The organism is Clostridium sp. AF35-15 (assembly GCF_003477745.1).
In the GTDB taxonomy this organism is placed as follows: domain Bacteria; phylum Bacillota; class Clostridia; order Lachnospirales; family Lachnospiraceae; genus Otoolea; species Otoolea fessa.
In genome coordinates this window covers 1-55671 of sequence record NZ_QUDY01000015.1, presented here as the reverse complement: position 1 = coordinate 55671, position 55671 = coordinate 1, and the positions used below count along the sequence as shown (strand labels likewise).

Sequence of the window (55671 nt, the reverse complement as noted above, 5' to 3'; positions counted from 1 at the left end):
ACATCATATAAGTGATTTTCGATTTCTCTTTTTCGCTTGTTCTTTTCATCCGGGGATAGTACCGGAATTAGATTTTCCAATACGATAAGTTTCCCTTGAAAATATACGGATTGTTTTTCGCTTTGGTATGTAACAGATTGAACCATCGAAAACCTCCACTTTTCAGTACGGATGAACAGCGGCCAGCTTCCCTCTTGTCTGCTGGGGAAACCTAAAAAAGCGGCTCCCTGGAAGGAACTGCCCTTTGAGCTTTCCCCAGCCTCGGGCCACGTTGGCCCGAAGCTAATAATCGCCGTTATAATATTTCTGTTCAGCCTCGTTGAGTGTGTATAAGTCAAACACTCCATAAAGCTGATTTACTACACGGCTAATATCTTTATGGGTGAATCCACAGTCCTGCATGGCCATAATCACATAGCCCCGGCAGGCGTCATTACTCCATATATTCAGCGTTAATTCTGGACTAGATATATTTTCCTTCATAAAATTCTCCTGTTCATAGAAAAATATGGGGCCCAGCCAGAACGGTTGCCCTATCATCAGACAGTAATAGAGGAAGGGCCCCACAGGTTAGAAAGTTTTTTCAGATAGACCGGACGGACAGTTGGCTTTTTGTCCCATAGCATTTCAGCTCTCCCCATTCTGATGGCAAGGCGATCTCATTACCTGCGACGGCTCACGGTTCGCAACACCGCTGCACGCTCGGATTGTGACTAATCGCAAGTATCCGGGTTTTGTGTTTTGTCCGGCAGACCTGCCACAGTCTGCCTACGGCATGGGCCTGGTCGCTCTCTCTAGTGTAAAAATAGAGGTCATGGCGGGCCTGTCACTGGACACAAGCACCCTTCGTATCCGTCTATCTTTTATTCAGTTTTCAATCTGCGTGAGGCGTGTCCCGCTTCGGGCCAATGTGGCCCGAGGCTTTGACTGCCTCTCATAAGCCATTTCATTTTTGAGGCGAAATCGGTACACCTTATAAAAATTTTTTTAAAATTTTTTCCAAGTTCCGAAGGCCGCGCTCAATGGCGAGCCGCACGACCTTTTCATCCACACCCTCGGCCCGGGCAATGTCTTGTTTCGTCAAGCCGAGAATGAAATGAGCGTAAATGCGCTTTGCCTGTTTGTCGGGCAGTCGTGAGATGGCGGTATAGAGTTCTTGTATCGTCACTTTACGCTCATACAGTTCATAGGGAGAGAACGCAACGAAAAGCGCCTCATGCTCAATTCCATCATTCCGATCCAGGGAGTAATAGGCTTTGTGCCGGTATGTACGCAGACGGTAAGCGGCTTCCTTCCGGTCAAACTCCTTGAACATTTCAACAACATCTTCTGGTACTTCCATAAAGTAGTCTGACGTATAAAAAGGGTAATAGTCCCGTAAATTTATAATAGCCATATTGAACCTCCGCTTTGTTTTGTGATGGATGGACAACAAAACAGAAGCGGCGGGGAGCGTATATGTAGGCTGAAATTTCTGAAATTTTCAAAAAATAACAGTGAAAAATCTATAAAATAGTAAAGATGGCTACTCGTTCTAAAAAAGCCTCGACAGCTTATCTCAAGACTGGCTCTGTTTCGATAGCAAATCCTGAAATAAGGTGTCGAACATAAAAAAAGCTCAAACAAATAACAGCTTGTTTGAGCCTTAAAAAAGTTTAAATTGGAATAAAACTCCTCCCATCTAGGAGGAGGTAAAGCAAAAGGGGCGTTGCTTCATCTATTTTTTCTCAATAATCTAACTCATGTTATTAGCAACCTCCGCGTAAAAATCTCGTAGTTCTTTTATTATCATATAATGTATTTTTTGCAAAATTTGTCGTAGATAGGAGGCAAAAATAAAAAAATAGAGTAGAGGATATGTTAATGGTTAACGTACCTCTACTCTATCTAATTGTTACTAAAAATTTTCTTTTAAAAAGGTTGTTACAAAACAGACTCAATTTACTATATATAGTATATGTCAATTATTAAATCTACCATATACAGAACATTACTTTTCTCTTTGCAACAACCCTTTTAAATTGTATAATTGCTTTCACTTAATCAGCATTATTTTTTATCTGATTGAATAGCCATCCTATAATTCGAGCTATACAGTATAAAACACCAAGTCCAAGGACGGAGCATACAACTAGAAAAAATATAGACATTGCCGACATATTTACATCAACACCTTTTTGAATAGGACTCTACTTATATTATTCTTAATTTAATACGGTAGAAACTTCTCCATTAAAAACTTCCGTTCTTAAAGCGAAAGAAAGTGTTCCTACTCCGCCGACTACATTTGCTCTCATAGAGCCAGTCACTTCGGCCGCTTTGCTTGAGGTAGATGTTGCACGGCCAATGGCTAAACTTTCATCTTCAACCGTTCCGCCAACACAGTAGGTATTTAAATCACGTGCATTAGAAATTTTCCACTGGCTACCACTCTTTGATAAGTCAAATCTGTAATCCATACCTGCGACACCCCAAAATGCATCCGATTTCCACGTTCCTTCAGTAGCAGGATCACGAGTTAAAGGAGGCGTATAGCTAAGTGTCACTGTTACCGGCTGACCGTCCTTCTCGAAATGTAATGTTTCCGAATAGGGCTGGCTTTCGTCAAAATTATTCAGATCGACACTGAATGTTTGTCTCTGTTCTGGAGAATCAGCAGCAAGAGCACTAAATGCGCTACCAACTACCATGAGACTCAGCGCTACCAACAGACCCAATGCCTTTTTCAAACCTTTCTTCATAAATGACCTCCTTGAGACTTTACCATAGTAACAAACTCAGATTTTTTAGCGCCCACCATTATGTAAGGCACTATTCTCTCAAATTCTCCTCCTCTATAGCCCCAATGGTATCCCTCCCTTTACTAATCGGTTATGAGCTTTTTATAACTAACTGTAGTATACAACAGAATCCCTATATATGCAATATAATCTAAAAATGGTAAATAAAACTTAATAAATTGTTAATTATCAACATATATCGTATATTTTTCTGATATAAAAACCGGGTATTCAAGTTTTGTGTTTTGATGTTTGAGTTAAAACGATAAAAAGAAAGAGAACTTGTTGATATAAAAAAAATATCATTCTTTTTGCATAAACATATAAAAACTCGAAAAGCGATTGATAAATCACCGAAAATTTGTGGCGAATTTTCTTAATATAGATATTTTAAGGAGGTATTGCGTAAAACAATAGATGTTGTATAAACTCAATAATCTTTTTTGCAGTATATTGCTAAATAGCTAAATGGCAAGCAATGCCTCTGTGGCCACAAGTGGCACAAAGGCTGCTTGTTGGGGCTCGCCCCAAACCCATATCTTCGGGCCAACATGGCCCGAAGTGTCAGCGTCGCTTTGCTCCTTATTTTCATAACCTTAACGCTCCTTTTCCTGCTTTCTTCCCGGCTCGGTGTAGCCCATCAGAGTGTCAATGTTCGCCTTGATTGTGACGATCTCCTGCATATCCCGTCGTGCCTTCTGGTATTCTCCATAGAGCTGTTTTTTCTTTGCTGTGAGCTTACGGCCTTCTTCCTTCAGCACATCCATTTTGGGGAGCTTTGCCCCGCCCAGCAGAGAGCGCATTTCCGCTTGTGCAACCCGGTACAGTTCAAGGTCGGCCTCATGCTCCGCAAGGAATTTCCTGCTGTACTTCGTCGCCTTATACTGCTCAAAGACTGGGCGGGTTTTGGCATACTGAACCGTTGCAGCCTTTAGCCCGGCATTGGTTTTCATAGCCTGTTCCGTCTGCTTGACCTGCTCGGAAATAGCATGGAAACGGTCTGCCGCCTCGGTGGCTTTCTGCGCCAACTGCTCATAATCGGTCAGGTTATTGTCCTGTATATAGGCAAGAGCGGCGGCCATCTGCTTAATGTTAAATACCTTCGCCCAGCGTTCATATCCAGGCCCCTTACCGGCAGCCAGCTTTGCTTGAATATCCACCGCCAGACTGATTTTCCGTTCCGAGCGCCCGGGGCGTTTTTCTTTGCCCTCAATGGCAGACAGAACATCTTGCAAGTCGTAGCCGTCTCCCAGCGTGGAAGCCCGCAGACGGGTAAAGCGTTCCTGTCCCTGCCCGGTCAGCCGGAAACTGATACCGCCGCCCCGAACCGTCTTGACCTCATATCCGGCCCGCTTCATCAGATTGAGAAATTCGTCCAGATCAGCGGGGCGTTCCGCCAGCGCAGTATCAATGGCAAGGCGCAGTCTGTCCTGATAGGAAAGCGGCCCTTTTCGTTCTTTCTGCCATTCTCCATAATTCCGATACTTGCCCTTGCTCCGGGGCTTCGGGTTCTCTACAATGGACAGCCCGTTTTCAAGGCACAGCCTGTCAGAGAGCCGCCGGAGGGCGAAGCTGGAGCCCCAAAAGTTTCGGAATTTCCGGGTGCAGTCAAGGGTGGTGGAGTTGTAATAAATGTGACAATGGATGTGCTGCTTATCGGTGTGCGTGGTAACGATAAAAGCGTGCCGCCCCTTTGTCCAGCGCATAGCCAGCTCATAGCCGATACGGTTCGCCTCCTTCGGGGTGATCTCGCCCGGATAGAAGGATTGTCGTATCTGATAGCACAGCACATCATTTTCTTTTTTCTGTTCCCGGCCCGTCATAGCGGCATAGCTGGCTTTTGCCAAAAGGAACTCGTCCGCCACGGTGGCCGGATCACATTCATAAGCGGAGATATACTTTCCTCTTTCTGTTTTCTCCGGGTCCTTGCCATAGTCCAGACAATCCCGGATTGCCTCGGCAATCGTTTCGCCTTCGCCCGCATGGCGCTGCAACAAAGTTGTGGTAGCCAGAAATCATCCCTCCTTTCCATGAGAAAAGGGCGGCCCATCCAGACCGCCCCGACTTCGGGCCAACATGGCCCGAGGCTGTTTAACTTGCCAGAAACCGGTACAGAGCGGATTTGCCTCCGTCCAGCGCCCAAAGAAGGGAGCCCGCCGCCGCTTGCAGTCCATACGGCGAAAGAAGGAAAGCGAGAAACAGAAATACAATCCCGCCTATGGGCGTCGGCGTGAAAAAGAGAGCGACACCCAGCACCACCAGAATCACAGAGGCAATCGTCAGCAGGACGGCACAAATATCAAACAGGAATACCAGCAGAGCCGCCAGAAGGGACAACGCTAAAGCAAAGGGAGCAACCAATATTTTCAGCAGTATCTTCATCTCCAAAACCTCCTTTATCTATCCTTCCTACCTCTATTTTATCATGCCTGCCCGGGGACATAAATGTTGCGAAAGATTAGTGAATCCTGTCCCAAACCTTCGGGCCATGATGGCCCGAAAACAGAAAAAGCAGGACACATTCATGTCCTGCCAAATTTCTGCTATTCTGTTTCCTGCTGCGGGCAATCGGGAACTGTCAGCAGCGAAGTGTCGATAACAATATCCTCTGCTGGTTTCAAGAGCTCTGTCAAATCGTGCTGCCGTCCCACGTTGGTCACATCAATTTTATTCACGCATATTCCAATCCACGGAAACTGTCTGCTTAATTCATCCATCAAGTCGTATATATCAGCAGTTGCCAGCTTATCATCCGATATGTAGCCGGAGCCTTGACGGTGAGAAAAACGATGCCGTTTGAAGAACCGGCGCAAGTCGTCATACGCCTGCCGGTAATTGGCTCCGGGGTAATGCTCTTTTAATTGATGGGTGTCCAGATCAAAATTTAAGGCTTTGAAATATTTTCTCTCCAAAACTCAAGCCCTCATTGCTGTTTTTTCCTGATAGTGGGTCAACAGATCTTCTTCATTGAAATCATCTGGACTGTCAGAATCGTCACTGTCACAAAGACGCCACACAGAAACATTATCCATGAACCATGTCTGCCGCTTCAAGGTATTGACGATCCGGCCGAACAGACTAAAATCCCTCGCTCTGCCGCAGTCACGGAATACCAAAGCGCCGGAACCATCCTCCATACGGGGAAGGCCCACGGTTTGGAATGTATGATTGATTGTGTTGTAAATGCCATCCAGCCGGTACTTATTTTCGGCTGTGATTTTATCATCATTCATGCGAATAACCATTTTCAGCATGGTATCAGCCTCCCTTCTTGAATTATTATATCATTATAGAGCTGGTTCTACAATCTTGAAAATCTGAATTTTTTATGACGGGCTTCGGGTCATGCTGGCCCGAAGTGGTAAAAAAAGAGCAGGGCGGCAAGCCCCACAACGGAAGCCTGCCGCCCTCGTCTTACTTTGCCACCAGCTCGGAAAGCTCCCGCAGCACTTTTGACACCTCGCCCCACAGCTTTTCATAGTCCCGCTTCAATCCGTCGATTTCCTCCGGGTACACGCCATAGGTGTGTGCGTGTACGGCGACCTGATTGAGATTGTTGGAACAGCGCCGTTGCAGAGAGATCAATTCTTTTACGGGCGCAAGGTCGATGTGCAGGATATACCCGTTCAGAGCCATTTTCCGTACATAGGCCCCGGCGTTGGAAATGCCCGCCTCGGCCATCCGTTCATGGATGGCTGCCAGCTCGTCCGGCGTTACCATGACGTGCAGATGGACATTCCGCTTGCGGTTCTCCATCATCGTTCCAGCTCCCGGCCTTTCCGGCGCTTTTTGGGTTCCTTTACCTTATCCAGCGGTTTTGCGTCCAGCTCCGGGGGCGTGGGTTGGATGGGCGTGTTGTTGGGTACGCCGTCAATCATGTTGCAGTTCTGCTCCGTGGAGAGCTCGGCGGTTTTCAGATAGTTGTCTTTTTCGTGCATGGCGATCCTCCTTTATCGTTCCTCATGGTTTTTATGGCTCCGCTTCTGGCCGGGCTCCTTCGGGGGTTCCTGCCCTCTGGTTCCTTCTTTGAGCCGGGCGGTAATGGATGAGCGCACCCGGTCAGGATTGCCCGGTGCTGGTTTCAGTTCATAATCCTCCATTTGCTTTTCGGTCAGCGGCTTTGTGTAGGTCAGTTCGCCCCATGCCATCAGCCTGCCGTCTGCCACAGGACGCCGCCTGTCATCGTCGTAGTTGACAATGGAAAGAGGCTGGTTATCCGGCGGCTTCGGGTAAGTTCCTATGTCCACGGGCCGCTGGGTGGAATAATAGCGGTAAACGCCTTCCGGTCCCAGCTCGGTATGCTTGACCGCCGCATGGTAAAGCTGCTGATAATCGTCCACCCGGCGGTCAAAATCCCGCTGCGCCCATGCCTGGCTGTTTCCATAGCGGCCCCAGTAGTAATCCCGATGGCCGTTTTCCCCCTCGGTAAACTGCCAGGTCACAAAGGGGCTCGGCGCTCCCGGATTATGCCCAAGCGCAAAGCCGTGTCCAGTTTCAAAGGTGGCAGCTTTCAAAATCACATATCCTTGTACTGTCTCCAAGAGATCCCTCCTTTCTGTGCCTCGGGCCAACATGACCCGAAGTGCTGGATGTTACGAAATAAGAGGGCAGACCGGGGAGGAATGTAATAAGATATTCCCACCCCGGAAACACCCTCAAAAAAGCCCGGAATGTCAAGCCTTTGGAGGCGGCAAATCGTAACAGCCGCCCGGCCTTTTCTCCCGCATTTTCCTCATGCGTTCCCGGCTTTTCCGGCGGTTCCCTTCGGCCTTGCAGGCGTCGGAACAGTAGGCTTGACGCCCCTCGGGCAAAAACGCCTTTCCGCAGACCGCACAGGCCCGCAGCTCCGGGGAGATGCCTTCCGTTGTCAGCGACGCTTGAAGCTCCGGGTTAAGAGGCAGGACAGCCTCACGGAAATAACGGCAGTACGCCCCTGTCCAGCACTTGTGCAGCATATAGCAGGCACAGTCAAGAGGAAGGCACAGGCCGCTTTCCCGGTCATAGTTGGCGCACATCCCCGTGACCAGAGTGCGGATTTTCTTCTTCTCGTCACGGGTCAGCTCCCGGGCGTCCATTTATGACTTCGGGCCACGATGGCCCGAAGGGCGGGGCTCCACGATCAGCGCCCGGAACTTCTTCCGGCACTGTTTTTTCTTTCCTTTGCACTCCTTGTAGTAACGGCATCCCTTACAAGGATCGTCATTGTCCCAGCCGGGGTGCGGTACTTCCTTCATCATTCGTTCAAAAGGGCTGCTTGTAAAATTCATTCTCATTCCTCCGTATCTTCCTCCCACGGCGGGGTATCTTCGTCCTCGGGTTCCTCTGCGATCTCCTCCAGCTCCCCGTCCTCATATTCGCAGTAATCATCCTCCAAATCCGGGGCCTCATGCTTCGGCTTGTAAATCTTGAAATAGTAACCAATCCCACCGCCGGCCAGCACCACCGCACCGATCAGGAGCAGAGAGAGAAGGGGGCTGTCCTTTTTCTCCGGCTCGGGTTCCGGTACTTCCTCCACAGGTTCGGTGGGCTTTGGCTCTGGCTCCGGGGTCACTTCTTGGGGCGGTTCCTTACCCTGTTCGGCAAGAGGCAGAAGGTCGTCTGTGGTAACGGTATTGAGGAAATAGACGTTCTCGCTGGTTTTCTGTTTGTCGATCACCAGATAAAACACGCTCTCGTCTGCGGTGGTGATGGTGTAGAACTCTTTACCGTCCTCGTCGGTGGCGTTGTCCACCACGGTTCCCGTCCCGTCCGGGGTAAAGGGGTTCTGGGTTTCCGGCTCCGCTTCGGTTTCCACCGGGGCGGGAGCTGTCTCCGGCTGCGGCTCGCTGCTCTGGGCGTAGGCCGGGACCGTAAAGATCAGGCAACACAAAAGGCTGGCAGCCATCGCCGCCAGCCTGCGGTATTTAGTTTTCTTCATGGGCTGTGTCCTCCTTTTCGGGTGCCTCCGGCTTCGGGTCAGTATGGCCCGAAGCGGTAAGGCTGTTTTTGGGGTCATTCAAAAAAGCCATAAGCTGGGCGGGGGTCAGTTTGAGCGAGCGCACCGCCTGCACGATCTGGCTGTTTTCTTCCTCCTGTTTCTGCTTTTCCAGCTCCCGGATTTTGGCCTGCCACTCGGCTGCCTTCTCCCGGGCTTTTTCCAGTTCCTTATCGAGCTTGTCGATCTTGTTCATGCAAGGACTCCTTTCCTCTGGCTCACAAACGCCCGAAGGCATAGAAATGTGTCTGCCAGTAGCTTGAATTGATGTTTGCGTATTGGATGGGCGAACCACAATGAAGCATCATCCCGTCGCCCACATAAATCCCCACATGGGACACAGGGCCGGGGCTGTCATAGGTTCCCGTGAAAAAGATAATGTCGCCGGGCTTTGCCTCGGAGGGAGAAATGATAGCGCACTGGTTGTAAATGCCCTGCGCCGTGGTACGGGGCAGGTTGTGGACGCCGCTGGCCGTGTACACCCAGCAGACAAAGCCCGAACAGTCAAAGGAGGTGGACGGGCTGGAGCCGCCCCACACATAGGGCCAGCCGATATACTTTGTGGCTTCTTCCATGAGCGCCGCAAAAGCCGGGTCATCCAGCGCCTCGCCGGGTATCTCATAGCTGGGGCCGGTATCTTCGCCGCCGTTGTAAATCCCTTCCCACAGATAGGGCTTGTTGCCTTTGAGCTGCTGCATAACGGTGTAGATTTCCCGCTGCTGTTCGTTAAGCCTCGGCAGGATCACGGCAGGCAGCGTCTTGTTTGTGAGGGTCACATTTAAGATGTAATACTCATAGGGGACTTCCTCGGTGGTGGTTTCCCCTGTCTCCGGGTCGGTGCTGGTTTCGGTGCGGTAGCGTATCTCGACTTCCTCCGTCAAGGTCAGTTCATACTGTGCCTCAAAGATCTCCCGCAGCTCGTCCTGCACCTGTTCCCGGAAATACACATGGTACTTTGCCGAGAGATAGGACGCCAGCTCATAGGGGTTATGGCCGATCTCGTCCACGGAATAGCGGTACTCGTCATAGCCGGGATGGGTGCTTTCGATGTTTGCCACCGTCTGCGCCAGCTCGTTTTCCAGCGCCGTGTAGTCCTCGTCTACGCCCAGCAGGTCCGTATCCTCCGAGGCGTAGGAGGTGCCGGATAACGCATTGGCAAGGCCGCTGCCAAGCGTGGGGAAGATGGAGCTTACCGCCGACACAAGAAAACAGAGCAGCAACAGCAGGAGCAGGACCAGCACCGCCACGGGATGACGGGTCACAAACTGCGCCGCCCGCCGGGTCGCAGTTCCCGAAGCGGCAGCGGTTTTCTTTGCGGCCTTTGCGCCCTGTTTTGCAGCCGCCTTTGCTTCTTTGGAATACCGGCGTTTCAGTTTCCATTTCTGCTGCACACGGGAAAGCGGATTGCTGGCAAGCTCCGGGTGCTCGGAGGCCATCTTCTGAAAATCCATATTGGCCCGGGCTTTTATGTCCTTCCGTTCCCACTTTGCCACCTTCCGGGCCGGGTGTTCCTGCCAGCGGCGTTTGGCATACCGGGTCAGTTTCCGGGCTCCGGCCTCGGCCACAAGTTCCGACTTATGGGCTCCTTCCACACCCACATTTTCATGCTCGACTTCGTGGATCTTGTTGTGGACATAGAACCATGCTTCTGTACGGGCTCCCCGGACTGCCTTTTTTGCAAGCCCCGGCGGTTTCTTCGCTGCCCGTTTTGCCTCGGTCTTGTCCAGTTTCTCCCGAGCCTTTCCCAGCTTTTTCCCGGCGTGTTCCGCTTTTGCCTGTGCTTTCTGGTACTTGTCCTTTTTGCTCCCGGCATTCTCTGCGGAGCCCTCCGGCTCCTGTGCCTTGCTGGTATCCTGCGGCCCGCCCGCTTCATCCTCCTGCCTCATGCGGTCAGAGGGACGGCTTTTGCGGCTGTCCTCTTGAAACTTGCCGCTTTTGGACTTCGGGCCATCGTGGCCCGAAGGGCTGTCCTGCCCGGTATCCTCGTCCTCAAACCGCAGGCGTCGGGATGGTGCAGGGGAAGGCCCTTCCCGTTCCGCCGGTCCGGGGCGATTGCCCCCGGTATCCTCCGTCGGCCCCGGCCTTTGAAAACTCCGTTTGTCCGGTTTCTTTCCGATGATGTATCCCTCCTTTCCAAACCTCGGGCCAGCATGGCCCGAAGTGTGTTATGCCCGGTTCATTTCCTGTTTTTTGTCCTCCGGGCGGGTGGTCATAATGGCGTACAGCTCGGTGTTCTGCGGGAAGCGGTCAACAAACGGGATGGTGGTGTTCCCGAAGAACAGCAGCCCTTCGCCGGAATTGGTATGGGTCACATAGGAAAGCTGGTGGGGGCTGATCCCAAGCTGTTTGGCTAAAATCTGCCGGTCCCCCTGTGCCTGCGAGAGCAGCACAAGGAAGTCCGAGTTTTCAAAGATGTTCTCGATCTCCGGGCTTGCCAGAAAATCCTTTACGTTCTGCGTTAAAGCACTCGGAACGCACCCTTTTTTCCGCAGCATTTTCCAGATCGCTACACAATAGCTTGCCGTCAGACGGTCACGGAGCAGCACATGAAATTCGTCAAAGTAGCACCATGTAGCGATACCGCGGAGGAAATTCATGGACACCTGCGAGTTTACCAAGTCCTGCATAATGAGCATGGCAATCGTCCGAAGCCCGGCTCCCAGCTTTTTTAAGTCAAGGCATACCAGACGGCGGTTTAAGTCCACGTTGGTTTCATGGTTGAACACGTTAAGGGAACCGGACACATAGATTTCAAGAGCCGTCGCCAGCCGCACCGCCTCGCCCTCCGGCTGGGAACAGAGCAGGTCATACAGGGTTTGGAGGGTCGGCATTTTGCTTGTTTCCGGGTCCTGCAAGTGTTCCCGGTACATCTGGCGCACACAGCGGTCAATGACGGTACGCTCCACCGGCTGCAAGCCGTCCTTGCCGCCAACGATCAGCTCCATCAGCGACAGGATAAAGTCGGCTTTCAGCGCCATCGGGTTTTCCTCGTCGAAGCTCAAATCAATGTCCATCGGATTGATGTGGTGGGGGCTGTCCGGGGCGATCTCGATGACCTGTCCGCCCAGCCGCCTGATAAGGGGCGAATATTCGCCCATCGGGTCCACCACGATAATGCGGTCTTTTGTGGCAAGGAACACATTCACAAGCTCCCGCTTTGCGGCAAAGGATTTGCCGGAGCCAGGCACGCCGAGGAACAGGCCGTTGGGGTTTTTGAGCTTTTTCCGGTTCGCCATGATGACGTTATGGGAAAGTGCGTTGAGCCCGTAATAGACGGCTTCGCCATCCATGCGGAGCTCCTGCGTCATAAAGGGAACGAAAATGGCCGTGGAGCTGGTCGTCATGCCGCGCTTGATCTCAATGCCGTTATGGCCCAGCGGAAGGCTGGAAAGAAAACCGTCCTCCTGCTGGAAGTCCAGCCGCTTCAAGGTGCAGTTGTATTTCTGGACGATACCGGACACCGTGAACAGGTCATTGTCCAGCTCCCGGCGGGTCGGAGCCATGTTTACCACAAGGAAGGTCAGCAGGAACATTCTTTCATTCCGGCTCTGTAAATCTTCCAGAAGGGTCTTTGCGTCGTTGCTGTATGTTACGAGGTCGGGCGGAAGTATGTCCATGTCGTACCCTGACCGGGCTGCCTTCTTTTGTTCCTCCACCTTCATCTTGTCAATGTCGGAGACTTTGGCCTTGATGGATTTTACGGCGGCGGCCTGATCAACGGTCTGGATATGGAGGGTGATGGTCATTTCCGCATCCATTTCCAAAAGCTCCGCCAGCAGCTTGTCCGAGAGCTCCGAGGCCAAAATCTGCAAGTAGGAGGCAGCGCCCCAAGTCGTCCCCACCCGGAACAGTCGGCTGAAACGAAAATCGAAACTGTCCGGGGCGATAAAGTCTTTGGTGGAAAGCCCGGTTTTGGGGATCATATCCCATGAAAACCGGAAGGGGGAGCCGCTGCCGGGGTGGAGCTGCCCGTGAAGAAGCTCCAGCCGTTCCAGCCCTGAAAGGGAGCGGCACTTGACGCCCAGCTTTTTGAAGTTCCCGCAAATGTCCGCCTCTACACGTTCCAGCCTTGCCCTGGCGGTGGAAAGGTCGTCCACGTTCACGCCGAAGGTCAGGAGCTTTGTGCGGACAATGCCGTTGTTGCTTTTGGCGATCTGGTTTTCCAGCATTTCCACATACTCACACCGGACGCTGTTGTAATCGTCATCCTGCATGGGGATGTTCACGCTGTACCGGCTGCCCGGGCGGCTTCGGTGGTTGAGGAAGGAAAGCTGGAACGGAAGGCTGCTGTCAAAGTAGTTGAGGCAGGCGCTCCACCCGTCAAAGATGGCCGCCTGATCTTCGGACTGTGCGAGCTGGTAGTTGATGTCCTCGTATTCAATGGTTTTGGTGTAATAGCGGTCCGTTACCCGGCACACCCCATCCCGGTACATTTCCCGGTAAGGGAGGGTCTGCTGGGCGGTGGTGGGAATGTTCTTTCCCTTTGTGAACAGGCCGGTAAGGCCCTGCTTTTCAGGCTTTCTGCCTGCGGGCTTTCCGGCCCTTCTGCTGTTTTGCAATCGGCTGCGCCTCCTTTCTGGCGCTAAGCAGCGCATAGAAGTTTTCGGTTTTGTAAGGCCGCACCCGGGGATAGAGGAACCGGGTGCGGATGATGTTTTTCAGCACTTTTTCCAATGGCAGGCCGTCCCGCTCATACATAGCCAGAAAGAAGAACGGGAGCATGAGGCCGATCATTAGGAACATGGCGGCGCTGTTCCCGATACTGTCACGGGAAAGCAGGTAGGCCGGGAGCCCCACCGCCGCTGCGCCGGAAAAACAAACAAGCTGGCGCTTCGTCAGATTGAAGGCCAGCTTTGTCTTAATTTTGGAAAGGTCTTTTGGTACTGGCACATAGGCCATTTGGGTACACCTCCTTTACTGCTTCGGGCCAGCATGGCCCGAGGTCATCTTGCGGCCTCTTTGGCCGGGGCTGTACTGCGGGCGGCTTCGGCGGCCTTACGTCCGCTCTGCCTTGCCCGCCAGTATTCGGGATTATACTGCCGGATGGACTGGTTGAGGTTTTCTTCAAACTGCCCTTTGTCCTTAATGCGGTCAGGTATGTTCCACAGCTTTTTGTCCAACAGTTCCCGGAGCACCACACTTTCCTGCGCGTCCTCCTCATAGCAGATATAGCCCTTATCCTTGAAGCCGCACTTTTTCGCTGCTGGGGAGAGGACGGCGGCTACCTCGTTTGCCACCATCGTTCCGCCGTGGCTGGCGGTAGATACCAGAAACACCCCTGGACAGAGGGTTTCACAGCTCTGCACATCACCCCACGGGGAACTTTTCGGCGCATGGAACATTCCGCCCGTCCGGCTCCGGTCCGCCTGCATGAGCGCCGCCTTTTCCAATATGGCGCGAAGTTCCGGGGAAAAGTAGGCGTATTCCCGCAGGACACGGGCGGCCTCCCCGCCGCAGGCGTTCATCAACAGGGTATAGGCATCGCTGTCCGCTTTGGTACAGCGGCCCAGCAGTTTTCCGTCGTAATAGCAGGCCGCGTCATAGCCCGTCCGTTTGCGTGGCATGGTTCCCGCCTCCTTTCTGCTTCGGGCCAGCATGGCCCGAGGTCAACGCTCTGCGCTGCGGCTGGGCTTTTCCTTCGGAGGCCGTTCTGCCTTTGCCTGTTCGGCAGCCGCTTTTCCGGCTTTGAGCTGGTCGCTGATGGATGCACGCCCCACAGAGCCACGCTCCGCCATCTGTTCCAGCTTTGCCTCATAGGCTTGCAGAACAGCGGTGTTGAGCTGTTCCCGGAACTCCTTTGTGACAGGGTAGGCCATATCCCGGTAGCCGCCTTTGCCGTCTGGCTGGCTGGGCATCCCAAGAAAGAGCCCCTTGCTGCCCTGTACGATTTTCAGATTTTCCACCACAAAGCAGTCATTGAATTTCACGCTGGCAAAGCCCATGAGGTTTTTCACAGGTTCGATGACCCGCACGCTTACATCCAGCTTTATAGGGGCAGCTGGTGTTCCGCCCGCATTTTTTTCCTGCATGGATTTCTCCTTTCCGCTTCGGGTCAGCATGACCCGAAGCTGTTACAAGTTTACAGTGCTTTCAACTTCGTTTCCCCACACGTCCCATCCGGGCTTTTTTTCTCTGGCGAACAATTCCACTCGTGGTATATCGCCCATCAGTTCTACAATTTTCCGCCTGGCCTCGTCCGGCTTTTTACTGTGGCGCTCTATCGGGGAAACAATAAGCTGGTGAACACCGGTAGACTTACGCTTCGGATGTCCTTTTACTGCTAAAAGACAAATTTCTGCATTGCCTCTGGTCCAATACCCCAGACCGTAAAACCATGAGTAGGAGCGCCGGTTCCTCTTTATCCATACAAAAGCCACAGAACGATAAGAAAAGCCCCATGCTTTAATGACCTTTAAGGCTTCCGGCAGTTGTGGGAATGTTGCCCACAGAAACAAAACGCTGTCTTTTGCAGCCAAGTCGGCCACTGGAAGGGAACAAATTTCTTCAATACTCATAGTGGGATAATGAAGCTCTGCTGATCCCTGCCTGTTTTTCTGCTCATACCGCCACGGTGGATCTGCATAGATTATCGAAAATTTTTCTTTCGGCATGATCCTCCTTTCCGCTTCGGGTCAGCATGGCCCGAAGTCTCTTAATGGCAGCCGAAGATGGATTTTGCAAGACTGCCTGTTTTGAATAAGGTAAAACACAGCAGCACCGTATATCCCACGCAGCCCCAGATCGCCCCGATGGGGTCGCCGTCGGTGGCGATACTCTGGATCAGCACCGCATAGATTGCGACACAGACTAAGATCAACAGACCTTGAAAGCCCACCGCAAAGAGGGAGCGGAAATAGTTCTGCCCCATGTGTCCGGTTTCCCTGTTGGGGACTGTGGCAAACGGGATAGGCGCTAAACTTGTGAGTAAATAGATTTCAGTCATACGGCCATATACGATGACGAAGATCACGATATTTAAGGCAATCATGGTAAGCTGGATCAGGAAGGATTGTAGCCAGAGTCCGAACAGAGGACCCAACTCCATCGCTTCAAGTTCTGTCCGTAGACTGTCCAGCACATCCGGCGTGATCTCTGTCCCGTTCTGGATAATGCCCGCTGACTGCTGTATCACATGCTGGCTCACATCAAAGACCGCCAGCACGATATTGAAGGTATTCGTCAGGATCATCACAGCCACAAAGGTTTTGAACACCCACTTAAAAAACATCCATGTGTCAACTTCATGGAGGTTGTTGCGTTCTATGAGCATCTGTATCAGCTCATAGGTCATTACAAAAGTGAGGATGACCCCGGCGATTGGCAGGATGGCAGTTTCAGAGATCTGTCGTATCATGGAAAAGACCCCGGCGTTCCAGTCCGCCGGGGTCGTGCCGACCTGTGTGGCGATCTCGCCAACGCTCTGATTGACGTTATCGAAAAGGCCGTCCAGATTTCCCATGATACCATCGACGAGCAGACCTTTCAGCCATTCAACGATTGCGTCGATGATAAAGTCCATACATCAGCTCCTTCTGGAAAAAGGGACAACGGGTGACACTTAGCTGAACAGACCGGACAGCAGAGGGATAAGCTGAAGGCCGATCAGAACGACACCGCCGCCAGCCATGAGCTGTTTCATCCCCAATTAGGTGTAAAAACTCTGCTCGATGGCGGGCGGCGGCGTACAAAAAATCTATATGGTGTTGTTAAGAGAACCGTCCCGGCGGGACAGGTCAGGCAGTGACCTGTTCCACCTCCGGGATGGGTTTGAGATTAAAATGAATTTCGATAGAAATGTGTCTTGTTTTATCTTCGTCAATGCGCTCATGCACAACGATTTCTTTGATTAAGCGGTTGAGGGTGGCTGCGTCCAGCTCTGTGATGTTGGCGTATTCCTGAATGGCTTCCACCCATTGTTTTGCATCATTGGCAAGCTGGACTTCATCGGACAGCCGCTTTCTGCCCTCGGACACTTTTGTTTTAAGCTCCGTCTGCTCGGTCTGTGTCTTTTCCAGCATGGTGTTGAAATTCTGCTCACTGATACGCCCTGCAATCATATCCTCATAAAGCCGCATGACCATTTTGTCCAGAACCTCAATCCGTTCCTCGTCCCTTGTAAGGGAGCGTTCCATTGCTTCCCGCTGTTCCCGCTGCTCGGCTTCACAGGTATTGGTCAGGCGGTCGGCAACCGCTTCCCCGTCCATCAGGGCAGCTCTGGCACATTCCCGGATTTTCCGCAGCACATGGCTGTAAAGGGTGTCATAATCAATCCGGTGCTGGGTGCAGTGGTTCTTTCCAAAGGCATTGTAGGTCTTGCAGGAGTAAATCCGCTGGGGATGTTTAGCGTTTGTGTAGCGTACCGTCAGCGACTTCCCACACTCGCCGCATTTTAACAGTCCGGCAAACAGGCTGATTTCATTGGTCTGCCCCGGACGCTGGCGGGATTTCAGCTTGTTCTGCACAATGTCAAAGCTCATGCTGTCAATCAGCGGTTCATGCTGTCCCTCCACCACAATCCAGTCCTCCGGCTTCTTTTCCCCAATCGTGCCGATTTTGAAGCGGTAGTCCTTTTTCTGGGAAGCAATCGCCCCGGTGTAGACGGGATTCATCAAAAGGTCTTTGATAACGGAGAAGTCCCACATATACCGCCCGTTTTCTGGGTCTTTCTTTTCCCATTTGGTGCGGGTATTGCGAAGCCCCCGTTCCCGGTTCCACCATGTAGGGCAGGGGATTTTTTCTTTCTCCAGCCGTCTGCGGATATAGTTCGGACCATGACCGTTCAGGGCATATCCGAAAATCAGCCGCACAATCGGGGCGGTTTCCTCGTCAATGAGCAGATGGTTTTTGTCCTCCGGGTCTTTCCGATACCCAAACGGGGCAAGACACCCGGTAAACTGTCCTTTCTGCGCTTTCAGAAGATAAGAGGAATGGACTTTCTTGGAAATATCCTTGCTGTACATCTCGTTCAGGATATTCTTGAACGGGGCAATGTCGTTGTTATCCCGCAGGGTGTCGATGCCGTCATTCATGGCGATATAGCGGACACCGTTTCTTGGGAAAAAGTCCTCAATCAAATGCCCGGTTTGCAGATAATTACGCCCCAGTCGGCTGAGGTCTTTCGTGATGACAAGGTTGATCTGCCTGCGCTCAATGGCTCTCAACATTCTCTGTAGGTCAGGACGCTCCATGTTAAGACCTGTGAAGCCATCGTCCTGATAGACTGCCACAACCTCCCATCCCTGCTTTTCGCAGTATTTTTCCAGCATATCACGCTGGTTTGCGATACTGGCACTTTCGCCTTGCAGGTCATCGTCCTTTGACAGCCTGCAATAGACCGCCGCACGATAACCCCCGGCAAGTGCCGAACCGATTGTTCTGTATTCCATTTCGTTCATCATAGCCATTTACCCACACAATCCAGACGGTATCTGGCTCTTTTGAACCTCATCTTCATTATAGCCTATATCTTTCTTTTTAGCAAGATATTCTTTTGCATTTGTCTTTCCGTATTTCTGGGAAATCAGGCTGACGAACACATCAGTGGCGTCAAGCTCCCCGTCAAATACAGTGGTCACATGAATCTCTGTTTTGTTTTTTGCCATAGGCAGTTATCCTCCATACATGAAAATAGCCAGACAGAGGGTGTCGGCAACGAAGTCCGGCAACGGACTTCAAAAGACCTTGCAAACAATCTCAATCTGGCGATGGTTACTATTTATACTTTTCTTTTATTTTTTTGTTGTTTTGGTTGTTATAAGGGAGAAAAGCCCGGAAATAAGGGGTTTTTCCCGGCAACCGGCTCGGCAACGGGATAACAACAGGGGGTGCAACGGGCTGTCCTTTTCAGAATGGAAGCTCCATCTGTTCTGTGACCTCCACAAAACCGTCCATCGTTTTTTCAGACGGGTTGCCGGAGTCCGTTGCCGGGTTTTCACGCTCCCAGCCCTTTTGTCTGCCATATTCGGAAAACATTCTTGGGTTTGGGAAGTACCGCCAGCTGGAAATGCACTGGTTCATAATCTCGTTGATTTCCCGGATTTCCCATTGCTTCGGCTCGTCAAAAGCATGGTTCAAGGCTTCCTTATAGAGCTGCTTGGAGCAGACCATGCTCCCGGTGTATTTATCAAGATACGCCTGTATCATCCCGGCTTTGGTGTCCTCCGGCATAAAATCCCGCTGGTGTTCTTTGAGATACCGCTGCATGGCGGGGCTGAAAGCCAGCTTGAACCTGCCGCTTTTATAAATCTCCATCGCTTCCGCCCACATCTGCCCGATATAGGCTCTGGAAGCGGCTTCATCCTCCAAAATGTGAACTTCCGCCTGCTCCGGGTACACCATGACCGGGATAAAGCGGCGGTTGCCGGAACGGTCAAGGGGCAGGAAGTCAAGGGCATTGGAAGTGCCGCCAAACACGCACTGACGGGGGCGGTCTGCCGGGTGGGTTTCATAAGGTATCTTGTAGACCTCTTTCTGCCGGCTTAAAAATGACTTGATTTCCTCAATGCTCTTGGCGTTGGCGGTTGCCATCATTTCCGACATTTCAATAATCCAGTGACCTTGCAGCTTGCGGTACACATTGTCATCGTCCAGCTTCCGCAAATCATCGGAGAACCACTCGTCCCGGACTGCCAGCAGCCGGAAGAAGGTGGACTTTCCAGCCCCCTGACCGCCTACCAGACAGAGCATGATTTCAAACTTGCACCCCGGCTGAAAGGCTCGTGAGATTGCACCCAGCAGGAACAGCTTCAACGCTTCATAGGTGTAATCGTCTGCGTCAGCCCCCAGAAAGTGCCGCAGACAGAAACGGATTCGTTCTGTCCCGTCCCACACAAGGGCACTTAGGTAGTCCCGGATGGGATGGTACTTGTTTTCATTCGCCACAATCCCGATGGCGTTATCAATCTTTTTCTCATTGGTAAGCCCGTAGGTTTCTTCCAGATAGAGAAGCAGATACTTCATGTCCGTATCGTTCAGGGCGGTGCTTTCTCTGTGGAAGCCGATGGGCTTTATGATGTCCTTTCGGTCAGTTAGGATGTTGTATGCGATAGCCCCGGAAAGCAGCGGGTCACGCTGGAATACGGTCAGACAGTTCCGTATGCTCTGACGGACACCGCCTTTCTCGGTGGTTTCCAGCCCCGCCTTGATTTCAGGGGCGCTCTGGGGCGGCTGCATGGCATTCATGGTGTTTTTTAGTTCTTGTTGCGTCTGTAGCTGCAAGCTCTGCCATTCGCTGTTCAAGCTGTATCACATCCTTTCCGTAGTCCGTAATCAAAGCTGCTTTTTCCTCTGTTTCCCCGAACAGCAGCACATCCAGCAGATATTCCACTTGGGCTTGCTTCTGCAAGGCTTCCACAAACCGGGGATGAAAGGCTTCCTCCGGGGAGTGCGGTACATATTCCTTTCTCCATGCCCGAAGCAGGTGGAGATAATCGGCAAGGATACGGAAGCAGCGGTTTTTTGCTTCCTGAAACTGTTCCTCCGGGGATTTCTGCCGGGGCTTGGGCTTTTTTGCCTTTCCCGGCGGTTTCCAGTCCTCATAGGAAAGCCCGAAGTCCTGTGCCAGTTGTACGGCGGCTTCTTTCTTTCCCAGCCCATACAGGGCGGCGGCAAAATCAATCACATCCCCATCCGCACCGCAGCCGAAGCAGTGGTAACGCCGATCCAGCTTCATGCTTGGGGTTTTATCGTGATGGAACGGGCAGCAAGCCATCCCGTTCCGCCCTGCATGGATTCCATAATGCTCCGCAGCCTGTCTGGTTGTGACGGACTGCTTCACAGCTTCAAATACATTCAAATCTATCCCTCCTTAAAAAGAAAAAAGCACCTGACATTCTCTGATTGAAAATGGCAAGTGCCTGTTAAAGTTCCATATCCTGTTGTCTGTGTTTCGCCTGTGCCGGGGCGTTTCTTTGTTCTTTTTTCTCGTCTGCCTTATCCTGCAAGACTTCTTTGATGGGCTGTTTCTTGGGCGGCTCTTTGCTTTCTTCTGTGCCGGGTGTTGCTTTCCGTACCCAGTAGCGGATGTCCCGCAGTTTCCTCAAATCAGCCTGCACCTCGGTCAGCGGTGTTTTCAGGGCTGCGATTTCTTCCAGAAGCGTTTCCTGCTCCTGTTGCAGCTTCTTTTGGGTGCGGTCCTTATCGTCTGGGTGCTTGGCAAGGTAGGCAGTGGCTTTCTCATACCGGGCAACCTCCGGGTGTTCCTGCTTGAATTTCTCCTTTGTTTTCTTAAAAAATATTTTCTGGTACTTTTCATAAACAGGCTTACATTCCTTGCAGGCTGTCCGGCTGGCAAGAATCCCGTCAATCACTTTGCTGCGGGCTTCCTTTGGCTTCATCTGATTGCGGTAACCTGCGGCTGATTTCCCGGATGCTTCCAGAAATGCTTCTAAGTCCTTCACAGTGGAAAGCTCCTTTTGCCGGAGATAGGACAAGGCTTCGCTGACTGCTTTTAAGTCCTGTGAAGTCCCCCGGTTCTGTCCAGCCCTCGTCCAGTCCTTCCGTTCTTCCTTTCGTATCTCCATGTACTTCATCAGCAGATTGGGAAGAAGTGTCGCTTCCTCCGCCTCTTTTTGTGCAAGCAGTTCTTTCCGTTTTTCGCCCAGCTCGGTAATCCAGCCTTTGAGGTTTTGGATAAGCTGCCGGATGGACTTCATCAGGCGGTTGGCGGCTCTGATTTCCCGGTTCAGGTTGCCGATATTCGTCTGGATACCACGCTTTTCCATCTGCCGGACAGCAGCACCCTCATGGACAGTGGGGATAATATCAAGCCCCTGTCTGGCATAGGAACGCAAGTCCACACGCTCCGGGCGGTCATTGGCTTCCAGATAGCGGTTCTGGATGACCTCCCATTCATGCCGCCAAATTTCACAATACTTCTGGTCGTTCCAGTCAACCGTATCCTCCTTGTGGCTTTTCCACCTGCCGGACGAAAGTTTCATCCGTTCCCCATTTTCATCAAGGTCATAAACCTTGCGGCTCTTGGGAAGCCATTTTCCATGTTCGTCCATTGCCCTCATAGTGAGCAGGACATGGGCGTGGGGGTTGTGTCCCGGTGGATGGGGGTCATGGATGGCAAAGTCAGCAATCATGCCTTTGGAAACAAACTGCTGTTCACAAAACTCCCTGACAAGGACAGCGTACTGGTCGGGTGGTATCTCTCTTGGGATGGTAAGCACCCACCTCCTTGCAAGCTGGGAGTTCCATTGCTTTTCCATCGCTTCGGCGGCGTTCCATAGGGTATTGCGGTCTGCATACGACCGTGGGGCATTTGCCGGGAGCAGGATTTCATTGTGGACGATGCCACGCTTTTCCGGGTAGTGCTTCACTTGCTGGTCGTATTCACAGAACAGCTTTTCGCCACTCTGGTAAGCAGCGGCGGCAACCGCAGACTGTCGCTGGCTGCGCTGCACAATCGTGATTTCATTGTGTGGACAGGGCATTTCGTGTCCCTCCTTTCTACGCTTGGTGGATGGGGTGGCGTTTTACCACCTCATTTTGGGCAGAAAAAAAGCAGGAGACCTTTTTCAGATTTCCTGCTCGGTGTGCCGCTGTGAGGGCGGCGGATATTTAGTTGTAAAAGTTCGGGACAAGTTGACCCGATGGGTAGATGGTACACTTAAAAATTATGGTTCTCTTGTCATTAGCTCATTAGCATAATGATTAAGAGCTTCACAAGGTTCATATTTGCATTTATAACCAATACCGTCAATTATAATAAATGGATTGTATGCTATAATCTCCACTTGAGAACCATCTGCCAAAGACAGAGTGAAAATAACTGCTTGTCCGGCATATTCTGTATATGAGTTGTCCTTATTGTAAATAACTACCTCATTGAGATATGATACTAATTCCTCTGTTTCTACTATCTGAATTGTTGTATCAGGTGGCGATAACCGAACACTTGCCGAAGTAATATCTGCTGCCTCTAAATCTTTGAATGGTCTATGAGCAGAAAACAAAAGAAAGCTAATACCTATACCGATTAAACATATCAGTGCAATTAACAAAAACTTTTTATGCTTCATTTGATTCTCCTTTACACACTACTATGAAATTTCTTTTTCATCATCTCTTGGTAGTCGGACATAACACACCATTTCTTTTTCACAAGCTCCAAATGTTGAGAAATTTAATTTTGCTTCTTTTAGTGTTATTCCATGATTAGAGTCGCTTGGTTCGTTATCAGAAGCAATGAACGGGTCATTCTCCCAAAAACAAACGGGACAGATATACCCACAATCTTCATTTGCCGGAACATTATAGGTAAAATATCCGCAGCAAGGACATTGATATTTCATCATTTCGTATTTTTAGCTCCCCATTATAATTTCATATTTGAATAACAGCAAATTATCAAAAATATCATTCCTAAAATCGCAAGACTTTCGCATATAGAAACTATTTTGAAATTCCTCAAACTCATTTTTCCTTTTTTATATTCGTCATAACACAAATAAATTGTAATCGCTGCAAATACAATCGTTATAATCTCGATAACCGGCATCTATATCCCTCCTAAAATTGATTTGTCGCTCGTCATGCAATCTGAAAGTTATTATTTCAAAATAAAGGGTAGTATTATCATAACAATTCCTGATAGAGCAAATAAAATACCGCCAATTTTTGTGGTTTTCAGATATAACTCAGATGGCTCATCTGCACGATAAGATTTCCATGCTTCTGTTAATTTCCACACTAAATCTGGCTTTAAAAAAATAAACACACCTAAAACAAAAATTATAACTCCACCACTAATAGACCATAACATAGGCGTCCCTCCCGTTATTCAAGTCCAGTTTGTTATTGATTTCATTATACTTTATTACCTATCGAAAAGATAGCGTATTTTATGAAACTTGTCAGATGGGAACAGCTTGCAGCGCAAGGTGTCCCCAGATGGCAAGTCCACAAAAGGGTAGCTGGCGGCAGCCAGCGCAGGGGAAGCGTAGCGTCCCCTGTTTGATTTGGAGCAGACCATGACTGCGGAAAATCACAGCCCTCCGGCGAGGAGCCTTCGGAGAACGCAATGCACCAACCTTTGGGTGGTGTATAATTGCGCCCTTAGTAAACTAAGGGGTTTCCGGCTTCTCACGTTCCAGCAGTTTCTTCAATAGTTCCTGCGTGTCCTGCCTGTGAAAAATGAGTGTCAACAACAGCATGACATCATCATCTGTCAGGCGTTCCGGCTCTTGCAGAAAACTTTCCAGCATACCGCCACGAGTACAGAGCCGGTGCGTCCGTTCCTTTCGGGTAAGCTGCTTTAACTGGTGCTGCAATGCCTTTTCATCATTGATGGCTTTCCGCAGTTTCTTTTCGCTTTTCTCCAGCTCCCGGTTGAGCTTTTCCAGCTTTGAGGTATCAGGCAAGGGCAGCGTCCTCCTTTCCCGGTATCAACACATAAATCCTGTTTGGTTCTCCAACGCCCTGACGCACCCGCATGATAAGTCCGGCGTTTTCCAGTTCATTCAAAGAACGCTTGACCGTCATAGAGCTGCGGGACAGGACTGCGGCAATGGCTGTGACAGGGAAGCAGACAAACAGGATTCCGTTCTCGTCCTCCTGCCCATTGGAGAGCATAGCGTCCAACATCCGGCAGTACATGACCTTTGCGGTGCTGCTGACTGGAAACCCTGTCAACGCTCTTGGAAAAGCCATACAGGGCGGCAATGGTGTGTCTATCGTCATAAATTCAAAATTCATTCGGTGTGTTCCTCCTTTTTCTTTGCTCGTTTGGATAAATAACGGGGGCAGTCAATCACAACCGCCCGGAAGCTCTGCTTGCACCCATGCTGGCATTTCCGGCATAATTCGTTGTAAGTGACACGCCCCCGGTCATTGAGGTAAAAAGAAAGCTCATGCTTCCTCTTTTTGCTCATTCTCGGCATATTGCGCTTCCTTCCGTTTTCGTGTATGGTTTCGGGGCGATTTTCGGCAAAATTACAGCCATAGAGCCGCCTAAAATCTCCCGAAGTATCAGCGATAGGGTAGACTATCCCCCTATCAGATTGTCGTGTTTCGGTATCATTTCGGTGTCAGTTCGCCAGTTCTCCCCGGTGTCGTTCCTCCCCTGAATCTCACAGCGGCGTATCGCTCCCTTTGGTATGCTCGTTTCGGTCAGGGTTCCTCCACATCCCTGCCAAAAGTCATGGCACTACATCGCCGGGGAAGCATATCCCACACAGGCTGGTCATTCGATTGGAATAATCCATCGATGAACTACCTGTATCATAGAACATTTTTGTGCCCTATGCCGTATGTCCACAAAGTAGGAATTAGGGGTAAAAATCAGAAATTTCCACGATTGCGGAATTGATATGGTATAATCAATTCAACGGTTATAAATGTTGTCAGAAGGGGGAACTGCTTCAATGAACGGAGCTACTACAATACAGGAACGGCTAAAAGATTTACGATTAAACAAAGGATTAAAACTGGAAGAACTGGCAGAGCAAACGGGTATTTCAAAATCGGCTCTTGGCAGTTATGAAAAAGATGACTATAAGGAAATCAATCATGGCAACCTTATCCTGCTGGCAGATTTTTATGAGGTGTCCCTCGATTATCTCTTTTGCCGGACAGAGAACCGGGCGGAGATCAACACGCCATTAAGGGAGCTGCATTTGAGTGATGAGATGGTAGCACTTCTGAAAAGCGGTCGGATTAACAACCGTCTGCTGTGTGAACTTGCCACACATAAGGATTTTATCAAGTTTCTTGCAGACATTGAGATTTATGTGGACGGGATTGCCACCATGCAGATTCAAAACCTCAATGCACTTGTTGATACCGTCCGGCATGAAATCATTGAACGGTATCGCCCCGGCGAAGATGACCCCCATTTGAAAGTGCTGCAAGCCGCCCATATCAGTGATGATGAATATTTCAGTCACATGGTACGGGATGACCTCAATCTCATTATCCGGGATATTCGAGAAGCCCATAAAAAGGACAGTGAGAGTGCACCCCAGACCACCGTTGCCAATGAACTGAAAGAAAATCTGGAAGCGGTCGAAAACTTCAAGGGTAGCCGGGATGAAAAGCTCGTTGTCCTTTACTGCAAACAGCTTGGTATCAACTATAAAAATCTGTCAGATGAAGAATTTCGCTGGCTAATTCGGATTCTCAAAAAGTCAAAGAAAATGGGAACGCCTATCAGCCAGAGGAAAAAACGATAAAGAAAAACCGCTGTTGCATGGTTTGTTGGCTTCCATGTAGCAGCGGTTTGTGCTGGGGTTATTCAGTTAAGTTTTCAGAGTGGAAAACTGGAAGTTACAGCACCATTTTCCATAACAATGATGAAATAAATGGTTGAAGGAAGAACATAATAAGTGCTACCGATACACATATTATGTAAAAGTCACCCATTTTTGAATTTGAAAAGATTCGCTTCGTAAAATTATCAGTTATCCTATGTACAATAAAATATCCAATTATAGTACCAACAGTATTTGTAATAATATCGTTTATATCACTCGTTCTAAAAGTAAAAATCTGTGATATTTCAATTAAACTTGTAACTATAAATCCCATTAAGGCAATATTTTTAATGTTTCTAAATTTATCCCACAATATCGGCAAAAAGAAACCAAATGGAACAAATAAAAGTATATTCAAACAAGCATTAATGAAATCCGAAACCATATCCAAAAACGGGATAATGTTCACTGCAAAATCAATTTTCAGAGATGCTATATTAGGAAAGCCTACAAGTGCTAAGACTGCAGTAAAATAAAACCCAAATACCATATAAATAATAGTTCGTTTCCAGCTATGAAAACATAACTTGTTATATATGCACCAAATAGGAATTATAAAAACAGCTGCCGCAACAATTTCGATAAGTGCACTATATATTCTATACACGTTTTTCTACCTCCAAAACTTCTAATTTGTCATAATCATTCTACGCGTGTTTTCCCAATAACAATGTAAAACAACGGTATCATTATAATCATTGCTGCTATGATATGTACATATATGAAACTTTGTGTTCCTGTAACAAGAAACAAACTTGTTATTGTATAATTCCATAACCAATGAAATCCTGTGGGCATCCAAATACTCTTTGTAGTGTAAAACATTTCATTAGCAAATATTCCATATAGAAAAGGAAAAATAAACATTACCAGAACAGAAATATTATCGGTATTAAAAATATGTGGTAGTGTAAAAATAAGTGCAGCTATTACGCAACTCAAATACTTATTTTTACATTTTTGCAGCAACAGCCCAAAAATAATTCCTCTAAAAATAACTTCTTCAATAAAGGACACGAAAAAGTAAAATATGAATTTCCCTTTATGATTCATCAACAGTGATAAAAAATCAGTGTCTTGAAGAATTATATTTGATTTGACTGATGAATAAACTATAAACAATACAATGATTGGCATTATAGCTCCAACTGCAAAATTCAGAAAGTCTATTTTTCTAAAATATAACCCTATGCTTTTTAACATAACGCACCTTTTAACCTCTGATTTGTCATAATCCTGACACCATACTATTATGAATAAATTATCTCATGCAAAACAATTTCTTCTGCCCGATTGTGGATATTATTGCACCGCCGCACCCATTCCATTTGACGGGTACACTTTAATTCCTCGGTTACGCCCTCGGCAATTTTCATCTGCTCCATGATGGTGTCTAACCGTTCCTGTGCCTGTTCGTTCAGGTCTGAAAGATATGTCCATAACTCCCCAGTCAAGGTCAATGTGTTCAATCGGGCTGGATGGATTTCCCTTAAATATTCCCGGTGCAGCCGTCCATACTTTCCAATGGGGCGGTGTTCTTCCGGCAGTTTCAGGTCTGGGATGTAGTAATCTCCAACAAAGATATAATCAATTCCGTTTTCCGTTATTCTTGGTTTCAATTCGCTCATGTTTTAATCTCCTCATTCTGGCTCATTTTTTTGCAAGTCTGGCTCTCCAGAAATATTGGTAAATCTTTGGTAAATTTGAGACTGAAGCACAAAAAACGCTTAAAAACGGGGCTTATGAGACGATTTGAGACTTTTCATCATGCCCGGTAAATCCTGCCGTGGCAGATGAATAATACTTTTATCATTGTTTTATTTCTCCTTGATTTTCCCCGGAATGCCCTGTTTTGCAAGGGATTCCGGGGATTTGTAGAATGTGTGTTTGGGATGGCATCTTGGCAAAATAGGGCAAGATGGAGCAAGTTGTTGCGGGCTGTTAGTAGTAAAATTAGTAGTAAAACGAGGTAGGCTTACTACTAAGGATTTTAAATACACATATCAAACTCTGTAATGGTCTTAACAAATTCTTGTAACTCTGTTAGCGTTGAAAATTCTCTAAATGACTTTTCTTCACTTCTTGGTTGTTGCTGAAGAATCGCATCAAACAAGGCTTCCAAACTCACTCTAGGATTTTTCCACAGCATTGTTTCTTCAAATTTATTACAATACAGAAACATTTTTACATCATAAAATTCAGACCATTTTTTTCTCTGCTCACCTTCATTTTTTGCCAAATTTATAATTGTAAATGGAGCAATATCTTTCATCTGGCTTAAATGATTGGCTGATTTCATCAATTCCACCGCTTCAACATCCGTAACAGGAGCACCATAACCATATACTGTAATCCCCGCCGCCCTAGACAACACAGATTTCGCCAAATTCCATTCATTAACAATTATCGGCTTGCTATTATAGTCTTTCTTTCCTATAGGATATAGCAATGGCATTTGCTCAAGTTCTTTAAAACATTTCGGACAAAGACAATTTGCATACCCTTTTATTTTGCACTCATAGCACAAACCGACTCCAGCATTACCATGCGGAAATATTAACTCAGGTAAATTCCCAACACATATATTTCTTTTATATGCTTGCATCAAAAATGGATCCCAGTTAAATGATATTATTGCATCTTTTTCAGTCAACGACAAAATCAAATAATCATATAATGTTGGTTCATCTGGAATCTGCAATTTGCTAAAATAATCGCACACTTCATATTCTAATTTTTTCTGTAAATCTCTATACTCAGTTTTTCCATTTATATCAGAAAATAATTTTTCAAAATCCTCCATCTGTTCATCCGAAAAATTATATTTTTTCAATTCATCCGTAAGGCCAAGAATGTTGTGTATATTTTTTAATAATGGAACTTTCTTTCCATTTTTATCTATCTCACAAGCAGCAATAGATGCACCTGCACCTACAATGACCACATGCGGATCTATCAAACGCTTTCCTACATGATTCGGTAATCTATATGGTAAAATATCTTGAAGTGACATTTGATAACCTCCTATCTGCAGCCATTATAAATGAGCTAACTAATGCTGCTTAATTTCCCAACATATTAGCCTTTGAATATAATGTTTTAATGGTTTCCATAACTTCATCTGAACTGAGGATTTTCTTCAATGCATCTTTAAATTCATCTATATTTTTACATTCATACTGCGGGCAAAAAAAATCCATATCCTCAGAGAAAGATTTCCCTACTGAAATCGCAACTGGATAATTCTGTTCAAAATTAGAATACATAATTAGCACTGTCTTACTATAGTCATCCAATGCCGGAACTATTACATTAAATATTGTTGCTGCACCATATTCAACTTCATGATTTGTCACTTTCATATAAATAGGTTTTCCATAAAGCACAAATCCCGTTTTATCTCCTAATGCAGATATCTGCTCTTTTAAGATTGTTTCTGGAAAGTCGCTAGTATTTTTTTCCAAATCTTTTACATTTTTAAATCCCCATAAATCTATAGCCATATTTTCATCCTCCTATAATTTCAAATTTTATTGGCAAATGATCAGAATATTTTTCTTTATCAATTGTTGTATTGGGAACAAAGTTGTGATTCTCTGTCTTTTCTATTATTTCAAAGTAGTCCCAGTTAAACTTATCAATATAACATGGTCTTAATAATACTGAATCAAATGAATACCAGTATATTGCATGGTCATCTTTGTCTCCTGAATTATAGTAAGAACCTTGAACTAATTTATTTGCACCCATTAAAGCCCAGATAGGATTAAAATAAAGATATGTTGTTCTCCCATCAATTTTTCTAGTTTTCTTAGCCGCATGACTAGCTGACATTGTTGCATTAAAACCATAACCGCTACATATTCCAGCCTCATATGGTTGCATATTAAAATCCCCTACTATAATTGTCCGTTTTTCATTATTTTCAAAAAATTCTTGTTCATATTTATTCAATTCCCTAGCTATGTCATTCGCACGGTTATATTGTGCCTCATTAGATTTTGTCTTTTTACTCAAAAGATGAACAACTACTAATAGACAATCAACTTTATCATATTTTTTTATCTTATAAATGGAATAATGCCCATCTTCTTTATATGGAATAATCTTAATTTCTTTCTTTGCCAACACTCTAATATCATTTTGCGGGCTAATCTGAATATCGTTCCATTCATTACCACTTAATTTGAGATGATTCAATATTGCAGTTATATCCAAATTTTCAGCTTCAGCCAAAGAAACTATATCTAATTGATTTTCCTTTATCATATCAATTAGTGGACTAATTAGATTTTTATTATATATGTTCCAAAATAGAATTTTGATTATTCTCACCTCTTTTTCATATAAACTTCCAATTATATTATACCAATAGATTATTTGCAACGGTGTACAAAGGGAACATAATAAAAAACTTAATAATGGACTGCCAATCTTACACAAAGTACCGCCCAAACGAGACTACGGGCGGTATTTTTGTATCATGGCGGAGAAAGGAGGAACTTCCCACGGGGGCTTGACTGAAAAGTTGAGCCCCTTTTTTCATGCCAAAAAACAGGAGGTAAATGCTTATGGCAGATGATAAAACCACAAAAACGCCGGAACAGCCGGTAACGGATAGCGGGCCGGGCAAGGAAACACCGCCTAATCCCCCAAAAGAGTCGGAGAAGGTTTCCGTTTCCCCGGAGCCGGAAAAAAAGACGGAACCAGAGGTAAAGACCCCACAGGTTTCTGTCTATAACTTCGCTGAAATTATGAAGGAAAAGAAAGCCGAGGAACGAGCGGCAGCTCCCGGCGTGGAAAAGCCTGACCCGGCAAAAGCGGAGAAACCGGAAAAGCAGCCGGAGGCTCCGAAAAAAGCAGAGGAAAAACCCAAAGAGCCGGAACAGCCGAAGCGCCGGGGCCGTCCCCCGAAAGCAGATAAGGACAAGGACGCAGCCTCGAAATCCAAAGCTCCCGCACAGAAAACGGAAAAGGCGGTCAAAAAGGAACCGGAGAAAAAAACGGCTCCAACGGTACAGGCCGCTCCCGCTCCGAAGGAACCCGAAAAACCGAAGGATGCTCCACGCCGGGGCAAGGAGCAGATCGTCTATATCAAGCTGAACGAACTCCACGCCTTCAAGAACCATCCCTTTGAAGTCCGGGACGATGAAGAAATGCGGGCTATGGTGTCCAGCGTTAAGGACAAGGGCGTGACCCAGCCCGCTATCGTCCGTCCCCGTGAGGATGGCGGCTATGAGATCGTGTCCGGCCACCGCCGCCAGAAAGCCAGCGAGCTTGCCGGATATGCGGATATGCCCTGTATCGTCCGAAACCTGACAGACGATGAAGCCATCACGCAGATGGTCGAGGATAATCTCAACCAGCGTGAAGAAATCCTCCCCAGTGAGCGGGCCAAAGCCTTGAAAATGCAGCTTGAGGCTATCAAGCACCAGGGCTCCCGCACTTCGGGCCAGATTGACCCGAAGGACGCAGGAAAACGCTCCAACGAAATTGTGGCCGAGCGTAATAAGATGGCGGTCAAACAGGTGCAGCGGTATATCCGGCTCAATGAGCTGGTTCCCGACTTGATGAAGCTGATGGATGAAAAAAAACTGGGCTTTACTACGGCGGTGGAGCTTTCCTATATCGGCAAGAAGAACCAGAACTATATCGCCGTTGCCATTGACAGCCAGCAGTCCTCGCCTTCACAGGCGCAGGCAAAGCGTATGCGGGAACTGGACGAAAAGAAGCTGCTCAACGGGGATGTGATCGACGGCATTATGATGGAGGACAAAAAGGAGGTAGACAAAGTGATTTTGACAGGTGCGGAACTGAGCAAGTATTTCGGCAAGGAAACTACGCCGAGGGAAATGAAGGACCAGATCATCAAGCTGCTGGACGACTGGAAGGGTCAGCAGAAGGAACACGAAAAACCGGAGAAGAAAACCGAACAGGAAAAGTAAGCTAAAACTTCGGGTCAGCATGGCCCGAGGATTGCGGGGCTCTGCCCCGCGCCCCGAAGCTCTGGAGATATAAATGATTCCCCGTCGCCAGTTATTCCGTAGCATAGCCGGGAAAATCAGTCAAGGGCAGCGCCGCCGCAGGCGGTGCCAGAGGCACCCTTGACGGATTTCTCCCGGTTATGCTTTTTCCCGGTCAAGCGACGGGGATATAAATTCTCCAGAGCCGTTCCCCTTCCCGGGGGAAGGGGCGGAGGGATTGGGCGAACTCTTGCTTTTCCCTAAACCAAAACAGAAATGGAGGCTCAACCAATGAAACGACCTTTAGCGTACCTGACCGCCGCATGGAGCGGCGAGCCGGATGTTGATATGGAGCTGGCGGCTCACTACTGCCGCCTTGCTTATGAGGCGGGCTTTTCCCCGATCTGCCCGCTCTTGTACCTGCCGCTGTTTTTGAATGACAGCGTTCCCGAGGAACATAAGGCCGGGATTGATATGCGCCGGGATATGCTGCGGCGTTCTCATACCCTGATCGTCTGCGGCAGCGTTGTGGACGAGGATGTGAAAAACGATATTGCGGTTGCCGGACGGCTGGGCATTGCGGCGACAACGCTGGAAGGGGTGCTTGCCGTGAAGGGACACGGCACCCCGGGCCATGCCGGACATTAAGCTGGGGAGCCTTTTCGACGGGATCGGCGTGTTCCCTCTGGCTGCTTCCCGGTGCGGTATCCGTCCGGTCTGGGCCAGCGAGATTGAAAAAGCGCCCATCTCCATAACCAAAAGGCACTTTCCCGATATGGCGCATTTGGGAGATATTACGAAGGTGGACGGCGGGAAAATCCCGCCGGTCCATGTGATAACCTTCGGTTCCCCCTGTCAGAACCTTTCTCTGATCGGCAACCGCTCCGGCCTTGCCGGGGCAAAATCAAGCCTGTTCTATCAGGCGTTTCGTATCATACAGGAAATGAGGGATGCTACTGATAACCTATATCCAGCTATCGCTGTTTGGGAAAACGTCATGGGAGCGTTTTCTACAAATGACCGGATGGACTTTAGAGCCGTCCTATCCGCCTTCTCGGACACCGAAGTTCCAATGCCTCCTTCGGGAAGATGGGGAAATGCCGGAATGGTGCGAGGGGGAACGCCTGATGTGTGCTGGCGGCTCATGGACGCCCAGTATTGGGCAGGCACCCGAAGGCTGGCACGAAGGCAGCGGATTTTCGTCGTGGCGGATTTTGGAGGCAGACGTGCCGCAGACATACTATTTAAGCCCCGTCCAATGCTCCCACTTCCTCCGCCTTGCGGAGAGGGCGGGCGGGCCGCCGCCGAAGGAGATCGAACAGCTTCTTTTGAAACAGGGCGGCAGATACCAGTCATCCACCCCTTTCAGTGCTTCCGTATGCGGGGAGCGGCAAAAAGGCAGGAAGAAACGGCCTTCCGAAACAGCTTCGGATTACCAACTGACCCTTTTCCCACTCTTTTAGCCAGTGACGTGACGCCCTTCGCCTTCTGGTATGAGGGCGACCCGGAGGGCGGCTGTATCCGTTTTCTGACGGAAACGGAAAGCGAACGGCTGATGGGGCTGCCAGAGGGCTGGACAAAGTACGGGGCGGACGGCGTGGAGATCCGGCCTCTGCAACGCTACAAGGCGCTGGGGAACGCGATTGCCCTCCCTTGCGCCGATTACATTATGGCCGGGATCTATGAGGTGCTGGCTGATCGGGCCGGAAAGGAGGAATGAGCCCATGTTTGAAGCCTATATAACCAACACCGCCCTGTACCCCTTGATGGGGATTGAGGTAGGGACAACGGTACATTTCCCCACGACGACACAGGAGTTGCAGGCCGCCCTTGCCAAAATCGGGATAGACGGGAAACGGTACAGCGAAGTGTTCTTTACCAGCTTTGACAGCGATGTGCTGGGGCTCTACGATCATCTCTACGAATGTGAGAACATCGACGAGCTGAACGAGCTGGGCCACGCCCTGCTGGAAGTACGGGATAAGGGCGGACTGGAAACCTTTGAAGCCGCTCTTGTCTTGGGAAACCACACACGGAGCGTGAAGGATTTGATAAACCTGACGCAGAACCTTGACCTTTACCGCTTTTACCCGGATATTTCCGATGATGAAGGGCTGGGCCGCCTTTACGCCGACGAGCTTGGGACCATCGACATACCGGAGCACATTCAGAACTACTTCGATTATGAAGCATACGGGCGGGATGTGCGTATCAACGAGGGCGGCGTATTCGCTCCCGGTGGATATGTGTCGGCAGTCCCGGAGGGCTTCAAGGAGTATTACCACGGGCCGCAGGACATTCCGCCGGAACACCGGATATTTGCCTATCCTGAAAAGGCCGAACCTGTCCACTCCATTCTCGTTGCACTCAAACGGTTTCAAGAAGCCCCGCCCGCTCCGAAAAAGGACAAGGCGGGGCCTTCCCATGAAGAACGGTAGGACTTCGGGCCAGCATGGCCCGAAGCATGAAGGAGGTGCATACCATCAACTATTACCCTATCAATGAAGGAGCCGCCCGCCGGGCAAAGGAAATGAACAGCTTTTCCGACTACAAGGAAGGGAGCGCAACGGCGGAATACCGGGCAATGGTGGACAAGGCCGCCGCCATAGCGGAAAAGCAGAAATCCCGGGTGGCCCCCATGTACCATGAGAAGATCGACCATTTGTTAGACACCTATGCCCGAAAGCTGGCTGAAAACATGAACCAGGGCTTTGCCATTGACGCAAGGGTTCCCTCTGTGATGATCGCCGGACCTGCCAATTTCCCGGTGGGGAAGAAGGAAAAACAGAACCGGGCCCGGGACAGCAACATGGAGGAATGGCAGTATATTCAAGGGCTGCTGGATAAGATACGCAGTACCGGCATGGGCGGGATCAGCGCCGATGACCCGGCAGCGATTGAAAAGCTCCAGAAGAAGCTGGACGGGCTGGAACGCTCCCAGCTCATTATGAAGGAGGTCAACGCCTATTACCGCAAGCATGGCAAACTGGATGGCTGTGCGCTGCTGTCGCCGGACCAGATCGAAAAGCTGAAAGCAAGCATGGCGTCAAGCTGGCGGAGCGACCCGAGGCCCTTTGAAAGCTACCAGCTTACCAACAACAACGCGGAGATCCGCCGGGTAAAGGCCCGTATCGAACAGCTTTCCAAACAGGCACAGCAGGAATTTTCCGGCTGGGAGTTCGATGGGGGTCGTGTGGAAATGAACCGGGAGGACAACCGCTTGCAGGTGTTCTTTGACGGAAAGCCTGACGCGGACACCCGGGCCGAGCTGAAAAGCAGCGGCTTTCGTTGGGCTCCCAGCGTGGGTGCATGGCAGAGGCAGCTCACGGACAACGCCATCCGGGCGGCTGACCGGCTGGAATGTATCAAGCCGCTGTCCGGCGAAAAGCCCTCCCAGCTTCAAAAGAAGCCCTCTATCTTGCAGACCATGCGGGAACAGGGCGAAAAAGTCCAGACGGAGCCGGAAAAGAAAGCTCCGTCCGGCAGGGATGCCGAGCGGTAAGCCTCGGGCCACATTGGCCCGAGGCTTTCTGTTCGCCGAGATTGTACGGGGGCCTCCCGGATAGCGGGAACCCCGACGGAAAGGAGGTTTTATGCAGGAAGAAGTAAACCAAAAAACGGTTGCCCTTTCGATCAGGACAACGAAGCTCACGGGAAAAGTGCTGGCTGCCGCTCTTGGGAAGGTGGTGCGGACGCTGCAAAAGCACCACCGGAAGGCGCTGACCCCACAGGGACGCCAGAGTGTGAAAAAGCTGATGAACCACTATGGCGGCAAAAGCGCCATGCCCTATGTGGGAGCCCCGAAGGATTTTGACCGGATCGCGAAGGAGTTCCATGTGGACTACGCTTTCCATAAAGTGAGCCCCGGCCATTACCTGCTGTTTTTCAAAGCCAATCAGGCGGACGCTATCACGGCGGCCTTCCAGAAGTACAGTGCAAAGGTGCTGGACAAAGAGCAGGACAAGCCTTCTATCCTCGGCCAGCTTCGGAAATTCACGGAGCAGATCAGGACGCAGGCAAAGGAGAAGCAGCGGACCAGAGAGGCGGTGAAGGACGGACGTTGAGTGACAAGATCAGAAAATATGTGCTCCCCAACCTGCCGTACCTCTTTGTGTTCTGGTTTTTTTCCAAAATCGGGACGGCCTACCGGACTGCACCCGGCACAGACTTCGGGACAAAGCTCATGGGGATGCTCGACACCTTCCCGAAAGCCTTTGAAACCTACTGGCCGGGGCTGGGCGGTATTGACCTGCTGGTGGGCCTTGCCGGTGCGGCTGGGATGTATCTGCTGATACAGTCAAAGATCAGGAAGGCAAAAAAATTCCGGCGGGATGCGGAGTACGGCACCGCCCGCTTTGGAACAAAGGAGGATATAAAGCCGTTTGTAGACCCTAAATTTCAGAACAATGTCATTTTAACCGGGACGGAGTTCCTTACCATGAACACCCGTCCGAAGGTACCTGCCAATGCCCGGAACCTAAACGCCTGTGTCATCGGCTCGTCCGGCTCGGGAAAGACAAGGTTCTGGCTGACCCCGCAGCTCCTTCAAGCCCATTCCTCGTATGTGGTGGTAGACCCGAAGGGCGGCACCCTCGACCAGTGCGGGCGGTTCCTGCAAAGGGAAAAATACAGGGTGCGGGTGTTCAACAGTATCGACTTCTCCAAATCCATGCACTACAATCCGCTGGCCTATATCAAGACGGAAAGCGATGTTTTGAAATTCGTTACCGCCCTGATTGCCAATACCAAAGGCGATGGCAAGGAGGGCGACGAGTTCTGGACAAAAGCCGAAACCCTTTTGTACTGCGCCCTTGTGGCCTATATCGTCTTTGAGGGGCCGGAGGAAGAACGCAACATGAATACGCTGGTGGAAATGATAAACAGCATGGAAGTCCGGGAAGATGACGAAACCTTCAAAAATGCGGTTGACTATATGTTCGATGGGCTGGAACGCCGCAGTCCCCAGCACTTCGCTGTGAGACAGTATAAGAAATACAAGCTGGCCAGCGGCAAGACAGCTAAAAGCATACTGATTAGCTGCGGAGCCAGACTTGCCCCCTTTGACATTCCCCAGCTTCGGGAGATCATGTCCTATGACGAACTGGAGCTTGATAAGCTGGGGGATGAAAAATCAGCGCTGTTCTTCCTTATCAGCGACACGGACACCACCTACAACTTTTTGGTTGCCCTCGCTTTTTCGCAGATGTTCAACCTTCTGTGTGAACGGGCTGACAATACCTATGGCGGGCGTCTGCCCTACCATGTGCGGGTGCTGTGGGACGAGGCTGCCAACACCGGGCAGGTGCCGGGGCTGGAGAAAATTGTGGCTGTCATCCGTTCCCGTGAGATCAGCCTGACACTCTTTTATCAGGCTATGAGCCAGTGCAAGGCATTGTACAAGGACCATTCTGAAACCATCATGGGCAACATGGACAGTATCGTGTTCCTCGGAGGCCGGGAGGCTTCCACCCTAAAGGATATTTCGGAAAACTGGCTGGGCAAGGCCACCATCTCCATGCAGACCGAAGGCCGGAGCCGGGGGCAGTCTGAAAGTTACAGCCAGAATATGCAGCGGCTTGGCCGGGAGCTGATGACTACCAGCGAGATCACCACCATGCCCGGGGATAAATGTATCTTGCAGCTTCGGGGGCTCCCGCCCTTCCTGTCCCCGAAGTATGACTTGAAAAAGCACCCGAATTACAAGTACACAGCCGAATTTGATAAAAAGAAAAACGCCTTCCGCTTGGAAAGCCTGTTCCGCCACCGGCCATTGAGACTAAAGCCGGAGGACGAATACACGGTGTACGAAGTGGACGGCTCCGACACGGACGAAGAAGCTGACCTGTTGAACTTCGATGATCTGGACAGCGACGAGTTCGTGTAACTTCGGGCCATGATGACCCGAAGCGCCGCCGATGTGGGCGGCTTTTTTTGTACCCAAAACCATCAAACAAACAAAATGGAGGAACGTATATGGAATTTTTCAATCAGGCAATCGACATTCTTAAAATTCTGGTCATGGCTCTTGGCGCCGGTCTGGCGGTGTGGGGTGTCATCAACCTTCTGGAAGGTTACGGGTCGGACAACCCTGCGGCAAATGCTTATGTGTCATAAAGTAGCATATAAAAATTGATATGCAGCCCTACTATTCCAAACAAACATTGTTAAAAATGACGAAATCTTTTGAGGTTTTACATATCATATCGTGAATAACGCTTGATTTATCGGCATTTTCATGGTAACATTATCCTAAGATATAGTGTAGAAATGTATACAAGGATACTTAGTTGAAAGGAGGGAAATTTGGTGGACTATTTATGGGTGTTGGTATTATTGATTTTGGGAGTTTGTATGGTCTGTTATCCTAAAATATTATGGAAAATAGAAAATTTATTCACAGTAAAAAATGGTGAACCAACCGAACTATATTTAGTATTAATGCGGATTGGTGGTGTATTTTTTATTATTTGTTCAGTTGGTATGATTATATATCTAATTATAAAATGAAACACCCTTATAGTTCTTAAATTGTATCCTATTATTCGAATTCAATAATTTCAAGAAAGGAGTGAACTGTATGAATAAGATATTTAAAAAGGTTATATCATTGGCACTTATAGGAACGCTATGTATAGGTGCAAGTACGACGACTTTTGCAAGTGAGTTATCGCCGGAAGCAAAGGCAGAAGCGACACAAACTAATGAAAGTGAGCGGAAAGTAAATTGGTGGCAAGTTGGTTGGAAAGTTTTATCCGACTATTTTGAAAAACTTATCGATCTTGATGGACAGAGCGTAAAAGATAGTAATTGGGCATATCTTGTGTCTCCGAGTATTGAATTTAATACTGGCGAGATGGGAAATGAAGTATACTTTAAACCAGAAGTAAATAATTCAGTTGGTTCAATGCGTATGCATGGACATCGAGTGATTTTTGTTGATATTTAATGGAAAAAATAGAAAGCATTGAGAATATTTCATAATTTCTTGAAAGTACTCTCAGTGCTTTCTTTGATAATATGAAAGGAGAAATAAATGCAAAAAAAACAACTTTCTGTATTAGTACTAATTATTTTATGCTTTTTATTAGGATGTAACAGAGAAACACCAAAAGATGAATCTCAACAAAATTATGAAGATGAATCTAATATTTCTAAAACAAATGGAGAAGAACTTGTAAATATAAACAGTGAATTGTTAGGTTCGACTCCTTTTGATATCCAAATCGATAAAACAGCATTGCAGACTAGAAAAGAAACAGAAACAGAAGTTACAATAAAGACAAATTTAACAGACTGGGGTTATACTGTTTCTTCTGAAAAAGGGAAAATATCTGATATAAATAAAAATTCATTCATATATATAGCACCTAAAGATGAGAGGGATGATACTATAAAAATACAATTATCGGACTATGAAAATGGCATATCATATGAATATACAATTCCACTTATTTTTGCGGGAAACAATGAACATTCTTTAGATAAATTCAAGGAAAATCTTTCAAGATTACCTAATAGTTAGTAAAGAGTCGATAGACTAAAGTACCACCATCCTCTTTTATTTCAACTGAATATCCATCCCGCCGCACCGCAGCGGCACATGAAGCAGTAAATCCGAAAAAGATTTGCTGCTTTTTTTGCGTCCATTTTTGGCAAATTTCCAAAAGTTCCGTATTAGACAGTGAAACCAAAAAAGGCTGCCATTTTTTTCAGACAGCGGGCAAAACGCAGCTTCCGAAACGCCTTATTGTCGGGAAAGACCGAGCCGCCGGAAAAGTTCTTGCCGGAAAGTCCGTCCATTCTGCTCTTTTGTGGTTTGTAGGGAGTAAGGGAAAAACGCCAGCCCGCAGCCTTTTATAAAAAAAGCTGGTTATAGATTTTCTGAAAAAGTGGCAGTAGCAAGTGAACGGCAGGTCGGCAGTTTCTTAGAGCAAGATTCTACCACAGTACCAAAATTCGCTTTTCGCTCATTTTGCCCCTGCGGGAATCTTGTTGGGGAGTGCCTTCCCCAAACCCTGCTTATGCGGCTTGCGCCGCTTAAAAATCCCTCAAAATATTTTTTCGGATTTTTCAAAAACAGTTCCGCTTCACACCCCGTTTTTCTCCTATTAGTGAGAGGACACCACGCATAGAAAGGAGGTCAACCACCTATGAAACGATACAACACGCCGCACCGCAGCCGGGTAGTCAAGACACGCATGACCGAGGAAGAATACGCCGAGTTTGCGGAAAGGCTTTCTGCCTGCAACATGAGCCAAGCCGAGTTTATCCGGCAAGTCATAACCGGGGCAGCCATACGCCCCATCATAACCGTTTCCCCCGTCAACGACGAGCTGCTTGCCGCTGTCGGGAAGCTGACCGCCGAATACGGCAGGATCGGCGGCAACTTAAACCAGATAGCCCGGACACTGAACGAGTGGCACAGCCCCTACCCGCAGCTTGCCGGGGAGGTACGGGCGGCGGTTTCCGACCTTGCCGCCCTAAAGTTTGAAGTCTTGCAGAAAGTGGGTGACGCTGTTGGCAACATTCAAACATATCAGCTCTAAAAATGCGGACTATGGCGCAGCGGAAGCCTACCTCACATTTGAGCATGACGAGTTTACCATGAAGCCCACCCTTGATGAAAACGGGCGGCTGATACCGAGGGAGAATTACCGCATTTCTTCCCTCAACTGCGGGGGAGAGGATTTCGCTGTCGCCTGTATGCGAGCCAATCTCCGCTATGAGAAAAACAAAAAACGGGAAGATGTGAAAAGCCACCACTATATCATCAGCTTTGACCCACGGGACGGGACAGACAACGGCTTGACCGTAGACCGGGCGCAGGAGCTGGGCGAGCAGTTCTGTAAAGAGCATTTTCCCGGACACCAAGCCCTAATCTGCACCCACCCGGACGGGCATAACCACAGCGGCAATATCCATGTGCATATCGTCATCAACTCCCTGCGGATTTATGAAGTCCCGCTTCTGCCCTACATGGACAGACCAGCCGATACACGGGAGGGCTGCAAGCACCGCTGCACCAATGCCGCTATGGAATATTTCAAGAGTGAAGTCATGGAGATGTGCCACCGGGAGGAGCTTTACCAAATCGACCTCTTGAACGGCAGCAAGGAACGGATAACCGAACGGGAATACTGGGCGGCAAAGAAAGGGCAGCTTGCCCTTGATAAAGAGAACGCCGCCAGAGAAGCCGCCGGACAGCCGACCAAGCCCACCAAGTTTGAAACGGACAAGGCGAAGCTGCGCCGGACGATACGGCAGGCACTTTCCCAAGCTACCAGCTTTGACGAGTTTTCTTCCCTTTTGCTGCGGGAGGGTGTGACCGTCAAGGAGAGCCGGGGGCGGCTTTCCTACCTCACGCCGGACAGGACAAAGCCTATCACAGCCCGGAAGCTGGGGGACGATTTTGACAAGGCTGCTGTCCTTGCCCTGCTCACACAGAACGCCCACAGAGCCGCCGAACAGACCACAGCCATACCCGAATACCCCCACACACAAAAGGGACGCTTGCGGGAGGAAAAAACCACAAAAACCACCCCGGCAGACACCACCTTGCAGCGCATGGTTGACCGGGAAGCCAAGCGAGCCGAGGGCAAGGGCGTGGGCTATGACCGCTGGGCGGCAAAGCACAACCTAAAGCAAATGGCGGCTACCGTTACCGCCTACCAGCAGTACGGCTTTTCTTCCCCGGAGGAACTGGACGAAGCCTGTTCTGCCGCCTATGCCGCCATGCAGGAAAGCCTTACAGAGCTGAAGCAGGTGGAAAAGACGCTGAACGGGAAAAAGGAGCTGCAACGGCAGGTACTTGCCTATTCCAAGACCCGCCCTGTCCGGGACGGGCTGAAACAGCAGAAAAACGCCAAAGCAAAAGCAGCCTACCGACAGAAGCACGAAAGCGACTTTATCATAGCAGACGCAGCCGCCCGCTATTTCAAAGAAAACGGCATTTCCAAGCTGCCGGGCTATAAAGCCCTGCAAGCAGAGATTGAAGCCCTTATCAAAGAGAAAAACAGCGGCTACAACGATTACCGGGCAAAACGGGAGGAATACCGCCGCTTGCAGACTGTCAAGGGCAATATCGACCAGATTTTACGCCGGAGCGAGCCGCAACGCAGAAAGGAGCAGAGCCATGAACGGTAATATCCCCCGCATGGACTACCGCCAGTACCGGGCAGCCCGCCGCCTTGTGCATGAGTGTTGCAACTATGACAGCGGGAATTGTCTGCTGTTGGAGGACGGCGAGCCTTGCGTGTGTGTGCAGAGTATCAGCTATTCGCTGCTCTGCCGCTGGTTTACTGCCGCTGTCCTGCCCCTTGATGAAGCACTGGAAGCCGCCCTCATGCGCCGGGAAAGCCGGAAACGCTGCGCTGTCTGCGGGGCGTTCTTTGTCCCCAAATCCAACCGGGGGAAATACTGCCCGGACTGCGCCGGACGCATGAAGCGGATAAACGCCGCCAAACGGAAGCGGAAACAAAGGGAGAAATGTCACGCTTTAGGGCATTTCAAACCCGCATAAATCAAGGCTTTTTGGAAGGGTGTCAAAGGGTGCGTGATACATTTATCCTTTTCCCCCGAAAACGCCCCCTAAAAGCGTAACAGAACCCATAGACAGACACCACAAGGAGGTGAACCCTATCGCTGATTATATGACCGCAGAAACGGAGCTGCCCGCTTACCTGCCTTACCCCCGTTTCCTGCTGAAAATGGACATATCCCACACCGCCAAGCTGCTGTATGCGCTGCTGTTAGACCGTTCCACCCTTTCGCAGAAGAATGGCTGGCAGGACAGCGAGGGGCGGACATACATTGTCTACCCCATAGCAGAGATAGCGGAAATGCTGGATAAAGGCTGTACCACCATAAAGGGCGCACTGAACGAACTGGACGCTGCCGGACTGCTGGAACGCAGACGGGCAGGCTTTTCTTGTGCCAACCGCCTGTATGTAAAAGTGCCTGCCCCAGTGGTACAGTTTCCCGACCAACTGACGGACGGAAAACCGACCCTCATAGGGGCAGAAAACCGCCCCACTGACAGCCGGAAAACTGACCTTATGACGGTCGGAAAACCGTCCCCTAACCAAACTAATATAAACAACTTAATAGAGAGCCAAACAAAAAGAGCGAGTGAGGGGCAGCCCCCCGCCGCTTATGGCAGATATAAAAATGTATTCCTTTCTGACGCAGAACTTTTGGAACTGGAACAGGACTTCCCCGGCAAATGGGAGTATTACCTTGACCGGCTTTCCTGCCATATCGCTTCCACCGGGAAGCGGTACAAAAGCCATGCAGCCACCATTTACAAGTGGGCGCAGAAGGACGCTGCCAAAGAGAAGCCAAAGAAAGGCATACCGGACTATTCATTCAAGGAGGGAGAAAGCCTATGACCGATACAATCCATAACACCATACTGCCTATGACCGAAACCACAGCCGAGCCGGAGGATTACACCGGGGAGGACGGGCTGTTATACTGCGGCAAATGCCGGAAACCCAAAGAAGCCTATTTCCCGGAGGGCAAGACCTTTTTCGGGCGTGACCGCCACCCGTCAGAGTGCGACTGCCAGCGGGCAGCCCGTAAGGAACGGGAAGCAGCCGAGAAGCAGCGCAGCCACCTTGAAACGGTGGAACGGCTGAAACGGCAGGGATTTACAGACAAGACCATGCAGGACTGGACATTTGCCAACGATAACGGAAGCTGCCCGCAGATGAAGAACGCCGCCGGATATGTGGCACGCTGGGAGCAGATAAAGGACGGGAACTACGGGTTGCTCTTGTGGGGAAAGGTAGGCACTGGAAAAAGCTATTTTGCCGGGTGTATTGCAAACGCCCTCATGGAGCAGGAAGTCCCGGTGTGCATGACAAACTTTGCAACGATACTTAATGACCTTGCCGCCAGCTTTGCGGGCAGGAATGAATATATTTCCCGGCTTTGCAGCTTCCCCCTGCTCATCATTGACGATTTTGGAATGGAGCGTGGCACAGAATACGGACTGGAACAGGTCTACAACGTGATTGACAGCCGCTACCGGAGCAGGAAGCCGCTGATTGTGACGACCAACCTCACGCTGGAGGAATTGCAGCACCCGGAGGACACCGCCCACGCCCGGATTTATGACCGGCTGCTTGAAATGTGTTCCCCCCTCTGCTTTACCGGGGAGAATTTGAGGAAAGCCGCCGCACAGGGGAAAATGGAACGATTGAAACGCCTGCTTGCCGGAAAGGAGATTTGCCTATGACCGACACCCAGAGAAACAAACGCCCTGCCCGCCGCCCGGACTGCGTGACCGAAACGAGGATAGGCAACACAATCCTTGTGGTGTCCGGCTTTTTCAAGGAGGGGGCGACCGACACCGCTGCTGACAAGATGATGAAAGTGCTGAAAGCAGAAGCTGCCGCCGGATATTTGAGCTGCGAGAAGCCTAATTGAAAAACCGTCATTTTTACTGACCGTAAAGAAGCAGATTTGACGCTTTTGCCGCTATACAGACAGCCGCCCCATGTGGTACAATCAAGGTACGGAATAGTGGGGCTGGCTGTCGGAAACGGAGGAATTTATGTTAAGACAGACCACCCAGCAACTCATTACCGCCCTTTATCCAAGACTGTCCCATGAGGACGAACTGCAAGGCGAAAGCAATTCCATTTCCAACCAAAAGAGGATTTTGGAAACCTATGCCAAACAGAATGGATTTTCCAATCTGCGCTGGTACACGGACGACGGTTATTCTGGTGCGAACTTTCAAAGACCCGGTTTTCAAGCCATGCTTGCGGACATTGAAGCCGGAAAAGTCGGGACAGTTATCGTCAAGGATATGTCGAGGTTAGGGCGAAACTACTTACAGGTGGGAATTTACACCGAAATGATTTTCCCACAGAAAAACGTCCGTTTTATTGCTATCAATGACGGCGTTGACAGCGCACAGGGGGAAAATGACTTTGCCCCTCTGCGGAACATCTTTAACGAATGGCTGGTGAGAGATACGAGCAAGAAAATCAAGGCAGTAAAACGCTCTAAGGGCATGAGCGGCAAGCCCATCACAAGCAAGCCCGTCTATGGCTACCTCATGGACGAGGACGAAAACTTTATCATTGACGAGGAAGCCGCCCCGGTGGTACGGCAGATTTACAGCCTTTGCCTTGCCGGGAACGGTCCGACCAAGATAGCCCGTATGCTGACCGAGCAGCAAATCCCCACGCCAGGGACACTGGAATACCGCAGGACGGGAAGCACCCGCCGCTACCACCCCGGCTATGAGTGCAAGTGGGCGACAAATACAGTGGTTCATCTGCTGGAAAACCGGGAATATACGGGCTGTCTGGTAAACTTTAAGACCGAGAAACCGTCCTACAAGCTGAAACACAGCATTGAAAATCCCCCGGAAAAGCAGGCAGTTTTTGAGAACCACCATGAGCCTATCATTGACCGGGAAACGTGGGAACGGGTGCAGGAGTTACGCAAGCAGCGCAAACGCCCCAACCGTTATGACGAAGTGGGCTTGTTCTCCGGCATACTCTTTTGTGCCGACTGCGGCAGCGTCATGTACCAGCAGCGATACCAGACGGACAAGCGCAAGCAGGACTGTTATATCTGCGGCAGCTACAAGAAGCGCACCGCCGACTGCACAGCGCACTTTATCCGCACTGACCTCTTGACTGCCGGTGTACTCTCCAATCTGCGGAAAGTTACCAGCTATGCGGCAAAGCATGAAGCCCGGTTTATGAAGCTCTTGATTGAGCAGAACGAGGACGGGGACAGACGCAGGAACGCCGCCAAAAAAAAGGAACTGGAAACGGCTGAAAAGCGTATCAGCGAACTTTCTGCTATCTTCAAACGGCTGTATGAGGACAGCGTGACCGGGCGTATATCGGACGAGCGTTTCACAGAGCTGTCGTCAGACTATGAAGCCGAGCAGAAAGAACTGAAAGAACGTGCCGCCAGACTGCGGGAAGAACTTTCCAAAGCGCAGGAAGCCACCGAAAACGCTGAAAAGTTTATGAACGTGGTACGCAGGCACACCACCATTGAAGAACTTACCCCTACTCTGCTGCGGGAGTTTGTGGAGAAAATCGTTGTCCATGAAAGCGTTGCCCTTGACGGAAAACGCCGGGGCAAGTTACGCAGACAGGAAATCGAAATCTATTATTCTTTTGTCGGCAAGGTAGAACTGCCCGACACCTAACCGCCCGACCTATCCGACATACCTCATGTGCCGGATAGGAACGGCAAAATTTTTTACACTTCTATTACTTCTTTATCACACATGAGTAAAATCACAGGGCATTAAGCAGTTCATGGCTAATTAAAGGGAACAAAAAGAAAGGAAAAGCCAATCCAGACGGTATCAGCGGCAGGCTACAAGAATAAATTGTGATTTCACAAGATTGGTGCTATAATAAGAGAAAAGTTCCTGCCGGGGCAGCCGCTCCGGTGGTATGGATAGAAAGGCAGGAAAACAATATGCACATCAGCTATAAACCACTCTGGCACACACTGTTAGAGCGTGATATGAGAAAAGAGGATTTAAGGCTTGCCGCTGGTATGACAACAAATATGATTGCCAACATGAGCAAAGAGGGAAAGCACATCAGCATGGATACATTAGCCCGTATCTGCGAAACGCTGAATTGTGAGATTACCGATGTGATTGAGTTAGTACCAGACGAGCCTGCTTCCACAGGAGGTAAGGAACATGAGCGAATTGAAACCAAGAATAAAAGAAAACGGAATTGATTATATCCTTGTTGGAGATTACTACATCCCGGACTTGAAGTTGCCGGAGGAACACCGCCCCATCGGAAAGTACGGACGGATGCACCGGGAATATTTAAGAGAAGTCTGCCCAGCCAGATTACACACATTGACCCTGACCGGGGAATTGTGGACATATCTTGCAGACCTGAACGAACAGGCACAGAAACGGTTAGACACCATCATGGAGCAGATGAAAGCTGCCGAGGGCGTGACCGAGGAATTGAAGCGTACCCGTCAAATGGAATGGGTGCAGCGTTGCAATAACATTCACAACCGGGCAGAAGAAATTGTTTTACATGAGATGATTTATTCATAACGGTATGGTAGAATGATTATTACAAATTAGAAGTTGTAAAGGAGACTTTGTATGGGTAGAAAAGAAATAACAACAAAAGAAGATTTAATGAAAGTAATAGAATTATTCGAAAATACTGGAATTACATACTGGTTGGATGGCGGATGGGGTGTAGATATTTTAGCTGGTAAACAAACAAGAATTCATAGAGATATAGATATAAATTTTGATGCTCAACATACGGAAAAATTGTTAAATGTGCTTTTGAATCTGGGCTATAAAATTGATACAGACTGGAAACCGGTTAGAATAGAGTTATATAGTGATGAACTTGGTTACTTAGACATTCACCCGTTCGTTTTAAGTGAGGACGGAACTTCAAAACAAGCTGATTTAGAGGGTGGCTGGTATGAGTTTGAAAAAGATTACTTTGGTAGTGCTTTTTTTGAAGGAAAAACAATTCCTTGTATATCCTTAAAAGGCCAAAGAGTTTTCCATTCAGGTTATGAATTAAGAGATAAAGATAAGCATGATATTTCAATTCTTGAAAGTTTATCAAAATAACATTGCTGTAATTTCTAAGATAAATTCCACTTTATCGCTTTGAAATTTTAACTGAATAAGTATAGCACCAACCGCTGCTACATGGAAGCAAACACAACCATGCAACAGCGGTTTTTCTTTACCGTTTTTTCCTTTGACTGATAGGAGTTCCTGTTTTCTTTGATTTTTGTAGAATCCGAATGAGCCAGCGAAATTCTTCGTCTGACAGATTTTTATAGTTGATGCCGAGCTGCTTGCAGTAAAGGACAACCAGCTTTTCATCCCGACTGCCCTTGAAATTTTCAACCGCTTCCAAATTTTCTTTCAATTCATCGGCAACGGTGGTCTGGGGCGCACTCTCGCTGTCCTTTTTGTGGGCTTCCCGAATATCCCGGATAATGAGATTGAGGTCATCAAGAACCATGTGGCTGAAATATTCATCATCGCTGATATGGGCGGCTTGCAGCACTTTCAAATGCGGGTCGTCTTCGCCGGGGCGATACCGTTCAATGATTTCATGCCGGACAGTATCGACAAGGGCGTTGAGGTTTTGAATCTGCATGGTGGCAATCCCATCTACATAAATCTCAATGTCCGCAAGAAACTTGATAAAGTCCTTATGAGTGGCAAGCTCACAGAGCAGACGGTTGTTAATCCGACCGCCTTTCAGAAGTGCCACCATCTCATCATTCAAATGCAGCTCTGTTAGTGGCGTGTTGATCTGCTCCCGGTTCTCTGTCCGGCACAGCAGATAATCAACGGAAACCCCATAGAAGTCTGCCAGCGTGATAAGGTTGCCATGATTGATTTCCTTATAATCCTCTTTTTCATAACTGCCAAGAGCTGATTTGGAAATGCCCGTCAGCTCTGATAATTCTTCCAGATTTAAGCCTTTGTCCTTGCGGAGTTCCCAAAGGCGTTCCTGTATGCTTGTCGCTCCTTTCATGGGCGCACGCTCCTTTCCGGCGGTTTCATTACTGCCGCTTAACTGGATTATATCATACTTTCCGCAATCGTGGAAATTTCTGATTTTTACCCTTAATTCCTACTTTGTGGACATACGGCACAGGGCACAAAAATGTTCTATGATACAGGTAGTTCATCGATGGATTATTCCAATCGAATGACCAGCCTGTGTGGGATATGCTTCCCCGGCGATGTAGCGCCATGACTTTTGGCAGGGATATGGAGGAACCCTGACCGAAACGAGCGTACCAAAGGGAGCAATACGCCGCTGTGAGATTCAGGGGAGGAACGACACCGGGGAGAACTGGCGAACTGATACCGAAATGATACCGAAACACGACAATCTGATAGGGGGATAGTCTACCCTATTGCTGATACTTCTGGAGATTTTAGACGGCTCTATGACCGTAATTTTGCCGAAAATCGCCCCGAAACTATACACTAAAACGGGAGGAAACGCAATATGCCGAGAATGAGCAAAAAGAGGAAGCATGAGCTTTCTTTTTACCTCAATGACCGGGGGCGTGTCACTTACAACGAATTATGCCGGAAATGCAAGCATGGGTGCAAGCAGAGCTTCCGGGCGGTTGTGGTTGACTGCCCCCGTTATTTATCCAAAAGAGCAAAGAAAAAGGAGGAACACACCGAATGAATTTTGAATTTATGACGATAGGCACACCGTTGCCGCCCTGTATGCCCTTTCCCAGAGCGTTGACAGGATTTCCAGTCAGCAGCACCGCAAAGGTCATGTACTGCCGGATGTTGGACGCTATGCTATCCAACGGACAGGAGGACGAGAACGGAATCCTGTTTATCTGCTTCCCTGTCACAGCCATTGCCGCAGTCCTGTCCCGCAGCCCCATGACGGTCAAGCGTTCTCTGAATGAACTGGAAACCGCCGGACTGATCATGCGAGTGCGTCAGGGCGTTGGAGAACCAAACAGGATTTATGTGCTGATACCGGGAAAGGAGGACGCTGCCCTTGCCTGATACCTCAAAGCTGGAAAAGCTCAACCGAGAGTTGGAAAAGAGTGAAAAGAAACTGCGGAAAGCCATCAATGATGAAAAGGCATTGCAGCACCAGCTAAAGCAGCTTACCCGAAAAGAACGGACACACCGGCTCTGTACTCGTGGCGGTATGCTGGAAAGTTTTCTGCAAGAGCCGGAACGCCTGACAGATGATGATGTCATGCTGTTGTTGACACTCATTTTTCACAGGCAGGACACGCAGGAACTATTGAAGAAACTGCTGGAACGTGAGAAGCCGGAAACCCCTTAGTTTACTAAGGGCGCAATTATACACCACCCAAAGGTTGGTGCATTGCGTTCTCCGAAGGCTCCTTGCCGGAGGGCTGTGATTTTTCGCAGTCATGGTCTGCTCCAAATCATACAGGGGACGCTACGCTTCCCCTGCGCTGGCTACCGCCAGCTACCCTTTTGTGGACTTGTCATCTGGGGACACCTTGCGTTGCAAGCTGTTCCCAGCCGACAAGTTTCATAAAATATGCTATCTTTTCGATAGGCAATAAAGTATAATAAAGTCAGCAATAAATCGGAATTTTACGGTCAGTAAGGAATGCGTAAAGTTATATGATTGTATTATAAGCGATTTGTTAAATTTTTATAACCACTTGTATTTGCCTGCGATTTATGGTATAATATTTTGAAATTTAGAAAGAGGTGGGAAGATGATTAACTTTTCTTGCAAATAAAATCAAAATATGCGGTAGTGCTATACTTTGGCATTATTGTGTCTATTGCAAGAAAGTTATATGTCTATCTTACTCAATATAGTGCTGTTGCCACTTTTGCTTAGTGGTGTTATTTTATGCTATGACGAGCTGCAAGGATAAACTTTCTTGTGGCTCTTATTTTGTTTTGGAGGTGCTTTATGAATAGTGCAGAACAGATAGTTACACATGATTCACTCCGTATAGTGTCGGTTCCTTTTGGTGAAATCTATACGTAGTAAACATTCACCGAACCGACTTTGTATCGTATGACATGCAAAGGAGGATAATATTTATGTCAATGATTAAAATTGAAAACCTTACGTTTTCATATCCGACAAGTTATGATAATGTTTTTGAAAATGTCAGTTTCCAGGTTGATACCGATTGGAAGCTTGGTTTTGTGGGCAGAAACGGACGAGGTAAAACAACCTTTCTGAATCTTCTGCTTGGGAAATATGAGTATAGTGGAAAAATCCTATCATCCGTACAGTTTGATTATTTTCCTTATCCCGTTTCAGATAAGAATCGTATTACAGAGGATATATTGCAGGAGATTTGCCCACTTGCGGAAGAATGGGAACTTATGCGAGAACTTTCTTATCTTGATGTTGATGTCGATGTGCTTTGGCGACCTTTTGAAACACTTTCCAACGGAGAGCAGACAAAGGTTTTGATTGCCGCTCTTTTTCTTAATGAAGGGCATTTCCTACTGATTGATGAACCTACCAACCATTTGGATGCCAAAGCGAGAAAAAGTGTGGCGGCATATCTGAAAAAGAAAAAGGGATTCATCTTAGTTTCTCACGATCGTCGCTTTCTTGACGATTGTGTTGACTATATTCTATCGATTAACCGAGCGAATATCGAAGTGCAAAGAGGAAACTTTTCATCATGGATGTCAAATTTTGAGCGACAGCAAGAATTTGAACTGGCTCAGAACGAACGTTTGCAAAAGGACATCAGACGATTACAGCAGTCGGCAAAACGCGCTGCAGTATGGTCTGAACGTGTAGAAGCTTCCAAAATTGGGGCAGCAGATAAAGGTTATGTCGGTCATAAAGCCGCCAAAATGATGAAGCGTTCAAAATCTATAGAAGCGAGACAACAACAGACAATCGAACAAAAATCAGCATTGCTGAAAAATATGGAAACCGCAGAAGCCCTCAAGATACAACCGCTTAATTACCATACAGATTTGCTTGCATCATTATCGAATGTAGTAGTTTATTATGATGGCATTTCAGTTTGTGAACCCGTTTCGTTTGAAATAAGACAGGGAGAACGCATTGTGCTTGATGGAAAGAACGGCAGTGGCAAAAGTAGCCTGTTAAAGTTGGTAGTCGGGCAGTCCATAGATTATACGGGTACAGTAACACTTGGCTCTGGGCTTGTAATTTCTTATGTGCCACAGGATACATCGTATTTATGTGGAACCCTTTCCGAGTTTGCAGAAGAAAACAACCTTGATGAAAGTTTGTTCAAGGCAATTCTTAGGAAAATGGACTTTGAGCGTGTACAGTTTGAAAAGGATATTAAAGACTTTTCTGGCGGGCAAAAGAAGAAAGTCCTAATTGCGAAAAGCCTTTGTGAAAAGGCACACTTGTATGTATGGGATGAACCGCTCAACTTTATTGATGTGTACTCACGTATGCAGATTGAACAACTCATAACGGAGTTTGCCCCGACCATGCTCCTGGTAGAACATGACAGTGTTTTTCGAGATACTGTGGCAAGTAAAATTGTGAATATCTAAATTGGTTCTTCCGCAATTTTACGTTTTTCGCTTTAATAAAAATGGAGAATGCTGATTTACACTGGCATTCCAGTATTGAAAAATTACAAAATACGGATAATTGCGTAAGAACCTCTAAATTAAAATAATTGTATGGGTTAATTCCAGCTTTACAGAGACTCAAATTCCAGTTTGTAGAATTAAGAAAATCGTAATTTGTGGAGGTAAAATATAGATGAATCAAGGTAGAATTATTGTAATCACAGGTGCGCCGGGGACAGGAAAAACTACAACGGCATCTGCTGTTGCAAAAGAATCAGATTTGGAAAAGTCTGTGCATATGCACACAGATGACTTTTATCATTATTTGAGTAAAGGGGCAATACCACCGCATTTGCCAGAATCAAATGAGCAAAATTTGATTGTCATTGAAGCGTTTTTAGAAGCTGCGAAGCGATATGCTCGTGGTGGATATGATGTAATTGTTGACGGTATTATCGGACCGTGGTTTTTAAAGCCGTGGCAAAGTCTTGTTCGGGAACATTATGAGGTGCATTATATTATTTTAAGGGCAAGTAAGGAAGAAACCTTGAAGCGAGCTGTTGAACGCTCAAAGTTAGACCGAAAGACAAATATCGAATTGGTAGAAACCATGTGGGAGCAATTTTGCAATCTGGGAATATATGAATCGAATGTTATAGATACGACCACTTATTCCATTCAAGAAACTGTTTCCGCAGTACAAGAAAAAATCGCAAGTAGGGCAGCGTTGTTGTCTTAGATTGTTTTGGTGCAATTCCAGTTTGTTAGCTTTACATCGGGTCAACTTGTCCCGAACTTTTACAACTAAATACCCGCCGCTCACACAGTGGCACACCGAGCAGGAAATCTGAAAAAGGTCTCCTGCTTTTTTTCTGCCCAAAATGAGGTGGTAAAACGCCACCCCATCCACCAATTAGCGAAAGGAGGGACACGAAATGCCTTGTCCACACAACGAAATCACGATTGTTCAGCGCAGCCAGCGGCAGTCTGCGGTTGCCGCCGCTGCTTACCAAAGCGGCGAAAAGCTGTTCTGTGAATACGACCAGCAAGTAAAGCACTACCCGGAAAAGCGTGGTATCGTCCACAATGAAATCCTGCTCCCGGCAAATGCTCCACAGGAATATGCAGACCGCAATACTTTATGGAATGCCGCCGAAGCGGTGGAAAAGCAATGGAACTCCCAGCTTGCAAGGCGGTGGGTGCTTACCATTCCCAGAGAGATACCGCCCGACCAGTACGCTGTCCTTGTACGGGAGTTTTGTGAACAGCAGTTTGTTTCCAAAGGCATGATTGCTGATTTTGCCATCCATGACCCCCATCCGCCGGGACACAATCCCCACGCCCATGTCCTGCTGACCATGCGGGCAATGGATGAACATGGAAAATGGCTTCCCAAGAGCCGCAAGGTTTATGACCTTGACGAGAATGGGGAACGGATAAAGCTGCCGTCCGGCAGGTGGAAAAGCCACAAGGAGGATACGGTGGACTGGAACGACCAGAAGTATTGTGAAATCTGGCGGCATGAATGGGAGGTTATCCAGAACCGCTATCTGGACGCCAATGACCGCCCGGAGCGTGTGGACTTGCGTTCCTATGCCAGACAGGGGCTTGATATAGTCCCCACTGTCCATGAGGGGACTGCTGTCCGGCAGATGGAAAAGCGAGGTATCCAGACGAATATCGGCAACCTGAACCGGGAAATCAGAGCCGCCAACCGCCTGATGAAGTCCATCCGGCAGCTTATCCAAAACCTCAAAGGCTGGATTACCGAGCTGGGAGAAAAACGGAAGGAGCTGCTTGCACAAAAGGCGGCGGAGGAAGCGACACTTCTTCCCAATCTGCTGATGAAGTATATGGAGATACGAAAGGAAGAACGGAAGGACTGGACAAGGGCTGGACAGAACCGGGGAACTTCACAGGACTTAAAGGCAGTCAGCGAAGCCCTGTCCTATCTCCGGCAAAAGGGGCTTTCCACTGTGGAGGACTTAGAAGCGTTTCTGGAATCTTCCGGGAAATCAGCCGCAGATTACCGCAATCAGATGAAGCCAAAGGAAGCCCGGAGCAAAGTGATTGACGGGATTCTTGCCAGCCGGACAGACTGCAAGGAATGTAAGGCTGTCTATGAGAAGTACCAGAAGATATTTTTTAAGAAAATAAAGGGGAAATTCAAACAGGAACACCCGGAGGTTGCCCGGTATGAGAAAGCCGCTGACTACCTTGCCAAGCACCCGGACGATAAGGATAAAACGAAAAATGAGTTGCAACAGGAGCAGGAAACGCTTCTCAGCGAAATCGCAGAGCTGAAAGTACCACTGACCGAGGTACAGGAGGATTTGAAGAAGCTGCGGGACATCCGCTACTGGGTACGGAAAGCCACACCCGGCACAGAGGAAAGCAAAGAGCCGCCCAAGAAGCAGCCCATCAAAGAAGTCTTGCAGGATAAGACTGACGAGAAAAAAGCACAAAGAACCGCCCCGGCACAGGAGAAACACAGACAACAGGATATGGAACTTTAACAGGCACTTGCCATTTTCAATTAGAGAATGTCAGGTGCTTTTCTTATTTTCAAGGAGGGATAGATTTGAATGTATTCGAAGCTGTGAAGCAGTCCGTCACAACAAGACAGGCTGCGGAGTATTATGGAATCCATGTAGGTCGGAACGGGATGGCTTGCTGCCCGTTCCATAACGATAAAACCCCAAGCATGAAGCTGGATCGGCGTTACCATTGCTTCGGCTGCGGTGCGGATGGGGATGTGATTGATTTTGCCGCCGCCCTGTATGGGCTGGGAAAGAAAGAAGCCGCCGTACAGCTGGCACAGGACTTCGGGCTTTCCTATGAGGACTGGAAACCGCCGGGAAAGGTAAAAAAGCCCAAGACCCGGCAGAAATCCCCGGAGGAACAGTTTCAGGAAGCAAAGAATCGCTGCTTCCGTATTCTTGCCGATTATCTCCATCTGCTGATGGCATGGAGAACGGACTACGCCCCGCACTCCCCGGAGGAAGCCTTTCATCCCCGGTTTGTGGAAGCCTTACAGAAGCAAGCCCAAGTGGAATATCTGCTGGATGTGCTGCTGTTCGGGGAAACAGAGGAAAAAGCGGATTTGATTACGGACTACGGAAAGGATGTGATACAGCTTGAACAGCGAATGGCAGAACTTGCAGCCGCAGACGCAGCAAGAACTAAAAAACACTATGAACGCCATGCAGCCGCCCCAGAGCGTTGAGGAAATCAAGGCGGGGCTGGAAACCACCGAGAAAGGCGGTGTCCGTCAGAGCATACGGAACTGCCTGACCGTATTCCAACGTGACCCTCTGCTTTCAGGGGCTATCGCATACAACATCCTGACTGACCGCAAGGACATCATAAAGCCCATCGGTTTTCACAGAGAAAGCACCGCCCTGAACGATACGGACATGAAGTATCTGCTTCTTTATCTGGAAGAAACCTACGGGCTTACCAATGAGAAAAAGATTGATAACGCCATCGGGATTGTGGCGAATGAAAACAAGTACCATCCCATCCGGGACTATCTCAATACCCTTGTGTGGGACGGGACAGAGCGAATCCGCTTCTGCCTGCGGCACTTTCTGGGGGCTGACGCAGACGATTACACCTATGAAGCGTTGAA

Annotated in this window: 68 protein-coding genes and 3 pseudogenes; 30 read left to right on the top strand and 41 right to left on the bottom strand. The window is 48.7% G+C overall.

What is annotated here, in order from left to right:
- Window positions 1–282: 282 nt before the first annotated feature.
- The 34 genes and pseudogenes from DWZ76_RS14010 to DWZ76_RS13835 form a co-directional block, all read right to left on the bottom strand.
- Window positions 283–483, bottom strand: a complete 201-nt coding sequence (locus DWZ76_RS14010; RefSeq protein WP_107001169.1) for a hypothetical protein — start codon at window positions 481–483, stop codon at window positions 283–285.
- A gap of 490 nt (window positions 484–973) precedes the next feature.
- A complete protein-coding gene (locus DWZ76_RS14005; protein WP_107001170.1) occupies window positions 974–1396 on the bottom strand; it encodes a sigma factor-like helix-turn-helix DNA-binding protein in 423 nt (140 codons plus the stop codon).
- 808 nt (window positions 1397–2204) lie between these two features.
- Entirely contained in the window at window positions 2205–2741 is a 537-nt protein-coding gene (locus DWZ76_RS14000) for a hypothetical protein (protein ID WP_107001171.1), read from the bottom strand.
- A gap of 635 nt (window positions 2742–3376) precedes the next feature.
- Window positions 3377–4792: a relaxase/mobilization nuclease domain-containing protein gene (locus tag DWZ76_RS13995; RefSeq protein WP_107001172.1), complete on the bottom strand. Its 1416-nt coding sequence runs from the start codon at window positions 4790–4792 to the stop codon at window positions 3377–3379.
- A 79-nt stretch (window positions 4793–4871) separates the two neighbouring features.
- Complete coding sequence (locus DWZ76_RS13990; RefSeq protein ID WP_023042378.1) at window positions 4872–5162, bottom strand: CD1845 family protein; 291 nt, start codon at window positions 5160–5162, stop codon at window positions 4872–4874.
- Between the two features lie 161 nt (window positions 5163–5323).
- Window positions 5324–5692: a VapD family protein gene (vapD, locus tag DWZ76_RS13985; RefSeq protein WP_016306491.1), complete on the bottom strand. Its 369-nt coding sequence runs from the start codon at window positions 5690–5692 to the stop codon at window positions 5324–5326.
- A gap of 3 nt (window positions 5693–5695) precedes the next feature.
- A complete protein-coding gene (locus tag DWZ76_RS13980) occupies window positions 5696–6034 on the bottom strand; it encodes a hypothetical protein (protein WP_016306492.1) in 339 nt (112 codons plus the stop codon).
- Window positions 6035–6194: 160 nt separating this feature from the next.
- Window positions 6195–6536, bottom strand: a complete 342-nt coding sequence (gene mobC / locus DWZ76_RS13975) for a plasmid mobilization relaxosome protein MobC (protein ID WP_015553878.1) — start codon at window positions 6534–6536, stop codon at window positions 6195–6197.
- Window positions 6536–6718 (bottom strand): DUF4316 domain-containing protein, encoded by a 183-nt coding sequence (locus DWZ76_RS13970; RefSeq protein WP_107001173.1) that lies wholly within the window; start codon window positions 6716–6718, stop codon window positions 6536–6538. The genes mobC and DWZ76_RS13970 overlap by 1 nt, the downstream gene beginning before the upstream one ends.
- A 12-nt stretch (window positions 6719–6730) precedes the next feature.
- Window positions 6731–7321, bottom strand: coding sequence for a hypothetical protein (locus DWZ76_RS13965; protein WP_227589686.1), 591 nt, complete (start codon window positions 7319–7321; stop codon window positions 6731–6733).
- Between the two features lie 132 nt (window positions 7322–7453).
- Window positions 7454–7855, bottom strand: a complete 402-nt coding sequence (locus DWZ76_RS13960) for a cysteine-rich VLP protein (RefSeq protein WP_050005650.1) — start codon at window positions 7853–7855, stop codon at window positions 7454–7456.
- A complete protein-coding gene (locus DWZ76_RS13955) occupies window positions 7856–8053 on the bottom strand; it encodes a hypothetical protein (protein ID WP_005927616.1) in 198 nt (65 codons plus the stop codon). It lies immediately after the preceding gene.
- Window positions 8050–8697 (bottom strand): DUF4366 domain-containing protein, encoded by a 648-nt coding sequence (locus DWZ76_RS13950; protein WP_107001175.1) that lies wholly within the window; start codon window positions 8695–8697, stop codon window positions 8050–8052. Before DWZ76_RS13950 ends, DWZ76_RS13955 begins: the two co-directional genes overlap by 4 nt.
- The gene (locus tag DWZ76_RS13945) at window positions 8684–8950 is read right to left on the bottom strand and encodes a DUF4315 family protein (RefSeq protein WP_005927622.1); all 267 of its coding nucleotides are present in this window, start codon (window positions 8948–8950) and stop codon (window positions 8684–8686) included. Before DWZ76_RS13945 ends, DWZ76_RS13950 begins: the two co-directional genes overlap by 14 nt.
- A 22-nt stretch (window positions 8951–8972) precedes the next feature.
- Window positions 8973–10640: a C40 family peptidase gene (locus DWZ76_RS13940; protein ID WP_107001176.1), complete on the bottom strand. Its 1668-nt coding sequence runs from the start codon at window positions 10638–10640 to the stop codon at window positions 8973–8975.
- 279 nt (window positions 10641–10919) lie between these two features.
- Window positions 10920–13187: a VirB4-like conjugal transfer ATPase, CD1110 family gene (locus tag DWZ76_RS13930; protein ID WP_107001296.1), complete on the bottom strand. Its 2268-nt coding sequence runs from the start codon at window positions 13185–13187 to the stop codon at window positions 10920–10922.
- A gap of 79 nt (window positions 13188–13266) precedes the next feature.
- Entirely contained in the window at window positions 13267–13653 is a 387-nt protein-coding gene (locus DWZ76_RS13925) for a PrgI family protein (protein ID WP_016306500.1), read from the bottom strand.
- A 44-nt stretch (window positions 13654–13697) separates the two neighbouring features.
- Window positions 13698–14351: a hypothetical protein gene (locus DWZ76_RS13920; RefSeq protein WP_107001178.1), complete on the bottom strand. Its 654-nt coding sequence runs from the start codon at window positions 14349–14351 to the stop codon at window positions 13698–13700.
- A gap of 9 nt (window positions 14352–14360) precedes the next feature.
- Window positions 14361–14783 (bottom strand): SpoVG family protein, encoded by a 423-nt coding sequence (locus DWZ76_RS13915; protein WP_227589684.1) that lies wholly within the window; start codon window positions 14781–14783, stop codon window positions 14361–14363.
- 42 nt (window positions 14784–14825) lie between these two features.
- A complete protein-coding gene (locus DWZ76_RS13910; protein WP_107001180.1) occupies window positions 14826–15365 on the bottom strand; it encodes an MT-A70 family methyltransferase in 540 nt (179 codons plus the stop codon).
- A gap of 41 nt (window positions 15366–15406) precedes the next feature.
- Entirely contained in the window at window positions 15407–16273 is an 867-nt protein-coding gene (locus tag DWZ76_RS13905) for a VirB6/TrbL-like conjugal transfer protein, CD1112 family (protein WP_009901636.1), read from the bottom strand.
- 39 nt (window positions 16274–16312) lie between these two features.
- A pseudogene (locus DWZ76_RS13900) lies at window positions 16313–16396 on the bottom strand (Maff2 family protein); the annotation flags it as partial.
- Window positions 16397–16487: 91 nt separating this feature from the next.
- Window positions 16488–18158: a recombinase family protein gene (locus tag DWZ76_RS13895; RefSeq protein WP_002584321.1), complete on the bottom strand. Its 1671-nt coding sequence runs from the start codon at window positions 18156–18158 to the stop codon at window positions 16488–16490.
- Window positions 18159–18356 carry a hypothetical protein gene (locus tag DWZ76_RS13890; RefSeq protein WP_002592708.1) on the bottom strand — a complete coding sequence of 66 codons (198 nt, stop codon included), beginning with the start codon at window positions 18354–18356 and terminating at the stop codon, window positions 18159–18161.
- A 241-nt stretch (window positions 18357–18597) separates the two neighbouring features.
- A complete protein-coding gene (locus DWZ76_RS13880) occupies window positions 18598–19935 on the bottom strand; it encodes a virulence-associated E family protein (protein WP_118472997.1) in 1338 nt (445 codons plus the stop codon).
- Window positions 19901–20548: a CHC2 zinc finger domain-containing protein gene (locus tag DWZ76_RS13875; protein ID WP_118472996.1), complete on the bottom strand. Its 648-nt coding sequence runs from the start codon at window positions 20546–20548 to the stop codon at window positions 19901–19903. Before DWZ76_RS13875 ends, DWZ76_RS13880 begins: the two co-directional genes overlap by 35 nt.
- Window positions 20549–20612: 64 nt before the next feature.
- The gene (gene mobQ / locus DWZ76_RS13870; protein ID WP_118472995.1) at window positions 20613–22193 is read right to left on the bottom strand and encodes a MobQ family relaxase; all 1581 of its coding nucleotides are present in this window, start codon (window positions 22191–22193) and stop codon (window positions 20613–20615) included.
- A gap of 183 nt (window positions 22194–22376) precedes the next feature.
- On the bottom strand, window positions 22377–22781 hold the full coding sequence (locus DWZ76_RS13865; protein WP_002594806.1) for a hypothetical protein: 405 nt from the start codon (window positions 22779–22781) through the stop codon (window positions 22377–22379).
- Window positions 22782–22802: 21 nt separating this feature from the next.
- Entirely contained in the window at window positions 22803–23057 is a 255-nt protein-coding gene (locus tag DWZ76_RS13860) for a CPCC family cysteine-rich protein (protein ID WP_118472994.1), read from the bottom strand.
- A gap of 20 nt (window positions 23058–23077) precedes the next feature.
- On the bottom strand, window positions 23078–23260 hold the full coding sequence (locus DWZ76_RS13855; RefSeq protein WP_118468454.1) for a hypothetical protein: 183 nt from the start codon (window positions 23258–23260) through the stop codon (window positions 23078–23080).
- A gap of 51 nt (window positions 23261–23311) precedes the next feature.
- Window positions 23312–23524 carry a DUF6199 family natural product biosynthesis protein gene (locus DWZ76_RS13850; protein WP_118468456.1) on the bottom strand — a complete coding sequence of 71 codons (213 nt, stop codon included), beginning with the start codon at window positions 23522–23524 and terminating at the stop codon, window positions 23312–23314.
- A 301-nt stretch (window positions 23525–23825) separates the two neighbouring features.
- A complete protein-coding gene (locus DWZ76_RS13845; protein WP_002584328.1) occupies window positions 23826–24122 on the bottom strand; it encodes a DUF3847 domain-containing protein in 297 nt (98 codons plus the stop codon).
- Entirely contained in the window at window positions 24115–24456 is a 342-nt protein-coding gene (locus tag DWZ76_RS13840; protein ID WP_005930726.1) for a DeoR family transcriptional regulator, read from the bottom strand. The genes DWZ76_RS13845 and DWZ76_RS13840 overlap by 8 nt, the downstream gene beginning before the upstream one ends.
- Window positions 24453–24641: a hypothetical protein gene (locus tag DWZ76_RS13835; protein WP_002304353.1), complete on the bottom strand. Its 189-nt coding sequence runs from the start codon at window positions 24639–24641 to the stop codon at window positions 24453–24455. The genes DWZ76_RS13840 and DWZ76_RS13835 overlap by 4 nt, the downstream gene beginning before the upstream one ends.
- Before the next feature lie 483 nt (window positions 24642–25124).
- Between DWZ76_RS13835 and DWZ76_RS13825 the strand changes: the two genes are divergently transcribed.
- On the top strand, window positions 25125–25931 hold the full coding sequence (locus DWZ76_RS13825; RefSeq protein WP_118468458.1) for a helix-turn-helix transcriptional regulator: 807 nt from the start codon (window positions 25125–25127) through the stop codon (window positions 25929–25931).
- A gap of 94 nt (window positions 25932–26025) precedes the next feature.
- Here the strand turns inward: DWZ76_RS13825 and DWZ76_RS13820 are convergent, their stop codons facing one another.
- The 6 genes from DWZ76_RS13820 to DWZ76_RS13795 all read right to left on the bottom strand — a co-directional run bounded on the left by DWZ76_RS13820 (window position 26026) and on the right by DWZ76_RS13795 (window position 30347).
- A complete protein-coding gene (locus DWZ76_RS13820) occupies window positions 26026–26619 on the bottom strand; it encodes a VanZ family protein (RefSeq protein ID WP_118468460.1) in 594 nt (197 codons plus the stop codon).
- A gap of 35 nt (window positions 26620–26654) precedes the next feature.
- A complete protein-coding gene (locus tag DWZ76_RS13815) occupies window positions 26655–27215 on the bottom strand; it encodes a CPBP family intramembrane glutamic endopeptidase (protein ID WP_118468462.1) in 561 nt (186 codons plus the stop codon).
- A gap of 47 nt (window positions 27216–27262) precedes the next feature.
- Entirely contained in the window at window positions 27263–27640 is a 378-nt protein-coding gene (locus tag DWZ76_RS13810) for a TnpV protein (protein ID WP_118468464.1), read from the bottom strand.
- 362 nt (window positions 27641–28002) lie between these two features.
- Window positions 28003–29025 (bottom strand): hypothetical protein, encoded by a 1023-nt coding sequence (locus DWZ76_RS13805; RefSeq protein WP_118468466.1) that lies wholly within the window; start codon window positions 29023–29025, stop codon window positions 28003–28005.
- Between the two features lie 49 nt (window positions 29026–29074).
- On the bottom strand, window positions 29075–29515 hold the full coding sequence (locus DWZ76_RS13800) for a hypothetical protein (protein WP_118468468.1): 441 nt from the start codon (window positions 29513–29515) through the stop codon (window positions 29075–29077).
- A 4-nt stretch (window positions 29516–29519) separates the two neighbouring features.
- Entirely contained in the window at window positions 29520–30347 is an 828-nt protein-coding gene (locus DWZ76_RS13795) for an endonuclease/exonuclease/phosphatase family protein (protein ID WP_118472993.1), read from the bottom strand.
- Between the two features lie 230 nt (window positions 30348–30577).
- Between DWZ76_RS13795 and DWZ76_RS13785 the strand changes: the two genes are divergently transcribed.
- The 21 genes and pseudogenes from DWZ76_RS13785 to DWZ76_RS13680 all read left to right on the top strand — a co-directional run bounded on the left by DWZ76_RS13785 (window position 30578) and on the right by DWZ76_RS13680 (window position 47588).
- Complete coding sequence (locus tag DWZ76_RS13785) at window positions 30578–31957, top strand: ParB/RepB/Spo0J family partition protein (RefSeq protein ID WP_107001186.1); 1380 nt, start codon at window positions 30578–30580, stop codon at window positions 31955–31957.
- Window positions 31958–32266: 309 nt separating this feature from the next.
- A complete protein-coding gene (locus DWZ76_RS13780; protein WP_009901612.1) occupies window positions 32267–32623 on the top strand; it encodes a hypothetical protein in 357 nt (118 codons plus the stop codon).
- On the top strand, window positions 32610–33695 hold the full coding sequence (locus DWZ76_RS13775) for a DNA cytosine methyltransferase (RefSeq protein ID WP_107001185.1): 1086 nt from the start codon (window positions 32610–32612) through the stop codon (window positions 33693–33695). Before DWZ76_RS13780 ends, DWZ76_RS13775 begins: the two co-directional genes overlap by 14 nt.
- 4 nt (window positions 33696–33699) lie before the next feature.
- Window positions 33700–34413, top strand: coding sequence for an antirestriction protein ArdA (locus DWZ76_RS13770; protein ID WP_107001184.1), 714 nt, complete (start codon window positions 33700–33702; stop codon window positions 34411–34413).
- A gap of 14 nt (window positions 34414–34427) precedes the next feature.
- On the top strand, window positions 34428–35477 hold the full coding sequence (locus DWZ76_RS13765) for a hypothetical protein (protein ID WP_107001183.1): 1050 nt from the start codon (window positions 34428–34430) through the stop codon (window positions 35475–35477).
- A gap of 91 nt (window positions 35478–35568) precedes the next feature.
- On the top strand, window positions 35569–36039 hold the full coding sequence (locus DWZ76_RS13760) for a PcfB family protein (RefSeq protein ID WP_107001182.1): 471 nt from the start codon (window positions 35569–35571) through the stop codon (window positions 36037–36039).
- A complete protein-coding gene (locus DWZ76_RS13755) occupies window positions 36036–37859 on the top strand; it encodes a VirD4-like conjugal transfer protein, CD1115 family (protein ID WP_107001181.1) in 1824 nt (607 codons plus the stop codon). Before DWZ76_RS13760 ends, DWZ76_RS13755 begins: the two co-directional genes overlap by 4 nt.
- 89 nt (window positions 37860–37948) lie before the next feature.
- A pseudogene (locus tag DWZ76_RS13750) lies at window positions 37949–38077 on the top strand (Maff2 family protein); the annotation flags it as partial.
- Between the two features lie 204 nt (window positions 38078–38281).
- Window positions 38282–38482, top strand: coding sequence for a DUF6199 family natural product biosynthesis protein (locus DWZ76_RS13745; RefSeq protein WP_117659859.1), 201 nt, complete (start codon window positions 38282–38284; stop codon window positions 38480–38482).
- Window positions 38483–38552: 70 nt separating this feature from the next.
- Complete coding sequence (locus tag DWZ76_RS13740) at window positions 38553–38921, top strand: hypothetical protein (protein WP_117659805.1); 369 nt, start codon at window positions 38553–38555, stop codon at window positions 38919–38921.
- 87 nt (window positions 38922–39008) lie between these two features.
- Entirely contained in the window at window positions 39009–39497 is a 489-nt protein-coding gene (locus DWZ76_RS13735) for a hypothetical protein (protein WP_002569239.1), read from the top strand.
- 628 nt (window positions 39498–40125) lie between these two features.
- Window positions 40126–40521: a plasmid mobilization relaxosome protein MobC gene (locus tag DWZ76_RS13725; RefSeq protein WP_117659803.1), complete on the top strand. Its 396-nt coding sequence runs from the start codon at window positions 40126–40128 to the stop codon at window positions 40519–40521.
- On the top strand, window positions 40493–42118 hold the full coding sequence (locus tag DWZ76_RS13720; protein ID WP_117659857.1) for a relaxase/mobilization nuclease domain-containing protein: 1626 nt from the start codon (window positions 40493–40495) through the stop codon (window positions 42116–42118). The genes DWZ76_RS13725 and DWZ76_RS13720 overlap by 29 nt, the downstream gene beginning before the upstream one ends.
- On the top strand, window positions 42108–42494 hold the full coding sequence (locus DWZ76_RS13715; protein WP_117659801.1) for a cysteine-rich VLP domain-containing protein: 387 nt from the start codon (window positions 42108–42110) through the stop codon (window positions 42492–42494). The genes DWZ76_RS13720 and DWZ76_RS13715 overlap by 11 nt, the downstream gene beginning before the upstream one ends.
- 130 nt (window positions 42495–42624) lie before the next feature.
- A complete protein-coding gene (locus tag DWZ76_RS13710; RefSeq protein WP_117659799.1) occupies window positions 42625–43362 on the top strand; it encodes a replication initiator protein A in 738 nt (245 codons plus the stop codon).
- The gene (locus DWZ76_RS13705; protein WP_117659797.1) at window positions 43359–44213 is read left to right on the top strand and encodes an ATP-binding protein; all 855 of its coding nucleotides are present in this window, start codon (window positions 43359–43361) and stop codon (window positions 44211–44213) included. Before DWZ76_RS13710 ends, DWZ76_RS13705 begins: the two co-directional genes overlap by 4 nt.
- Entirely contained in the window at window positions 44210–44404 is a 195-nt protein-coding gene (locus DWZ76_RS13700) for a transposon-encoded TnpW family protein (protein ID WP_117659785.1), read from the top strand. The genes DWZ76_RS13705 and DWZ76_RS13700 overlap by 4 nt, the downstream gene beginning before the upstream one ends.
- Window positions 44405–44531: 127 nt before the next feature.
- Window positions 44532–46157, top strand: a complete 1626-nt coding sequence (locus DWZ76_RS13695) for a recombinase family protein (RefSeq protein WP_118472992.1) — start codon at window positions 44532–44534, stop codon at window positions 46155–46157.
- Between the two features lie 278 nt (window positions 46158–46435).
- Window positions 46436–46708, top strand: a complete 273-nt coding sequence (locus DWZ76_RS13690; protein WP_002584334.1) for a helix-turn-helix domain-containing protein — start codon at window positions 46436–46438, stop codon at window positions 46706–46708.
- Entirely contained in the window at window positions 46668–47045 is a 378-nt protein-coding gene (locus DWZ76_RS13685; RefSeq protein WP_002584333.1) for a TnpV protein, read from the top strand. Before DWZ76_RS13690 ends, DWZ76_RS13685 begins: the two co-directional genes overlap by 41 nt.
- A gap of 51 nt (window positions 47046–47096) precedes the next feature.
- Entirely contained in the window at window positions 47097–47588 is a 492-nt protein-coding gene (locus DWZ76_RS13680; protein ID WP_002584332.1) for an aminoglycoside-2''-adenylyltransferase, read from the top strand.
- A 118-nt stretch (window positions 47589–47706) separates the two neighbouring features.
- Here the strand turns inward: DWZ76_RS13680 and DWZ76_RS13675 are convergent, their stop codons facing one another.
- On the bottom strand, window positions 47707–48513 hold the full coding sequence (locus DWZ76_RS13675) for a helix-turn-helix transcriptional regulator (protein WP_002584331.1): 807 nt from the start codon (window positions 48511–48513) through the stop codon (window positions 47707–47709).
- A gap of 483 nt (window positions 48514–48996) precedes the next feature.
- Here DWZ76_RS13675 and DWZ76_RS13665 point away from each other — a divergent pair, with 483 nt between their 5' ends.
- The 8 genes and pseudogenes from DWZ76_RS13665 to DWZ76_RS13630 form a co-directional block, all read left to right on the top strand.
- On the top strand, window positions 48997–49185 hold the full coding sequence (locus DWZ76_RS13665; protein WP_002584330.1) for a hypothetical protein: 189 nt from the start codon (window positions 48997–48999) through the stop codon (window positions 49183–49185).
- Window positions 49182–49523, top strand: a complete 342-nt coding sequence (locus tag DWZ76_RS13660; RefSeq protein ID WP_002584329.1) for a DeoR family transcriptional regulator — start codon at window positions 49182–49184, stop codon at window positions 49521–49523. Before DWZ76_RS13665 ends, DWZ76_RS13660 begins: the two co-directional genes overlap by 4 nt.
- The gene (locus tag DWZ76_RS13655; protein WP_002584328.1) at window positions 49516–49812 is read left to right on the top strand and encodes a DUF3847 domain-containing protein; all 297 of its coding nucleotides are present in this window, start codon (window positions 49516–49518) and stop codon (window positions 49810–49812) included. Before DWZ76_RS13660 ends, DWZ76_RS13655 begins: the two co-directional genes overlap by 8 nt.
- A 746-nt stretch (window positions 49813–50558) precedes the next feature.
- A complete protein-coding gene (locus DWZ76_RS13650) occupies window positions 50559–52019 on the top strand; it encodes an Lsa family ABC-F type ribosomal protection protein (protein ID WP_002584327.1) in 1461 nt (486 codons plus the stop codon).
- 214 nt (window positions 52020–52233) lie between these two features.
- Entirely contained in the window at window positions 52234–52779 is a 546-nt protein-coding gene (locus tag DWZ76_RS13645; protein WP_002584326.1) for an AAA family ATPase, read from the top strand.
- A gap of 196 nt (window positions 52780–52975) precedes the next feature.
- Window positions 52976–54556 carry a MobQ family relaxase gene (gene mobQ, locus DWZ76_RS13640; RefSeq protein ID WP_002584325.1) on the top strand — a complete coding sequence of 527 codons (1581 nt, stop codon included), beginning with the start codon at window positions 52976–52978 and terminating at the stop codon, window positions 54554–54556.
- Between the two features lie 65 nt (window positions 54557–54621).
- A complete protein-coding gene (locus tag DWZ76_RS13635) occupies window positions 54622–55266 on the top strand; it encodes a CHC2 zinc finger domain-containing protein (protein WP_002584324.1) in 645 nt (214 codons plus the stop codon).
- Window positions 55235–55671, top strand: a pseudogene (locus tag DWZ76_RS13630) (virulence-associated protein E); the annotation flags it as partial. The gene DWZ76_RS13635 and the pseudogene DWZ76_RS13630, both read left to right, overlap by 32 nt.

Bases quoted from the DNA above. Each gene is read 5' to 3' on its own strand.
- DWZ76_RS13765 (WP_107001183.1), top strand. From the start codon at position 34,428: ATGGCCCGAAGCATGAAGGAGGTGCATACCATCAACTATTACCCTATC.
- DWZ76_RS13865 (WP_002594806.1), bottom strand. From the start codon at position 22,781: ATGAAGCATAAAAAGTTTTTGTTAATTGCACTGATATGTTTAATCGGT.
- DWZ76_RS13715 (WP_117659801.1), top strand. From the start codon at position 42,108: ATGAACGGTAATATCCCCCGCATGGACTACCGCCAGTACCGGGCAGCC.
- DWZ76_RS13785 (WP_107001186.1), top strand. From the start codon at position 30,578: ATGCTTATGGCAGATGATAAAACCACAAAAACGCCGGAACAGCCGGTA.
- DWZ76_RS13970 (WP_107001173.1), bottom strand. From the start codon at position 6,718: ATGCACGAAAAAGACAACTATCTGAAAACCGCCGAGCTCTCCACGGAG.
- DWZ76_RS13805 (WP_118468466.1), bottom strand. From the start codon at position 29,025: ATGTCACTTCAAGATATTTTACCATATAGATTACCGAATCATGTAGGA.
- DWZ76_RS13685 (WP_002584333.1), top strand. From the start codon at position 46,668: ATGAGCGAATTGAAACCAAGAATAAAAGAAAACGGAATTGATTATATC.
- DWZ76_RS13725 (WP_117659803.1), top strand. From the start codon at position 40,126: ATGAAACGATACAACACGCCGCACCGCAGCCGGGTAGTCAAGACACGC.
- DWZ76_RS13940 (WP_107001176.1), bottom strand. From the start codon at position 10,640: ATGAGGCAGGAGGATGAAGCGGGCGGGCCGCAGGATACCAGCAAGGCA.
- DWZ76_RS13650 (WP_002584327.1), top strand. From the start codon at position 50,559: ATGTCAATGATTAAAATTGAAAACCTTACGTTTTCATATCCGACAAGT.
- DWZ76_RS13895 (WP_002584321.1), bottom strand. From the start codon at position 18,158: ATGGCTATGATGAACGAAATGGAATACAGAACAATCGGTTCGGCACTT.
- DWZ76_RS13855 (WP_118468454.1), bottom strand. From the start codon at position 23,260: ATGCCGGTTATCGAGATTATAACGATTGTATTTGCAGCGATTACAATT.
- DWZ76_RS13695 (WP_118472992.1), top strand. From the start codon at position 44,532: ATGTTAAGACAGACCACCCAGCAACTCATTACCGCCCTTTATCCAAGA.
- DWZ76_RS13780 (WP_009901612.1), top strand. From the start codon at position 32,267: ATGAAACGACCTTTAGCGTACCTGACCGCCGCATGGAGCGGCGAGCCG.
- DWZ76_RS13990 (WP_023042378.1), bottom strand. From the start codon at position 5,162: ATGAAGATACTGCTGAAAATATTGGTTGCTCCCTTTGCTTTAGCGTTG.
- DWZ76_RS13930 (WP_107001296.1), bottom strand. From the start codon at position 13,187: ATGTACCGGGATGGGGTGTGCCGGGTAACGGACCGCTATTACACCAAA.
- DWZ76_RS13825 (WP_118468458.1), top strand. From the start codon at position 25,125: ATGAACGGAGCTACTACAATACAGGAACGGCTAAAAGATTTACGATTA.
- DWZ76_RS13660 (WP_002584329.1), top strand. From the start codon at position 49,182: ATGAATTTTGAATTTATGACGATAGGCACACCGTTGCCGCCCTGTATG.
- DWZ76_RS13860 (WP_118472994.1), bottom strand. From the start codon at position 23,057: ATGATGAAATATCAATGTCCTTGCTGCGGATATTTTACCTATAATGTT.
- DWZ76_RS13960 (WP_050005650.1), bottom strand. From the start codon at position 7,855: ATGGACGCCCGGGAGCTGACCCGTGACGAGAAGAAGAAAATCCGCACT.
- mobC (WP_015553878.1), bottom strand. From the start codon at position 6,536: ATGGAGAACCGCAAGCGGAATGTCCATCTGCACGTCATGGTAACGCCG.
- DWZ76_RS14010 (WP_107001169.1), bottom strand. From the start codon at position 483: ATGAAGGAAAATATATCTAGTCCAGAATTAACGCTGAATATATGGAGT.
- DWZ76_RS13760 (WP_107001182.1), top strand. From the start codon at position 35,569: ATGCAGGAAGAAGTAAACCAAAAAACGGTTGCCCTTTCGATCAGGACA.
- DWZ76_RS13850 (WP_118468456.1), bottom strand. From the start codon at position 23,524: ATGTTATGGTCTATTAGTGGTGGAGTTATAATTTTTGTTTTAGGTGTG.
- DWZ76_RS13645 (WP_002584326.1), top strand. From the start codon at position 52,234: ATGAATCAAGGTAGAATTATTGTAATCACAGGTGCGCCGGGGACAGGA.
- DWZ76_RS13910 (WP_107001180.1), bottom strand. From the start codon at position 15,365: ATGCCGAAAGAAAAATTTTCGATAATCTATGCAGATCCACCGTGGCGG.
- DWZ76_RS13915 (WP_227589684.1), bottom strand. From the start codon at position 14,783: ATGCAGGAAAAAAATGCGGGCGGAACACCAGCTGCCCCTATAAAGCTG.
- DWZ76_RS13835 (WP_002304353.1), bottom strand. From the start codon at position 24,641: ATGCCGAGAATGAGCAAAAAGAGGAAGCATGAGCTTTCTTTTTACCTC.
- DWZ76_RS13665 (WP_002584330.1), top strand. From the start codon at position 48,997: ATGCCGAGAATGAGCAAAAAGAGGAAGCATGAGCTTTCTTTTTACCTC.
- DWZ76_RS13815 (WP_118468462.1), bottom strand. From the start codon at position 27,215: ATGTTAAAAAGCATAGGGTTATATTTTAGAAAAATAGACTTTCTGAAT.
- DWZ76_RS13905 (WP_009901636.1), bottom strand. From the start codon at position 16,273: ATGGACTTTATCATCGACGCAATCGTTGAATGGCTGAAAGGTCTGCTC.
- DWZ76_RS13840 (WP_005930726.1), bottom strand. From the start codon at position 24,456: ATGAATTTTGAATTTATGACGATAGACACACCATTGCCGCCCTGTATG.
- DWZ76_RS13920 (WP_107001178.1), bottom strand. From the start codon at position 14,351: ATGCTGGCCCGAAGCAGAAAGGAGGCGGGAACCATGCCACGCAAACGG.
- DWZ76_RS14000 (WP_107001171.1), bottom strand. From the start codon at position 2,741: ATGAAGAAAGGTTTGAAAAAGGCATTGGGTCTGTTGGTAGCGCTGAGT.
- DWZ76_RS13880 (WP_118472997.1), bottom strand. From the start codon at position 19,935: ATGAATGCCATGCAGCCGCCCCAGAGCGCCCCTGAAATCAAGGCGGGG.
- DWZ76_RS13690 (WP_002584334.1), top strand. From the start codon at position 46,436: ATGCACATCAGCTATAAACCACTCTGGCACACACTGTTAGAGCGTGAT.
- mobQ (WP_118472995.1), bottom strand. From the start codon at position 22,193: ATGCCCTGTCCACACAATGAAATCACGATTGTGCAGCGCAGCCAGCGA.
- DWZ76_RS13890 (WP_002592708.1), bottom strand. From the start codon at position 18,356: ATGGCAAAAAACAAAACAGAGATTCATGTGACCACTGTATTTGACGGG.
- DWZ76_RS13680 (WP_002584332.1), top strand. From the start codon at position 47,097: ATGGGTAGAAAAGAAATAACAACAAAAGAAGATTTAATGAAAGTAATA.
- DWZ76_RS13700 (WP_117659785.1), top strand. From the start codon at position 44,210: ATGACCGACACCCAGAGAAACAAACGCCCTGCCCGCCGCCCGGACTGC.
- DWZ76_RS13800 (WP_118468468.1), bottom strand. From the start codon at position 29,515: ATGGCTATAGATTTATGGGGATTTAAAAATGTAAAAGATTTGGAAAAA.
- DWZ76_RS13945 (WP_005927622.1), bottom strand. From the start codon at position 8,950: ATGAACAAGATCGACAAGCTCGATAAGGAACTGGAAAAAGCCCGGGAG.
- DWZ76_RS13810 (WP_118468464.1), bottom strand. From the start codon at position 27,640: ATGAGCGAATTGAAACCAAGAATAACGGAAAACGGAATTGATTATATC.
- DWZ76_RS13735 (WP_002569239.1), top strand. From the start codon at position 39,009: ATGCAAAAAAAACAACTTTCTGTATTAGTACTAATTATTTTATGCTTT.
- DWZ76_RS13705 (WP_117659797.1), top strand. From the start codon at position 43,359: ATGACCGATACAATCCATAACACCATACTGCCTATGACCGAAACCACA.
- DWZ76_RS14005 (WP_107001170.1), bottom strand. From the start codon at position 1,396: ATGGCTATTATAAATTTACGGGACTATTACCCTTTTTATACGTCAGAC.
- DWZ76_RS13710 (WP_117659799.1), top strand. From the start codon at position 42,625: ATGACCGCAGAAACGGAGCTGCCCGCTTACCTGCCTTACCCCCGTTTC.
- DWZ76_RS13980 (WP_016306492.1), bottom strand. From the start codon at position 6,034: ATGCTGAAAATGGTTATTCGCATGAATGATGATAAAATCACAGCCGAA.
- DWZ76_RS13775 (WP_107001185.1), top strand. From the start codon at position 32,610: ATGCCGGACATTAAGCTGGGGAGCCTTTTCGACGGGATCGGCGTGTTC.
- DWZ76_RS13955 (WP_005927616.1), bottom strand. From the start codon at position 8,053: ATGAGAATGAATTTTACAAGCAGCCCTTTTGAACGAATGATGAAGGAA.
- DWZ76_RS13950 (WP_107001175.1), bottom strand. From the start codon at position 8,697: ATGAAGAAAACTAAATACCGCAGGCTGGCGGCGATGGCTGCCAGCCTT.
- DWZ76_RS13740 (WP_117659805.1), top strand. From the start codon at position 38,553: ATGAATAAGATATTTAAAAAGGTTATATCATTGGCACTTATAGGAACG.
- DWZ76_RS13925 (WP_016306500.1), bottom strand. From the start codon at position 13,653: ATGGCCTATGTGCCAGTACCAAAAGACCTTTCCAAAATTAAGACAAAG.
- DWZ76_RS13675 (WP_002584331.1), bottom strand. From the start codon at position 48,513: ATGAAAGGAGCGACAAGCATACAGGAACGCCTTTGGGAACTCCGCAAG.
- DWZ76_RS13770 (WP_107001184.1), top strand. From the start codon at position 33,700: ATGTTTGAAGCCTATATAACCAACACCGCCCTGTACCCCTTGATGGGG.
- mobQ (WP_002584325.1), top strand. From the start codon at position 52,976: ATGCCTTGTCCACACAACGAAATCACGATTGTTCAGCGCAGCCAGCGG.